Source organism: Caballeronia sp. dw_19 (genome assembly GCF_018449515.1).
Lineage (GTDB): Bacteria > Pseudomonadota > Gammaproteobacteria > Burkholderiales > Burkholderiaceae > Caballeronia.
This window is the reverse complement of the sequence record NZ_JAAVUQ010000010.1, coordinates 173,015-229,143: the sequence shown is the minus strand read 5'-3', so window position 1 is coordinate 229,143 and position 56,129 is coordinate 173,015. Positions and strand designations below refer to the sequence as shown.

The 56,129-nt window shown below is 60.3% G+C and carries 56 protein-coding genes and 1 tRNA gene (1 of these 57 cut by a window edge); 23 read left to right on the top strand and 34 right to left on the bottom strand.

What is annotated here, in order from left to right; translation table 11 throughout:
- The 6 genes from HB376_RS16850 to HB376_RS16825 all read left to right on the top strand — a co-directional run.
- On the top strand, window positions 1-794 hold the 3' portion of the coding sequence (locus HB376_RS16850) for an RNA polymerase factor sigma-54 (RefSeq protein ID WP_213764790.1). Its footprint begins 730 nt before the window's first position; 794 of the gene's 1,524 nt are visible here — the last part of the coding sequence; the start codon falls outside the window, past its left edge; the stop codon is at window positions 792-794.
- A gap of 175 nt (window positions 795-969) precedes the next feature.
- Window positions 970-1,329, top strand: a complete 360-nt coding sequence (raiA, locus tag HB376_RS16845) for a ribosome-associated translation inhibitor RaiA (RefSeq protein WP_213764789.1) — start codon at window positions 970-972, stop codon at window positions 1,327-1,329.
- Between the two features lie 404 nt (window positions 1,330-1,733).
- A complete protein-coding gene (gene ptsN / locus HB376_RS16840) occupies window positions 1,734-2,225 on the top strand; it encodes a PTS IIA-like nitrogen regulatory protein PtsN (protein ID WP_165086018.1) in 492 nt (163 codons plus the stop codon).
- Between the two features lie 186 nt (window positions 2,226-2,411).
- The gene (hprK, locus tag HB376_RS16835; RefSeq protein WP_213764788.1) at window positions 2,412-3,380 is read left to right on the top strand and encodes an HPr(Ser) kinase/phosphatase; all 969 of its coding nucleotides are present in this window, start codon (window positions 2,412-2,414) and stop codon (window positions 3,378-3,380) included.
- 97 nt (window positions 3,381-3,477) lie between these two features.
- Window positions 3,478-4,374 (top strand): RNase adapter RapZ, encoded by an 897-nt coding sequence (gene rapZ / locus HB376_RS16830; protein ID WP_213764787.1) that lies wholly within the window; start codon window positions 3,478-3,480, stop codon window positions 4,372-4,374.
- 35 nt (window positions 4,375-4,409) lie between these two features.
- Window positions 4,410-5,042 (top strand): LON peptidase substrate-binding domain-containing protein, encoded by a 633-nt coding sequence (locus tag HB376_RS16825; protein WP_213764786.1) that lies wholly within the window; start codon window positions 4,410-4,412, stop codon window positions 5,040-5,042.
- Between the two features lie 24 nt (window positions 5,043-5,066).
- On the opposite strand, the gene mutY is transcribed toward HB376_RS16825, so the two are convergent.
- Complete coding sequence (gene mutY / locus HB376_RS16820; protein ID WP_213764785.1) at window positions 5,067-6,125, bottom strand: A/G-specific adenine glycosylase; 1,059 nt, start codon at window positions 6,123-6,125, stop codon at window positions 5,067-5,069.
- Between the two features lie 4 nt (window positions 6,126-6,129).
- On the bottom strand, window positions 6,130-6,960 hold the full coding sequence (mutM, locus tag HB376_RS16815; RefSeq protein WP_213764784.1) for a bifunctional DNA-formamidopyrimidine glycosylase/DNA-(apurinic or apyrimidinic site) lyase: 831 nt from the start codon (window positions 6,958-6,960) through the stop codon (window positions 6,130-6,132).
- A gap of 85 nt (window positions 6,961-7,045) precedes the next feature.
- Between mutM and HB376_RS16810 the strand changes: the two genes are divergently transcribed.
- The 8 genes from HB376_RS16810 (at window position 7,046) to hisC (ending at window position 14,273) form a co-directional block, all read left to right on the top strand.
- Window positions 7,046-8,914: a tetratricopeptide repeat protein gene (locus HB376_RS16810; protein ID WP_213764783.1), complete on the top strand. Its 1,869-nt coding sequence runs from the start codon at window positions 7,046-7,048 to the stop codon at window positions 8,912-8,914.
- Window positions 8,915-8,973: 59 nt separating this feature from the next.
- On the top strand, window positions 8,974-9,546 hold the full coding sequence (gene lolB, locus HB376_RS16805) for a lipoprotein insertase outer membrane protein LolB (RefSeq protein WP_213764816.1): 573 nt from the start codon (window positions 8,974-8,976) through the stop codon (window positions 9,544-9,546).
- Window positions 9,547-9,562: 16 nt separating this feature from the next.
- On the top strand, window positions 9,563-10,483 hold the full coding sequence (ispE, locus tag HB376_RS16800) for a 4-(cytidine 5'-diphospho)-2-C-methyl-D-erythritol kinase (protein WP_213764782.1): 921 nt from the start codon (window positions 9,563-9,565) through the stop codon (window positions 10,481-10,483).
- 55 nt (window positions 10,484-10,538) lie between these two features.
- A tRNA-Gln gene (locus tag HB376_RS16795) sits at window positions 10,539-10,615 on the top strand.
- Between the two features lie 48 nt (window positions 10,616-10,663).
- Entirely contained in the window at window positions 10,664-11,617 is a 954-nt protein-coding gene (locus HB376_RS16790) for a ribose-phosphate pyrophosphokinase (RefSeq protein ID WP_213764781.1), read from the top strand.
- 156 nt (window positions 11,618-11,773) lie between these two features.
- A complete protein-coding gene (locus tag HB376_RS16785; protein WP_213764780.1) occupies window positions 11,774-12,403 on the top strand; it encodes a 50S ribosomal protein L25/general stress protein Ctc in 630 nt (209 codons plus the stop codon).
- A gap of 144 nt (window positions 12,404-12,547) precedes the next feature.
- On the top strand, window positions 12,548-13,156 hold the full coding sequence (gene pth, locus HB376_RS16780; protein WP_213764779.1) for an aminoacyl-tRNA hydrolase: 609 nt from the start codon (window positions 12,548-12,550) through the stop codon (window positions 13,154-13,156).
- A gap of 52 nt (window positions 13,157-13,208) precedes the next feature.
- A complete protein-coding gene (hisC, locus tag HB376_RS16775; RefSeq protein ID WP_213764778.1) occupies window positions 13,209-14,273 on the top strand; it encodes a histidinol-phosphate transaminase in 1,065 nt (354 codons plus the stop codon).
- Between the two features lie 46 nt (window positions 14,274-14,319).
- On the opposite strand, the gene HB376_RS16770 is transcribed toward hisC, so the two are convergent.
- The 3 genes from HB376_RS16770 to rsmD form a co-directional block, all read right to left on the bottom strand.
- The gene (locus tag HB376_RS16770) at window positions 14,320-14,577 is read right to left on the bottom strand and encodes a YfhL family 4Fe-4S dicluster ferredoxin (RefSeq protein ID WP_213764777.1); all 258 of its coding nucleotides are present in this window, start codon (window positions 14,575-14,577) and stop codon (window positions 14,320-14,322) included.
- An 89-nt stretch (window positions 14,578-14,666) separates the two neighbouring features.
- Window positions 14,667-15,173 carry a pantetheine-phosphate adenylyltransferase gene (gene coaD / locus HB376_RS16765; protein WP_213764776.1) on the bottom strand — a complete coding sequence of 169 codons (507 nt, stop codon included), beginning with the start codon at window positions 15,171-15,173 and terminating at the stop codon, window positions 14,667-14,669.
- 180 nt (window positions 15,174-15,353) lie between these two features.
- On the bottom strand, window positions 15,354-16,031 hold the full coding sequence (gene rsmD, locus HB376_RS16760) for a 16S rRNA (guanine(966)-N(2))-methyltransferase RsmD (protein WP_213764775.1): 678 nt from the start codon (window positions 16,029-16,031) through the stop codon (window positions 15,354-15,356).
- 916 nt (window positions 16,032-16,947) lie between these two features.
- On the opposite strand from rsmD, the gene ftsY reads away from it, so the two are divergent.
- The gene (gene ftsY, locus HB376_RS16755) at window positions 16,948-18,012 is read left to right on the top strand and encodes a signal recognition particle-docking protein FtsY (protein ID WP_255631392.1); all 1,065 of its coding nucleotides are present in this window, start codon (window positions 16,948-16,950) and stop codon (window positions 18,010-18,012) included.
- A 45-nt stretch (window positions 18,013-18,057) separates the two neighbouring features.
- Here ftsY and HB376_RS16750 read toward each other — a convergent pair whose 3' ends face one another.
- Genes HB376_RS16750 through HB376_RS16740 form a run of 3 tightly spaced genes read right to left on the bottom strand, consistent with a single transcriptional unit; the run spans window position 18,058 to window position 20,030 of the window.
- Window positions 18,058-18,669 carry a LysE/ArgO family amino acid transporter gene (locus HB376_RS16750; RefSeq protein ID WP_213764774.1) on the bottom strand — a complete coding sequence of 204 codons (612 nt, stop codon included), beginning with the start codon at window positions 18,667-18,669 and terminating at the stop codon, window positions 18,058-18,060.
- Entirely contained in the window at window positions 18,666-19,310 is a 645-nt protein-coding gene (gene maiA / locus HB376_RS16745) for a maleylacetoacetate isomerase (protein ID WP_213764773.1), read from the bottom strand. The genes HB376_RS16750 and maiA overlap by 4 nt, the downstream gene beginning before the upstream one ends.
- 21 nt (window positions 19,311-19,331) lie before the next feature.
- Window positions 19,332-20,030 (bottom strand): fumarylacetoacetate hydrolase family protein, encoded by a 699-nt coding sequence (locus HB376_RS16740; RefSeq protein WP_213764772.1) that lies wholly within the window; start codon window positions 20,028-20,030, stop codon window positions 19,332-19,334.
- 378 nt (window positions 20,031-20,408) lie between these two features.
- On the opposite strand from HB376_RS16740, the gene ybiB reads away from it, so the two are divergent.
- Together ybiB and leuA are read left to right on the top strand one after the other, a co-directional pair.
- Window positions 20,409-21,368 (top strand): DNA-binding protein YbiB, encoded by a 960-nt coding sequence (gene ybiB / locus HB376_RS16735; RefSeq protein ID WP_213764771.1) that lies wholly within the window; start codon window positions 20,409-20,411, stop codon window positions 21,366-21,368.
- 453 nt (window positions 21,369-21,821) lie between these two features.
- A complete protein-coding gene (gene leuA, locus HB376_RS16730; protein ID WP_213764815.1) occupies window positions 21,822-23,480 on the top strand; it encodes a 2-isopropylmalate synthase in 1,659 nt (552 codons plus the stop codon).
- A gap of 208 nt (window positions 23,481-23,688) precedes the next feature.
- Here the strand turns inward: leuA and HB376_RS16725 are convergent, their stop codons facing one another.
- Complete coding sequence (locus HB376_RS16725; RefSeq protein WP_213764770.1) at window positions 23,689-24,084, bottom strand: nuclear transport factor 2 family protein; 396 nt, start codon at window positions 24,082-24,084, stop codon at window positions 23,689-23,691.
- Between the two features lie 45 nt (window positions 24,085-24,129).
- Window positions 24,130-24,696: an acyloxyacyl hydrolase gene (locus HB376_RS16720; RefSeq protein ID WP_213764769.1), complete on the bottom strand. Its 567-nt coding sequence runs from the start codon at window positions 24,694-24,696 to the stop codon at window positions 24,130-24,132.
- A 384-nt stretch (window positions 24,697-25,080) separates the two neighbouring features.
- On the opposite strand from HB376_RS16720, the gene rpoH reads away from it, so the two are divergent.
- Window positions 25,081-26,016, top strand: coding sequence for an RNA polymerase sigma factor RpoH (gene rpoH / locus HB376_RS16715; RefSeq protein WP_158937166.1), 936 nt, complete (start codon window positions 25,081-25,083; stop codon window positions 26,014-26,016).
- A 239-nt stretch (window positions 26,017-26,255) separates the two neighbouring features.
- Here rpoH and cyoD read toward each other — a convergent pair whose 3' ends face one another.
- The 9 genes from cyoD to nagA all read right to left on the bottom strand — a co-directional run bounded on the left by cyoD (window position 26,256) and on the right by nagA (window position 38,747).
- Window positions 26,256-26,588, bottom strand: a complete 333-nt coding sequence (cyoD, locus tag HB376_RS16710; RefSeq protein ID WP_213764768.1) for a cytochrome o ubiquinol oxidase subunit IV — start codon at window positions 26,586-26,588, stop codon at window positions 26,256-26,258.
- Window positions 26,589-27,197, bottom strand: coding sequence for a cytochrome o ubiquinol oxidase subunit III (gene cyoC / locus HB376_RS16705; RefSeq protein WP_213764767.1), 609 nt, complete (start codon window positions 27,195-27,197; stop codon window positions 26,589-26,591). It lies immediately after the preceding gene.
- Window positions 27,197-29,194, bottom strand: a complete 1,998-nt coding sequence (cyoB, locus tag HB376_RS16700; protein WP_213764814.1) for a cytochrome o ubiquinol oxidase subunit I — start codon at window positions 29,192-29,194, stop codon at window positions 27,197-27,199. The genes cyoC and cyoB overlap by 1 nt, the downstream gene beginning before the upstream one ends.
- A 15-nt stretch (window positions 29,195-29,209) precedes the next feature.
- Window positions 29,210-30,100, bottom strand: a complete 891-nt coding sequence (gene cyoA / locus HB376_RS16695) for a ubiquinol oxidase subunit II (protein WP_213764766.1) — start codon at window positions 30,098-30,100, stop codon at window positions 29,210-29,212.
- 314 nt (window positions 30,101-30,414) lie between these two features.
- Window positions 30,415-31,797, bottom strand: coding sequence for a DUF1996 domain-containing protein (locus HB376_RS16690; protein ID WP_213764765.1), 1,383 nt, complete (start codon window positions 31,795-31,797; stop codon window positions 30,415-30,417).
- 355 nt (window positions 31,798-32,152) lie between these two features.
- Window positions 32,153-33,919: an N-acetylglucosamine-specific PTS transporter subunit IIBC gene (nagE, locus tag HB376_RS16685; protein WP_213764764.1), complete on the bottom strand. Its 1,767-nt coding sequence runs from the start codon at window positions 33,917-33,919 to the stop codon at window positions 32,153-32,155.
- 118 nt (window positions 33,920-34,037) lie between these two features.
- Complete coding sequence (gene ptsP, locus HB376_RS16680) at window positions 34,038-36,629, bottom strand: phosphoenolpyruvate--protein phosphotransferase (RefSeq protein WP_213764763.1); 2,592 nt, start codon at window positions 36,627-36,629, stop codon at window positions 34,038-34,040.
- A 14-nt stretch (window positions 36,630-36,643) separates the two neighbouring features.
- Window positions 36,644-37,651, bottom strand: a complete 1,008-nt coding sequence (locus tag HB376_RS16675; RefSeq protein WP_213764813.1) for an SIS domain-containing protein — start codon at window positions 37,649-37,651, stop codon at window positions 36,644-36,646.
- On the bottom strand, window positions 37,644-38,747 hold the full coding sequence (gene nagA, locus HB376_RS16670) for an N-acetylglucosamine-6-phosphate deacetylase (RefSeq protein WP_213764762.1): 1,104 nt from the start codon (window positions 38,745-38,747) through the stop codon (window positions 37,644-37,646). The genes HB376_RS16675 and nagA overlap by 8 nt, the downstream gene beginning before the upstream one ends.
- A 686-nt stretch (window positions 38,748-39,433) precedes the next feature.
- Between nagA and HB376_RS16665 the strand changes: the two genes are divergently transcribed.
- On the top strand, window positions 39,434-40,333 hold the full coding sequence (locus tag HB376_RS16665; RefSeq protein ID WP_213764761.1) for a bifunctional helix-turn-helix transcriptional regulator/GNAT family N-acetyltransferase: 900 nt from the start codon (window positions 39,434-39,436) through the stop codon (window positions 40,331-40,333).
- Window positions 40,334-40,401: 68 nt separating this feature from the next.
- A complete protein-coding gene (locus tag HB376_RS16660; protein WP_213764760.1) occupies window positions 40,402-40,692 on the top strand; it encodes a YciI family protein in 291 nt (96 codons plus the stop codon).
- Window positions 40,693-40,801: 109 nt separating this feature from the next.
- Here HB376_RS16660 and HB376_RS16655 read toward each other — a convergent pair whose 3' ends face one another.
- The 5 genes from HB376_RS16655 to HB376_RS16635 form a co-directional block, all read right to left on the bottom strand.
- Complete coding sequence (locus HB376_RS16655) at window positions 40,802-41,401, bottom strand: SCO family protein (protein WP_213764759.1); 600 nt, start codon at window positions 41,399-41,401, stop codon at window positions 40,802-40,804.
- The gene (gene cyoE, locus HB376_RS16650) at window positions 41,398-42,303 is read right to left on the bottom strand and encodes a heme o synthase (protein ID WP_213764758.1); all 906 of its coding nucleotides are present in this window, start codon (window positions 42,301-42,303) and stop codon (window positions 41,398-41,400) included. The genes HB376_RS16655 and cyoE overlap by 4 nt, the downstream gene beginning before the upstream one ends.
- Window positions 42,304-42,309: 6 nt before the next feature.
- The gene (locus tag HB376_RS16645; protein ID WP_213764757.1) at window positions 42,310-43,455 is read right to left on the bottom strand and encodes a COX15/CtaA family protein; all 1,146 of its coding nucleotides are present in this window, start codon (window positions 43,453-43,455) and stop codon (window positions 42,310-42,312) included.
- A 24-nt stretch (window positions 43,456-43,479) separates the two neighbouring features.
- Window positions 43,480-44,136: a cytochrome C oxidase subunit I gene (locus tag HB376_RS16640; protein ID WP_213764756.1), complete on the bottom strand. Its 657-nt coding sequence runs from the start codon at window positions 44,134-44,136 to the stop codon at window positions 43,480-43,482.
- A 201-nt stretch (window positions 44,137-44,337) separates the two neighbouring features.
- Window positions 44,338-45,093: an SURF1 family protein gene (locus HB376_RS16635; protein WP_213764755.1), complete on the bottom strand. Its 756-nt coding sequence runs from the start codon at window positions 45,091-45,093 to the stop codon at window positions 44,338-44,340.
- Between the two features lie 99 nt (window positions 45,094-45,192).
- On the opposite strand from HB376_RS16635, the gene HB376_RS16630 reads away from it, so the two are divergent.
- Window positions 45,193-45,402 (top strand): twin transmembrane helix small protein, encoded by a 210-nt coding sequence (locus tag HB376_RS16630; protein ID WP_213764754.1) that lies wholly within the window; start codon window positions 45,193-45,195, stop codon window positions 45,400-45,402.
- A 338-nt stretch (window positions 45,403-45,740) separates the two neighbouring features.
- Here the strand turns inward: HB376_RS16630 and HB376_RS16625 are convergent, their stop codons facing one another.
- The 8 genes from HB376_RS16625 to HB376_RS16590 all read right to left on the bottom strand — a co-directional run bounded on the left by HB376_RS16625 (window position 45,741) and on the right by HB376_RS16590 (window position 53,134).
- On the bottom strand, window positions 45,741-46,598 hold the full coding sequence (locus HB376_RS16625; protein WP_213764753.1) for a cytochrome c oxidase subunit 3: 858 nt from the start codon (window positions 46,596-46,598) through the stop codon (window positions 45,741-45,743).
- 84 nt (window positions 46,599-46,682) lie between these two features.
- The gene (locus tag HB376_RS16620) at window positions 46,683-46,889 is read right to left on the bottom strand and encodes a DUF2970 domain-containing protein (protein WP_213764752.1); all 207 of its coding nucleotides are present in this window, start codon (window positions 46,887-46,889) and stop codon (window positions 46,683-46,685) included.
- A gap of 88 nt (window positions 46,890-46,977) precedes the next feature.
- Window positions 46,978-47,550 (bottom strand): cytochrome c oxidase assembly protein, encoded by a 573-nt coding sequence (locus HB376_RS16615; protein WP_213764751.1) that lies wholly within the window; start codon window positions 47,548-47,550, stop codon window positions 46,978-46,980.
- A 5-nt stretch (window positions 47,551-47,555) separates the two neighbouring features.
- Entirely contained in the window at window positions 47,556-47,696 is a 141-nt protein-coding gene (locus tag HB376_RS16610) for a cytochrome oxidase small assembly protein (protein WP_213764812.1), read from the bottom strand.
- A gap of 99 nt (window positions 47,697-47,795) precedes the next feature.
- Complete coding sequence (ctaD, locus tag HB376_RS16605; RefSeq protein ID WP_213764750.1) at window positions 47,796-49,433, bottom strand: cytochrome c oxidase subunit I; 1,638 nt, start codon at window positions 49,431-49,433, stop codon at window positions 47,796-47,798.
- Between the two features lie 89 nt (window positions 49,434-49,522).
- Complete coding sequence (coxB, locus tag HB376_RS16600) at window positions 49,523-51,163, bottom strand: cytochrome c oxidase subunit II (RefSeq protein ID WP_213764749.1); 1,641 nt, start codon at window positions 51,161-51,163, stop codon at window positions 49,523-49,525.
- A 214-nt stretch (window positions 51,164-51,377) separates the two neighbouring features.
- Window positions 51,378-51,854, bottom strand: a complete 477-nt coding sequence (locus HB376_RS16595; RefSeq protein ID WP_213764748.1) for a DUF2244 domain-containing protein — start codon at window positions 51,852-51,854, stop codon at window positions 51,378-51,380.
- 308 nt (window positions 51,855-52,162) lie between these two features.
- Window positions 52,163-53,134 carry a methyltransferase domain-containing protein gene (locus HB376_RS16590; RefSeq protein WP_213764747.1) on the bottom strand — a complete coding sequence of 324 codons (972 nt, stop codon included), beginning with the start codon at window positions 53,132-53,134 and terminating at the stop codon, window positions 52,163-52,165.
- Window positions 53,135-53,366: 232 nt separating this feature from the next.
- Here HB376_RS16590 and HB376_RS16585 point away from each other — a divergent pair, with 232 nt between their 5' ends.
- The gene (locus HB376_RS16585; protein ID WP_213764811.1) at window positions 53,367-54,104 is read left to right on the top strand and encodes a ComF family protein; all 738 of its coding nucleotides are present in this window, start codon (window positions 53,367-53,369) and stop codon (window positions 54,102-54,104) included.
- Window positions 54,105-54,123: 19 nt separating this feature from the next.
- Window positions 54,124-54,594 (top strand): tRNA (uridine(34)/cytosine(34)/5-carboxymethylaminomethyluridine(34)-2'-O)-methyltransferase TrmL, encoded by a 471-nt coding sequence (gene trmL, locus HB376_RS16580; protein ID WP_213764746.1) that lies wholly within the window; start codon window positions 54,124-54,126, stop codon window positions 54,592-54,594.
- Between the two features lie 37 nt (window positions 54,595-54,631).
- Here trmL and HB376_RS16575 read toward each other — a convergent pair whose 3' ends face one another.
- Together HB376_RS16575 and secB are read right to left on the bottom strand one after the other, a co-directional pair.
- Complete coding sequence (locus tag HB376_RS16575) at window positions 54,632-55,630, bottom strand: NAD(P)H-dependent glycerol-3-phosphate dehydrogenase (RefSeq protein ID WP_213764745.1); 999 nt, start codon at window positions 55,628-55,630, stop codon at window positions 54,632-54,634.
- A gap of 24 nt (window positions 55,631-55,654) precedes the next feature.
- A complete protein-coding gene (gene secB, locus HB376_RS16570) occupies window positions 55,655-56,128 on the bottom strand; it encodes a protein-export chaperone SecB (protein ID WP_089165294.1) in 474 nt (157 codons plus the stop codon).
- Between the last annotated feature and the right edge of the window lies 1 nt (window position 56,129).

The following is a 56,129-nucleotide window of genomic DNA, read 5'->3' as shown; positions in this document are numbered from 1 at the left end:
GCACGCTAGCGCTCGATATTGTGATGCACCATCTGGAACTGCTCGCGGCACGCGATTTCACGCGTTTGCGCAAGCAGCTCAAAGCGTCCGATGACGCATTGCGCGATGCACACTTACTGATCCGATCACTGGAACCGTTCCCCGGCGCCGCGTTCGGCAAGAGCGAAGCGGATTACGTGGTTCCTGACATCCTCGTGCGCAAAATGTCGAGCGGGTGGACGGCAGAATTGAATCCGGAAATCGTGCCGCGGCTTCGCATCAATCACCTCTACGCGAATATTTTGCGCAACAATCGCGGCGATCCGGGCAGTGGTTCGTTGCGTCAGCAGCTTCAGGAAGCGCGCTGGCTGATCAAGAATATTCAACAAAGATTCGAGACGATTCTCCGCGTTGCACAAGCCATTGTGGAGCGTCAGAAGAACTTTTTTGCCCACGGCGAAATTGCAATGCGGCCCTTGGTTTTGAGGGAGATTGCTGATACGCTGGGTTTACACGAATCCACTGTCTCACGTGTGACAACCGGTAAGTACATGCTGACCCCATTCGGGACGCTTGAATTTAAGTACTTCTTCGGATCGCACGTTTCAACCGACACGGGTGGCGCGGCATCGTCCACGGCGATCCGCGCACTCATCAAGCAACTGATAGGAGCTGAAGACTCAAAATCTCCTCTTTCAGACAGCCGCATCGCAGAGTTGCTGGCAGAACAGGGGTTCGTGGTCGCACGCCGTACGGTGGCCAAATATCGCGAAGCTCTGAAAATCCCGGCAGTGAATTTGCGAAAGTCTCTGTAGCCCGCTGCATGTTGCGGCGGGCCTTTACCGGCCGCGTCGCGAAAGCGCGAGCGAGCTGGCCGATGCGTTTTCCCGTTCCGTACCACCGTTCAACAGAATGGACACGTGCGGGCAAGCAGCGGCCGGTTTGAGTAGCGTGATAGCGTCCAGGCGGCCATTAGCTTGGAGAGCAACTATGAATCTGCAGATCAGTGGACACCATCTCGAATTGACGCCTGCGTTGCGAGAATATGTGATCACCAAACTGGATAGAGTGCTGCGGCACTTCGATCAGGTGATCGACGGCAGTGTGGTCCTCTCGGTCGACAATCATAGGGAAAAGGAAAAGCGGCAAAAGGTCGAAATCAACCTGCATCTGAAGGGCAAGGACATTTTCATCGAGAGTTGTGACGTTGATATGTACGCGGCCATCGACCTGATGGTCGACAAGCTGGACAGGCAAGTGCTGCGCCACAAGGACAAGATCCAGGAGCATGCGCACGCCACAATGAAGTACGGACACGAACCGCAGGAGAGCGAAGTTCCGGCGCCGTGAGGTACCGTGAGTGGTTAGAGGAATGATTCAAATGGGGTGAACGGCGCATCGGCTGGAGGTTTTTTCGATGCGCCGGATTCCGGAGCAATGTGGACCGGAGCCCATCAGTCCGATAGTCGGCACGAGCCGCCTGAAAGCAGGCGGCTTTTTTTGTCACCGCCGGTTTCGGGCCGTTTTTTGCAGCAACAGGGGTGAATTGAGGCATGGCATCAACCGTTGCGTTATGCGCAACAAACGCATTCAGCGTATGGCGCGCCGCACCATCGCTGATTGCGCTGTTCTATAATGGTCCGGTTAGTTTGAGTACCGGGATTGTTAATCGGAGTGAAGCGAGACTTTGGTCTGCCGCGCATTCCTTACCAAAATCGCCGTGAGCGTTTCGTGCAAGTTCTGCAGCCGCCACGATGAGGAGAATTCAGGCCACGCATCTGCCTGCCAACATGAATCGTTTAGCCAAATTTCTTCCCCTCGAAAATGTCGTCCTCGGACTGTCCGTCACCAGCAAGAAACGTGTATTCGAGCAAGCGGGCCTGATCTTCGAGAACCAGAACGGCATTGGCCGCAGTATCGTCACCGACAATCTCTTCGCGCGCGAGCGCCTTGGCTCGACCGGTCTCGGCGAAGGCGTTGCCATTCCCCACGGACGCATCAAGGGCCTGAAGCATCCGCTCGCCGCCTTCGTGCGCCTGGCTGAGCCGATCGCGTTCGAATCGCCGGACGGGCAGCCCGTGTCGCTGCTGATCTTTCTTCTTGTTCCCGAACAGGCCACGCAACAGCACCTCGAAATCCTCTCGGAAATAGCGCAGTTGCTGTCCGACCGGGATGCACGCGAACGCCTGAATACCGAAGAAAACCGTGAGGCGCTGTATCAGGTGCTCACGCAATGGCAGCCCTAAGCTCTTTGAGCCGGGCCTCGTGCTGGACTTGAAGCCGGACTCGGCGCGAGAGACCAGGCCGAACGGCCCTCTCGCGCCGGCGGCCCTTCTAGCGCACAATCGGTCCTATTGAGCGAAGCATTGAAGAGACCAAACCCGGCTCTTCAATTGCTCCATGCTCGCGGCCTCTCTCGGAGTTCCGGCCTCATGGATACGTCCAGCATCAACGCCCAGAGCATTTTCGACGACAACGCAGCCACACTCAAACTGAGCTGGCTGACGGGTCACGAAGGCTGGGAGCGCGGTTTTTCGACCGAAACCGTTGCCAATGCAACGTCAAGCGCCGATCTCGTCGGGCACTTGAACCTGATTCACCCCAACCGCATCCAGGTACTCGGCGACGCCGAAATCACCTACTACCAGCGTCAGTCCGACGAAGACCGGTCGCGCAACATGGCCGAACTGATCGCGCTGGAACCGCCTTTCCTGGTGGTCGCGGGCGAAGTCGGCGCGCCGCCTGAACTGGTTCTGCGCTGCACCCGCTCGTCCACGCCACTCTTCACCACGCGAATGTCCGCGGCGGCAGTAATCGACAGCCTGCGTCTTTATATGTCGCGGATTCTTGCTCCGCGCGCCACGCTGCACGGCGTGTTCCTCGACATCCTCGGCATGGGCGTGCTGCTGACCGGCGACTCCGGTCTCGGCAAAAGTGAACTCGGGCTCGAGTTGATCAGCCGCGGTCACGGTCTTGTCGCTGACGACGCCGTAGACTTCGTGCGCCTCGGTCCGGATTTTGTCGAAGGCCGATGCCCGCCGCTGCTGCAGAACCTGCTTGAAGTACGGGGTCTGGGCCTGCTGGATATCAAAACCATTTTTGGTGAAACCGCCGTTCGGCGGAAAATGAAGCTCAAGTTGATCGTTCAGCTTGTGCGTCGTCCGGACGGTGAATTTCAGCGGCTGCCATTGGAAAGCCAGGCTGTCGACGTGCTCGGCCTGCCGATCAGCAAGGTCACCATCCAGGTGGCGGCCGGCCGGAATCTGGCCGTGCTCGTGGAAGCGGCGGTGCGCAACACGATCCTGCAACTGCGGGGTATCGACACGCTCCGTGACTTCATGGATCGTCAGCGCCTTGCAATGCAGGACCCCGAAAGCCAGTTCCCGGGCAAGCTGATCTGACGGGTCGAACTGGCAAGACCGGCGGCCTCCAGACTCAGCCGCCGCCCGGACCCGAATTTTCTGCGTGCTTTTATCTCGAGCGAACGAGTCCCTATTCATGCGCATCATTCTGATTACCGGCATCTCCGGCTCCGGCAAATCCGTCGCCCTGAACGCGCTCGAAGACGCCGGCTACTATTGCGTCGACAACCTGCCCCCGCGATTCCTGCCCGAGCTCGCGGCGTATCTCCACAGTCAGGGGCAGCCGCGTCTGGCCGTTGCTATCGACGCACGTTCGAGCCGTTCGCTCGACGAAGTGCCCGCCATCATCAAAGATCTTTCGCAAGCGTTCGACCTGCGCGTGCTGTTTCTCAATGCCAGTACCCAGTCGCTGATTCAGCGCTTCTCCGAGACGCGCCGCCGTCATCCGTTGTCGGGTTCGTCCAATCAGGACGCCGCTGTGGGCCTGCTGACGTCGCTGGGCGAAGCGATCGAACGCGAGCGCGAACTTGTCTCGGGACTCGCCGAATTTGGCCATCAGATCGACACCAGCAATCTGCGGGCGAACGTGTTGCGCGCGTGGGTGAAGAGTTTTATCGAACAGGAACCGGCCGGGCTGACGCTGATGTTCGAATCGTTCGGATTCAAGCGCGGGGTCCCGCTCGACGCCGATTTTGTCTTCGATGTCCGTACGCTCCCGAATCCCTACTACGATCACGAACTGCGGCCGCTGACGGGCCTGGACCAACCGGTTATCGATTTTTTGTCCGCCCAGCCGATGGTCCACCAGATGATCGACGACGTGGGCACGTTCATCGGCAAATGGCTGCCGCAATTTCGTGACGACAACCGTAGTTACCTGACGGTTGCAATCGGCTGCACGGGTGGCCAGCATCGCTCGGTATTCATCGCCCAGGCGCTCGCCGCGCGCTTCGGGGACAAGGCCAATGTGATTGTGCGGCACCGCGACGCACCCATCGCTGTGGATGGACACGTCGCGCCCTTGCAAACCTGATCGCCTTCGGGCGGCCTTTTTTAAAGAAGCGCGCGATGTCCACCAATCCCCTTCTCGCCGACCTGCCGCTGTTTCCGCTGCATACCGTGTTGTTTCCGGGCGGCCATCTTCCCCTGAAAATCTTCGAAGCCCGCTATCTCGACATGGCGCGTGCGTGCTTGCGCGAAAGCACGCCGTTCGGCGTGTGCCTGTTGAAAAGCGGTAATGAGATCGCGTCGCCGGGGGACCCGTCGGTGCCCGAGAGCATCGGCTGCCTGGCCGAGATCACGCAATGCGACGTGGACACGTTCGGCATGCTGCTGGTCCAGGCGCGCGGGACGACACGCTTTCGACTGTTGTCGCATCGCGTGGAGCCGAGCAATTTGCTCGTGGGCGTAGCCGAAATCATTGGCGACGACACGCCGCTGGACGGCACGGAAGCGTTGGTGAAGTTTGGGGCGTGCGCGGAGGTGCTGGAGCGGATTATCGATGCAATCAAGGCGCGCGAGCCGAAGGACCTGCCGTTCACCGAGCCCTTCCTTCTCGACGATCCGACGTGGGTATCCAACCGTTTATCCGAGATCTTGCCGATCCCCATGCGCGCCCGGCAAAAGCTGATGGAGCTTGAAGACGCGGCCGCGCGGATCGATGTCGTGCATCACTATATGCAGCAGCATCAACTGCTTTGACGTTGCTTTAGCATCTTGCCAATATCAAATCAGCGATCCCTGCAGCGCATCAAGCAGTTTGCGGACGGGCGCAGGCACACCGTACGCATCGATATTCGCAAGCGGCGCCCACACGGTGCGGTTATCGGCGGCATCAGGCACGCCGTTCGCCTGCCCGAGACGCGGCTCGATATCCAGTTTGAAATGCGTGAACGTGTGCGTGAAGGGAGTCAGCCGCTGAAGCTCGGCCGACCCGCCGAAGCTATGTGAGACCGCCGCGAGCGCGTCTTCATCCTCTGCTTCCGGCAGGCTCCATAGACCGCCCCAAATACCCGTCGGCGGGCGTTTTTCAAGCAAGACACTATCGCCGTCCTGTAGCACCAGCATCCAGGTCTTGCGTGTCGGCACCGTCTTTTTCGGGCGTGATGCGGGCAATTCCTTTTGCCGTCCGGTCACGTTCGCCACGCAATCGGCGGCAAACGGGCAGCGCGCGCAATCCGGCTTGCCACGCACGCACAGCGTGGCGCCAAGATCCATCAAACCCTGCGTGTACGCGGTGACTTCGTCCTTGTGCGCGGCGTCGGGAAGCAGCGATTCGGCCAGTGTCCACATCGTGTTTTCCACGCGCTTTTCGCCCGGAAATCCGTCGATGCCAAACACCCGCGCGAGCACCCGCTTTACGTTGCCATCGAGAATCGTCGCGCGCGCGCCGAACGCGAACGACGCAATGGCCGCCGCCGTCGAACGACCAATACCCGGCAGTTCAGCCAACGCATCGACGCTGCGGGGAAACTCGCTGCCATGCTCCGTCGATACAACAAACGCGCATCGATGCAGATTCCGCGCGCGCGAGTAGTAGCCGAGGCCGGCCCAGAGCGCCATGACGTCGTCGAGCGGGGCGAAGGCGAGCGCGTTCACGTCAGGGAAACGGTCGAGAAAACGCGCGTAGTACGGAATCACCGTCGATACCTGCGTCTGCTGCAACATGATTTCTGATAGCCAGATGCGGTAGGCATCGCGCGTGTTTTGCCACGGCAAGTCGTGACGGCCGTGAACACGTTGCCACGCGATCAGGCGCGTGGAGAAGTCGGTGAGCTGGAGCATGGGGCTAGCGCTGGCAGCGCGGGCAAAAGTACGTGGATCGCTGGCCTTGCACGATTTGTTTGATGGCCGTTCCGCAAACATGGCACGGCAAGCCCGCGCGATCATAGACGAAATAATCGAGCTGGAAATAGCCCGACTCGCCATTGCTTCCCACGAAATCGCGCAACGTGCTGCCGCCCTTTTCGATCGCGGCGGCAAGCGTGGTACGCACGGCGTCGGCGAGGAGATCGTAGCGCACGAGCGACACGCGCCCGGCCGCGACCGTGGGCCGAATACCCGCTCGAAACAGGCTCTCGGACGCGTAAATGTTGCCCACGCCCACAACCATCGTGCCCGCGAGCAAGGCCTGCTTGACGGACACCTTGCGCCCGCGCGTCTGCCGGTACATCAGCGCGCCGGAAAATTCGGCGGTGAATGGCTCTACGCCCAGGCCGGCCAGCAGCGGATGGTCGAGGACATCGCCATCTGCGCGCGAATGCCAGAGCACTGCGCCAAAGCGCCGCGGATCGCGAAAGCGCAAAATGAAATCATCGAAGATCAGGTCGATATGATCATGCTTCGCCGCATCTGGCGGACGCGGCACGTTACGCAGTACCCGTAGCGTCCCCGTCATGCCCAGATGCACGATCAGCCAGCCTTCGGAGGTTTCGAACAACAGGTACTTGCCGCGCCGCTCGACCTTCTCGATTTTCAGCGCCTTCATCGTCTTCGCGAGATGCGGCGGAATGGGCCAGCGCAGCGCCGGTGTACGGACATCGACACGCTCAACCCGGCGTCCGGTAACGAACGGTTCGATCCCGCGTCGGGTTACTTCGACTTCCGGCAACTCTGGCATGGTTTACTGGTCTGTAACTTGCTGTGGGATGTGCGCGTATTGTAGCGAGCGCGTTACAATCGACTGAAACATTGATCGGATTTCCATGAACTTGTCCTTCGTAAAGTTGTTTTCGAAGCAGCGTGCAGCGACCGCTCAAACGAGCGCCGCACGCGGTAAGCCGGTCTACCCGAGCAAGCTCGCGGCCGCAGTGGCGTTCGCGGTGGCGGCGTTTGCGCTTGCGCCTGCCTACGCGCAGAGCCCCGCGCAACTTCCTTCACCCGATGACGACCAGTCCGCCATCAGCGCAGCGGACCTGATCACCGCGCCGCCCACGGGCAAGGAAGTACAGGACTTGCCGAATGTGGCTGCGTCCAGCCAGATCGTGTTCCAGGTGCTCGCAGCGGAAGTCGCGTTGCAACGCAACCAGGCAGCGCCCGCCTATCAGACTTATCTCGCCCTCGCGCGCGACACGCACGATCCGCGCTTCGCGCAGCGCGCGACCGAGATTGCGATTGCCGCACAAAGTCCCAACGACGCGCTGACGGCCGTTCAGCTTTGGCAGCAATTCTCACCGAATTCGGAACGCGCGGCGCAGTTGAGCGCGTCGCTGCTGATCCTCTCCGGCAAGCCCGACGACGCCAAGCCGATCCTCAACACCGAGCTCGCAAAAGTGCCCGCGGAGCAGCGTGGCGACGCGATCCTTTCGCTGCAGATCCTGCTCTCTCGCGGACCGAATCGCGTGGGCGGATTGAATGTGCTGAAGGATCTGGTCAAGAACGACATGGACCGGCCCGAAACGCAACTGGCGCTCGCCCGGCAGGAAATTGCCGCCGACGACCAGCCGGGCGCGAAGGCATCGCTTGAACAAGCGCTGAAATTGAAGCCCGACTATTTGCCTGCTGCGTTGACGCTGGCTCGCATGGGGCCGAACGAACGCGACGAAGGTATTGCTTCGTTCGAGAAGTACCTCGAGAAGGATCCGAAGTCGCACGACGCGCGGCTTGCGCTGGCGCAACTGTATTTGTCGGCGGATCGTCTCGACGACGCGCAGAAGCAGTTCGAAATCATGCGCAAGAACGATGCAAAAGATCTCACGCCGCTAATGGCGCTCGCGCTGATCAATATTCAGAAGAAACAGCCGGACAAGGCGCAGGATTACCTGAAGCAGTACGCGGCGGCGGCTGAAAGCACGCCGGGCGCCGATCCGGGACAGGCTTATATCTATCTCGCGCAGTTGTCGCTGGAAAAGAAAGACGACGCGGCCGCGAACCAGTGGCTCGACAAGATTCCGCGCGCGAGCCAGCAGTATCTGCCGGCACAGGTCACCCGGGCGCAGATCCTTGCCTCGGAAGGCAAGGTCGACGACGCGCGCCAGTTGCTGGGCAGCCTGCAGACGTCGGACCCTCGCGACCTGGCGCTGCTCGCGCGTACGGACGCCGCCATGCTGTTCCAGGCGCAACGGTATCCGGAAGCGGAAGCGGCGTTGTCGAAGGCATCGACTGCATTCCCCGATGACCCGGACATTGCCTACGACTACGCCATGGCGGCCGAGAAGAACGGCCATTACGACACCATGGAAGGGCAGTTGCGCAAGCTGATGAAAGAGCAGCCGGACAATGCGCAGGCGTATAACGCGCTCGGCTATTCGCTCGTCGATCGCAACGAGCGTCTGGACGAGGCTGAGAAACTGATCGAGAAAGCGGTATCGCTTGCGCCGAACGACGCATTCATCATGGACAGTCTCGGCTGGGCGAAGTATCGGATGGGCAATTCCACGGAAGCTGCCAGCATCCTGAAGAAAGCCTACGACCTGCAGCCGAACGCCGAAATTGGCGCTCATCTCGGCGAAGTGCAGTGGAAGTCGGGGCAGCAGGACCAGGCGCGTAATACATGGCGCCAGGCGCAAAAGCTCGAACCCGGCAACGACACATTGTTGAAAACGCTCAAACGATTCCAGGTGAACGACCTTTGAACTTGATTGCAACGAATTTCCTGAGCGGTCAGCGCGCGCGTCGCGGCGCGCTGGCGCTGATGGCAGCGGGTGTAGTGGTGGTGTCGGGGTGCGCGATCAAACCGCGCGTGCCGACAACGTCAAATGCAGCAACCGAGGTGACTGCGCAGACCAGTCGCGCTTACCACGGCCGGTTCGCGGTCCAGTACAACGACCAGAACGGCCAGCAGCGCAACGCGTACGGCAACTTCGACTGGCAGGAAACCGGAGACACCGTCACGCTGCAATTGCGTAATCCACTTGGGCAAACGCTGGCTATCGTGACGTCGTCGCCGTCTTCGGCCACGCTCGAACTACCGAATCGCGACCCGCAGACCGCCGATAATGTCTCCCAACTGATGAGCAACACGCTGGGGTTCGCTTTGCCGGTGGAAGGCTTGCGGTACTGGCTGCAGCCCTCGCCTGCGCCCACCTCGCGAGCGCGCACGACCATGGATTCGTCGTCGGAAAATGGCCGTCTGAAGGAAATCAAGCAGGACGGCTGGACCATCGACTACCTGGCCTACGCCGACGCGCCCGCAACCGGCGTGAAACGCCTGAATCTGTCGCGTGCCGAACCGCCGCTCGACATCAAGCTCGTCCTCGACCAGTAACGCTTAGTCCAATCACATGCAGTCATCTTTATCGAGTTCGTCGCGGGGCCCAGCGCGTCCGCTGGCCGATGCATCCCTGCGCGACTGTCTCGCGCCGGCCAAACTCAATCTGTTTTTGCATATCACCGGGCGCCGACCGGACGGTTATCACGCGTTGCAGACGGTGTTCCAGTTGCTCGACTGGGGCGACCGCCTGCACTTCACCCGTCGTGACGACGGCGTGATCGCGCGAAAAACCGATGTCCCTGGCGTGCCGGAAGCGGATGACCTTGTTGTACGTGCCGCGCGTCTGTTGCAGTCGACAACAGGCACCCCCCTTGGCGTAGACATAGAAATTGATAAAATACTGCCCATGGGCGCCGGTCTCGGCGGCGGAAGTTCTGACGCCGCGACTACGCTGCTGGCTCTGAATCGCTTATGGGGCTTGGATCTATCGCGAGAAGCGTTGCAGGACCTGGCGCTGAAACTGGGCGCGGATGTGCCGTTTTTTGTGTTTGGACGGAATGCTTTTGCGGAAGGTGTCGGTGAAACGCTGCAGGTGGTCGATCTACCGAAGCGTTTCTTCCTGGTGGTGACTCCTGCTGTGCATGTTCCAACCGCTGCGATTTTTTCAGAGAAAGGGTTGACGAGGGACTCAAAAGTCCTCACAATTACGGACTTCCTTGCACAACATAGTTCTGACGCAGATTGGCCTGACAGCTTCGGCCGAAATGATATGCAGGCAGTTGTGGTTGAGAAGTACGCGGAAGTAGCCAAGGTGATTGAGTGGTTTTCGAATCTTTCACCTGCGCGAATGACCGGATCTGGAGCGAGCGTGTTTGCCGCTTTTCGTAGCAAAGCCGAAGCTGAGATGGCGCAAGCCAAACTCCCGGCAAGCTGGAAAAGCAAAGTGACCGAAAGTCTGGATTCGCATCCTCTCTTCACTTTCGCGTCGTAAAGTTTCGTTTTGACGGGTTTGTCCTACACTACCCGGCAAAACTCAAAGTTAGTGTAGGGGAGTCGCCAAGTTGGTTAAGGCACTGGATTTTGATTCCAGCATGCGAAGGTTCGAATCCTTCTTCCCCTGCCATAATTTCTCGCGTTTTTCCTCTCGCCCCAGCCAAGAAACAGGTGCACGATGAGCAGTGACGGCCTGATGGTATTCACTGGCAACGCGAATCCCGCGCTTGCACAGGAAGTCGTCAAAATCCTTGGAATCCCGCTTGGCAAGGCAATGGTTAGCCGTTTTTCCGACGGCGAGATCATGGTCGAGATCCAGGAAAACGTGCGCGGTAAAGACGTGTTCGTGTTGCAGTCCACCTGCGCACCGACCAACGACACGCTCATGGAACTCATGATCATGGTCGATGCGCTCAAGCGCGCATCCGCTGGCCGGATCACTGCAGCCATCCCGTATTTCGGTTATGCCCGTCAGGATCGCCGGCCACGTTCGGCTCGCGTCGCCATCTCGGCGAAAGTCGTGGCGAACATGCTGGAAATCGCGGGCGTGGATCGTGTCATCACCATGGACCTCCACGCCGACCAGATTCAAGGTTTCTTCGACATCCCGGTCGACAACATCTACGCCACCCCCGTGCTGCTCGGCGACCTGCGCAAGCAGAACTACGAGAACCTGCTGGTGGTGTCGCCGGATGTGGGCGGTGTGATCCGCGCCCGGGCATTGGCGAAGCAACTGAACACCGATCTCGCGATCATCGACAAGCGTCGCCCGAAGGCGAACGTCGCTGAAGTGATGAACATCATCGGTGAAGTGGAAGGCCGCACGTGCGTGATCATGGACGACATGGTCGACACCGCCGGCACGCTCTGCAAGGCAGCACAGGTTTTGAAGGAACGCGGCGCGACGAAAGTGTTCGCGTATGCCACGCATCCCGTTTTGTCCGGTGGCGCAGGCGAGCGGATCGCGGCGTCGGAACTCGACGAACTCGTCGTTACCGACACCATCCCCCTCTCCGAAGAAGCACGTGCCTGTACCAAGGTGCGTATTCTGTCGAGCGCGGGATTGCTGGCCGAGACGTTCTCGCGTATCCGTCGCGGCGACTCGGTGATGTCGCTGTTCGCGGAAGGTTAAAAAGTATTTGCGGTTTAGCGGGGGGTCAAAGCTCTGCTGAACCGCGTAATCGGTTCAGGCGAACGAAGGCCTGAATCGCTGCTCTGGGGCTGAACGCGAACACGCGGACAGCCCCGTTTTCACTGCCTGGTCGCGGGCAGATTACGGAGTTGCATCATGAAAGTAGTCGCTTTTGAGCGCAATCTGCAAGGTACGGGTGCGAGCCGCCGCCTGCGTAACTCGGGCAAGACCCCGGGCATCGTATATGGCGCGAACGCTGAAGCTCAGGCTGTTGAGCTCGATCACAACGCCCTTTGGCACGCGTTGAAGAAAGAAGTGTTCCATTCGTCGATTCTCGATCTGGAAATCGCTGGCAAGTCGCAACAGGTTCTGCTGCGCGACGTGCAATACCATCCGTTCAAGCAAATGGTTCTGCACGTTGACTTCCAACGTGTCGATTCGACGAAGAAGCTGCACACCAAGGTACCGGTGCACTTCTTGAATCAAGAAACGAATCCGGCTGTGAAGATCGGTGGCGCGGTGATCTCGCACGTTCTGAATGAAATCGAAATCGAATGTCTCCCGGCCGATCTGCCGGAATTCGTCGAACTCGATCTGGCGAAGATTGAAGCCGGTCACACGCTGCACGTGAAGGACATCGTTTTGCCGAAGGGCGTGGCGCTGGTCGCTCACCTCGACGCAGAAAACCCGGTGATCGCTTCGGCGACCATCCCGGCTGCCGTCGTGTCCGACGAAGCTGCTTCGGGCGCTGCTGCTCCGAGCGAAGGCGCCAAGCCGGCTGCATAAGTCTGGCTAAAGCCTGTCCGCTTGAGTCCGCTCTGGGTCTGCCCACAAGAGCGGACGAAGTGACCCGCCGTTGCTCTGCTCCGGCGGGTTTTTTTTTGGCCTTTTTCTGGTGCGGCTGACGTTGCTACGCCGCCAAGATTGAACATGATCAAACTGATCGTCGGGCTCGGCAATCCGGGCGCCGAATACACCGCGACCCGTCACAACGCAGGCTTCTGGTTCGTCGATCAACTGGCGCGCGACGCCGGTGCGTCGCTACGTGACGAGCGCCGGTTTCACGGTCACTATGGCCGTGGCCGACTCAATGGCCAGGAGATTCATCTGCTCGAGCCGCAGACCTTCATGAATCGATCAGGACAATCGGTCGTGGCCGTGGCGCAGTTCTTCAAGATTTTGCCCGACGAGATTCTGGTCGCGCACGATGAACTCGATCTGCCGCCCGGTACGGTGAAGCTGAAGCTTGGCGGCGGCAGCGGCGGGCACAATGGCCTGAAGGACATTTCCGCGCATTTGTCGGTGCAACACTATTGGCGGTTGAGGATCGGCATCGGGCATCCGCGTGATCTTATTCCCGAAGCCTCGCGGGCCGGTGCGAAACCGGATGTAGCGAATTTTGTGCTGAAACCGCCGCGTCGTGAAGAACAGGACGTGATCGATGCATCGATAGAACGCGCCCTCGCCGTCATGCCGTTCGCGATCAACGGCGAGATGGAGCGCGCGATGATGAATCTGCATCGCAACGCGCAGCCGTAAACCCGCGGCATCCCGTCCCGTGCGGACATCAGGGACAATTAAGGAGCGAATCTTGAGCCGTTTCTGGAGCGATATCGTCAATAAGCTGACGCCGTATGTGCCGGGCGAACAACCCGCGCTGGCGCGTCCCGTGAAGCTCAACACGAACGAGAATCCCTATCCGCCCTCACCGCGCGTCGTCGATGCAATCCGTCGCGAACTCGGCGAGGACGGCGACTCGCTCCGCAAATATCCCGATCCGACAGCGCATGCGTTGCGCGCGGCTATCGCGCAGCATCACGGCTTGCGCGAGAGCCAGGTATTTGTCGGCAATGGCTCGGACGAAGTTCTCGCTCACACGTTCCAGGCGCTGCTCAAGCACGACAAGCCGATCCGTTTTCCCGATATCACGTACAGCTTTTATCCCGTGTATGCGCAGTTATATGGCGTAGCGGTAGACGTTGTGCCGCTCAACGCGGATTTTGGTATCGATGTGGACGACTATCGCGCGCCCAACGGCGGCGTGCTGCTGCCCAATCCGAACGCACCGACGGGCCGCGCGTTGCCGCTCGCCGAGATCAAGGTGCTGCTCGCGGCGAATCCGGATTCGGTTGTGGTAATCGACGAGGCGTATGTGGATTTCGGCGCGGAATCGGCAGTGGCGCTTATCGATGAAAATCCGAATTTGCTGGTCGTGCAGACGTTGTCCAAGGCACGTTCACTGGCGGGCATGCGGGTGGGATTTGCGCTCGGACACGAAGCGTTGATCGAGGCGCTGACACGCGTGAAGGACAGCTTCAATTCATACCCGCTCGACCGGCTGGCGCAAGCCGCGGCAATTGCGGCGGTTGAAGACGACGACTGGTTTCGCGAAACCTGCGCGAAAGTGATCGCCAGCCGCGAACGGCTGACGGCGGACTTGCAGGCGTTGGGCTTCGATGTGGTGCCGTCGGCCGCGAACTTCGTATTCGCGCGCCATCCGGAACACGATGCGGCGACGCTGGCCGCACGCTTGAAAGAGAAAGAGATTTTCGTGCGGCATTTCAAGCTGCCGCGAATCGATCAGCATTTGCGGATTACTGTCGGCACCGATGCCGACTGCGACGCATTGCTGGCAGCGCTGCGGGCATTGCTCTGAGGCCGCGCGCGTAAAGGGTGCTTGATGTTTGATGCTTGACGTTAAATCAAGCGCCCTTCGCTTTCATCAACCCGTGATATTTCGTCATCAACTGGATGGCGTTTTCCTCATGTGCCGGATCGCGCGGAATGCAATCGACCGGGCACACTTGCTGGCATTGCGGTTCGTCGTAGTGGCCGACGCATTCGGTGCACTTGTTCGGGTCGATCACGTAGATATCGATACCCATCGAGATGGCGTCGTTCGGGCACTCGGGCTCGCACACGTCGCAGTTGATGCACTCGTCGGTAATGAACAGGGCCATGCTTTACTCTCTTCGCCCGGCATTTCAGCCGGCTTTTGCAGTGCCCGCGCGACCTGATGAGAGCGCGCGTTAGTGAACGCCTGAAACGCTCACGGCACCGATGACGGGTCTGGCGCAATCGGACCAACCTTGTCCTGCAAGCGCTTTTCCACCGATGGGAAAACGAACTTGCTGACGTCGCCGCCGAGTTGCGCGATCTCGCGCACGATCGTGCCCGAGATGAATTGATATTGATCCGATGGCGTCATGAACATCGTCTCGACGTCGGGCAGCAGATAACGGTTCATGCCCGCCATCTGGAATTCGTATTCGAAGTCGGAGACTGCACGCAGGCCCCGCACGATCACGCGCGCGTTGTTCTTGCGCACAAAATCCTTCAGCAGCCCCTTGAAGCTCATTACCTGCACGTTCGGATAATGGCCCAGCACATCATGTGCAATATCCAGCCGTTCCGCCAAACTGAAAAACGGCTTCTTGTTCCGGCTATCTGCGACTCCGACCACCAGCGTATCGAAAATACTCGATGCACGTCGCACGAGGTCTTCGTGACCGCGCGTGAGCGGGTCGAACGTTCCGGGATAAACGGCTACAACCATGGGGCATCTCCTCTTCTGATACTTCTTCTGGTATGTCTTTCGCTACAGATTGGGCCGCCGCTGGTATCGACAAGACCCAAAAATTTCTCCGATACCCCGTCGCCCACCAAGCCCGCTACGTCCATCACGCCCCGTCCGCAGTCGGCCGGGCCTCGCCTGGCCAGCATTTGGGAACGCGCATTATTCCTCATTTTCGCGCCGCAGCAAATGATAGCGGACCGCACCAGCCTTGCCTTCGCGGGTAATCGCCCATCCGGACAACGCCGGCGTTTGCGCAGGATCGACCGGTTCGCCCGATTCGACGTACAGCGCGCCGCCCGGCGACACCAGCGGCACAGCCAGTTCAATGGCGCGCTGGAGCATGGCGGTATCGCCGAAAGGGGGATCGAGGAACACGACATCGAAGGAATTCGCCGCGAGCCCCCCAGCAAGACGCAGCGCATCCGCTTCCACGATTTCAATGTTTTTCGCGGCCAAGCGCGTCTGGTTCGCCTTCAGTTGCGCTACTGCGCGGCCGCTGCGCTCCACCATGAGCACGCGTAGCGCGCCGCGCGACGCCGCTTCGAAGCCCAATGCGCCGCTGCCGGCGAAGAGATCGAGGCAGCGTTTACCGTCGAGCGACTGGCCCAGCCAGTTGAACAGCGTCTCGCGGACCCGGTCGGGCGTCGGACGCAAGCCGTCCAGACTCAGAACGGGTAGCGGCGTGCGCTTCCATTCGCCACCAATGATTCGGATTGAATTTGCCTTGCCGCCGCGCGATGGCGCCGCTTCGCGGACTTTCGGAGCGCGTCCGGCGTTGCGTTCGCGATTTCGCTCGGGATTTCGCTCTAATGCGCGGGTGATCGAGGAACGGGACATGGACGTGCGTGGGGCGTGATAGAGGCGGCGGGATGATCCGCGCGGCTTGGGTGAGAACGTGATCGGATTGCAACAATTCGCTTGTCGCCGATGCGGGCACGTTACCACAGCCCGCCGCTCCCGATGCAGGGGTTCGCCGTCGGGCCGGACACTACATCGGTGCCGGCTGATAAAATACGCGTCTTTCGCCCTTTTTGCGCACACGCCCGGCTCTTCCCGCTGTTTCCGGCGGTCTTTCGCGGCACGGCAGCCATCGTCACCTTTGCGTTTGTGCGTTGTTTGCGTTTTTGCGCTCGTTCGACGCAGGAACGCGATTGCGACGGCATCGATAAAACGCGCCACCCCACCACTGCAGACCATGTTCAGCTTTTTCAAACGATTAATAGGCAAACCGACCGACGCCGATACCGATACGCCAGCGGAAAACGAAGCCGAGGATGCTGCCGAGGCGCGTTCCGAGGACGCTGCAGGGCTCCGGCACGCGAGTACGCCTGTGACGCCGGCGCAGCCGGTGGAAATCGCACGGGAAGGCGCTGCGGCAGCGGATCGGGCTTCGGAAACGCAACTACGCGGAACGGGATTGAGTGCTGGTGTACCGGGGACGCCGGATGCGCCTGCGATTGGGACGAAGGGCACGGCTGAAACCGGGTCATCCGGCGTGTCTGTGGAATCGCGTGACCGGTCCGCGCGTCCGGCTGCCCCGGGCGAATTGGGTTCGGGATCGGTTTCAGCTTCAGCTTCATCGGCGGATTCGGCTCAGAGCGCGCCTCACGCCTCGGAGTTTCCGATCGATAACGGAGCGCCCGCAGGCACGGCAGCGTCTTCTGCGTCGAGCGCTACTACGCCGGTTACGCCAGCGCAACCGGCCACGGTTGGCCAGCCGACGCGGACGGAAGCCCCCGGTGCGGCGGCGCCGCTGCCGCAGACCCCGCCTGCGAGCGCAACGCCCCAGCCGCCAAGCCCCGCCGCAACCACCGCACCAGAAGCCAAGCCGTACTGGCAAGGCCGCACGGCATCGCAATGGAAAGCGCCGGCAGAAACCGTCGAAATCGTGCCGCCGCCGGAGCCGGAACCCAACGCGAAGCGTTCGTGGCTCACGCGCCTGAAAACAGGCCTGTCGAAGACCAGTTCGGGCCTGACGGGGATTTTCATCGGCGCGAAGATCGATGAGGATTTGTATGAGGAACTCGAAACGGCGTTGCTGATGTCAGATGCCGGTGTCGATGCCACCGAATATCTGCTTGAAGCGTTGCGTGAAAAGGTGCGCAGCGAACGGCTCACTGATTCGATGCAGGTCAAGGCCGCGCTGCGCTCGTTGCTCGCCGACCTGCTGCGGCCGCTCGAGAAGTCGTTGATGCTCGGTCGCGCCCAACCGCTCGTGATGATGATCGCCGGCGTGAACGGCGCGGGCAAGACCACGAGCATTGGCAAGCTGGCCAAGCATTTGCAGCGCTTCGATCAGACCGTGCTGCTCGCCGCCGGCGACACCTTCCGTGCTGCCGCGCGCGAACAGCTCACGGTTTGGGGGCAACGCAACAACGTGACGGTGGTATCGCAGGAAAGCGGTGATGCGGCCGCCGTGATCTTCGACGCGGTCGGCGCCGCGCGTGCCCGCAAGATTGACGTGATGATGGCCGACACGGCGGGCCGCCTGCCCACGCAACTCCACCTGATGGAAGAACTGCGCAAGGTGAAGCGCGTGATTGCCAAGGCACAGCCCGATGCCCCACACGAGGTGTTGCTGGTCATCGATGCAAACACGGGCCAGAACGCACTCGCCCAAGTGAAGTCTTTCGACGATGCACTGGGCTTGACGGGTTTGATCGTGACCAAACTCGATGGCACGGCGAAGGGCGGCATTCTCGCGGCAATCGCGCGGCAACGGCCGATTCCGGTGTACTTCATTGGCGTGGGCGAGAAAGTCGAGGACTTGCAGCCCTTCAGCGCCGACGAATTTGCGGACGCTTTGCTCGGAAGTTAAACCGGCGCCGCGGCCTGGCGTTCAGCCAGACCGCGGTCGCGCGTGCTACCGGGACACGATCAGCGCTCCGGCAATCCACCACATCACAATCCCCACGATCACATCGAGCACTCTCCACGAGATATCTTTCTCGAACAGAGGCTGGAGCAAGCGCGCACCGAACCCGAGCACGGTGAACCAGATGATCGACGAACACATTGCCCCTGCCGCAAACCACGCGTTTCCCGGCCAGCCGTACCGGGCGCCAATGCCGCCGAGCAGCACGACGGTATCGAGATAAACGTGCGGATTCAGCAGCGATAAAGCGAGCACTGTTGTTATCGCTTTTAACGCCGTCTGCGATTCGCCGTTCTCTGCGTGTAAATGTCCCGGCCCCTTCCACGCCGCGTGAAAAGCCCGCAGACCGTAGAGAAACAGGAACACCGCTCCCGCCCATCGAATCACCCCAAGCAGCACCGGCGCTCGCTCAATGAGCGCCCCCATCCCTCCGATACCCAACCCGATCAGCAATACGTCGATCAGCGCGCAGATAAAAACGACCCAGCCCACGTGCCGCCGTTTCAAGCCTTGCCGCAACACAAAAGCGTTTTGAGCACCAATCGCGATAATCAGACTTGCGCCAAGCCCGGCGCCGGATAAAAAAACAGCAGTCGTCATTCGGCGTCCGGTTGTTGTCCGGGCGCAGCACGCGCGAACGCATCGATTTGCGCAGCGTGATCGGCGATACGTTCGATCGTCGGATAACGGCTCATATCGATATTAAAACGCCGCGCGTTGTACACCTGCGGCACGAGGCACAGATCCGCGAGCGTGGGGGTATCGCCGAAACACAGCCTGCCCACGCGCGAGTCGTTCGCGAGCCGCTTTTCAAGCGACTCGAAACCCGATTCGAGCCAATGCTGGTACCACGCGTCTTTCGCTTCACCGGCGACCTTCAGCGTGTGCTTCAGATACTTGAGCACGCGCAGGTTGTCGATGGGATGAATTTCGCACGCAATCTGAAGCGCAACCGAACGAATGAACGCTCGATCCAGCGGCGTACCCGGCAATACCGTAGGCTCGGGATGCGTCTCTTCCAGATATTCGATGATCGCAAGTGACTGCGTGAGCACGTTGTCACCGTCGATAAACGTCGGCACGATGCCGTCTGGATTCAGCTCGCGATAGTCCGGCTTCAGTTGTTGCCCGCCGTCGCGCAGAAGATGAATCGGAGCGTATTCATAGGCGAGCCCTTTGAGATTCAGCGCGATACGCACGCGATACGCCGCCGAGCTACGAAAATAGCTGTATAGCTTCATGGGTCCCCTCCGTTTTTATAGTCAGACCACGCGCACGGAGAACTCTCCGATTCCTTCGACACCGCCCTTCATCAGGTCGCCCTTCTGAATGGCGCCGACGCCTTCAGGCGTGCCGGTGAAAATCAGGTCGCCGGGGAACAATTCGAATAGCGTGGACAGATACGCGATCGTGTCACCGACCGACCAGATCAGTTGCGAGATGTCCGATCGCTGTTTCTCTTCGCCATTGACGGTGAGCCAGATCGCGCTTTTTTCCAGATGCCCGACCTTCGCGACTGGATGGATCGGACCCAGCGGCGCCGAATGATCGAAGCCCTTCCCCGTGTCCCACGGACGGCCCAGCTTCTTCGCTTCGGCTTGCAGATCGCGACGCGTCATGTCGAGACCGAGCGCGTAGCCGTAGACGTAATCGAGTGCCTTCTCAGCGGGAATGTCTTTGCCTTGCTTGCCGATGGCCGCCACGAGTTCCATCTCGAAGTGGACGTTCTTCGACTGCGACGGATACGGGAATTCGCCGGTTGCACCGGGCGCGACGTACAGCACGGCGTCGGCGGGCTTGGCGAAGAAAAACGGTGGTTCACGATCGGGGTCGTGGCCCATCTCGCGCGCGTGCGCCTCGTAGTTCCGGCCGACACAATAAATCCGGCGAACGGGAAACTGGTCGCTGGAACCGACAACTGGCACCGCGACCGCGGGTGCCGGAGCGAATACGTGACTCATTGCGTTTTCTCCTGTTTGATGAAGCATCGACCTGGACCTCAAGTTTAACGTGCGCCGTTACGCATCGCGATTCGGCTGAACGGCCTATGCGCCCCAGGGCATCGCGTGGCAAAGCACACAGGAGCACGCCCCACGGTCTGCGATTCCCATGGGCGGTCCTAAGTCCATAAGCCCATCAGCCCATAAGCCCACGACCCTCGAACAAATGAGCAGGCAAGCGCCCCGAAAACCATCCGCCGAGCCGCCCCGCGACTTGCAAGCCCGGCTCAAATGCGGTACTGAATGTGATTCCTGCATTTCCATAATTGCAGCGGCCGAGTCTGCACAAGGCGATGCGATTGAACACCTCTTGCGCAAACCGGCCGCTCTAACCAATCAATGACCGACAAAGCCCCTTTCCCGTGCGCCCGTTTCATCAAGGAAATCGGCCGCGGGCCAAACGGCGCGCGAGCGCTGACCCGCGAGGACACGTACGCCCTATACGAAGCGATGCTCGATAACCGCGTCTCCGATCTCGAACTCGGCGCCGTGTTGCTCGCGTATCGGGTGAAAGGCGAGACGGCCGCAGAACTGGCCGCGATGCTGGCGGCCGCGCATCGCTCGTTCGAACCGTTGCATATCCAGAACGGCCGCGACCACGCGCGCCCCGTCTCCATCCCCACCTACAACGGCGCGCGCAAGCAGCCGAACCTGACCCCGCTGCTGGCGTTGCTGCTCGCACGGGAAGGCGTGCCGGTGCTCGTGCATGGCGTAACAACTGACCCTGGCCGCGTAACGAGCGCGGCGATTTTCGCCGAGCTGGGCATTCCGGAATCCACATCCCACGATGAAATCGAGGACAACCTCGCCTCGCGCCGGCTGGCGTTCGCGCCGATCGTCGCGCTCGCGCCCAAGCTCGCGCGCCTGCTTGCGATCCGGCGGATCATGGGTGTGAGAAATTCCACCCATACGCTGGTCAAGATCCTGCAACCGTTCGCACAGCCCGGTTTGCGGCTGGTGAACTACACCCATCCGGAGTATCGCGAGAGCCTGACGGGACTGTTCACCGAGCATCCCGATGCAGCCGCCGGCGGCGCCCTGCTCGCACGCGGGACAGAGGGCGAGGCGGTAGCAGACACGCGCCGGCAGGTGCAGGTGGACTGGTTCCACGACGGCCACACAGAAACGCTGATATCGGCGGAACGCTCCTCGCCGGACGCGCCCGTGGTGGCGTTGCCCGAGGCTCTCGATGCGGCGACCACGGCCCGCTGGATCGAAACCGTGCTGCGCGGTGAAGCCCCTATTCCGCCCGCGCTCGCGCGTCAGGCGGAGTTGATTGCGGACATTGTGAGGCGGTAGGGCATTCTTCAGTCGAGAACCGTTTCGGTTGACAACGGCGCACGCGGTGCGCTAATGTAAAGAAATGAGCTTTACCCAATTCCCCTCCCTTCGAATTACTCAGGGTCGCCTAGCGCGGCCCCTATCGCTACGTCTAGCGTAAGTCGCTAAACGTGGCGCCGCGCGTCCCTCGCGCGGTCCCGCCCGCAGTTTCGTAGTTCCCCTTTTGTAGCTCCCTTTTCACCACCCGTAGTCGTCTGCTTTCGTCCGTTCATCCACGGCACGAAAACGCGAGGATCACATGCACGCTGCTTTTGCATCGTTCACGTTCGTCACCGGCGTCACCCACGCCATGGGACATCGCGAACCTGACCAGCACGCATCGGAACGATGCCGGCAAGCCGCCGGCCACGCATCCGCCTCGCAACGACTGCGCTTTCACGCGTACAACGCGTTCAGCCGAGGCCCACGATGATGATGCGCAACCCTTCCGAGAAATATCTCCCCTTCCCCCAGGTCAACCTCAACGGCCGCCGATGGCCCACCCGCACGATCGAGCGCGCGCCCATCTGGATGAGCACCGATCTGCGTGACGGCAACCAGGCGCTGATCGACCCGATGAGCATTGACGCCAAGCTCGAATTCTTCGAGATGCTGGTGGCGGTAGGTTTCAAGGAAATCGAAGTGGGCTTTCCGTCGGCATCGCAGACGGATTTCGACTTCGTGCGCAAGCTGATCGTCGAAAACCGCATTCCCGCCGATGTCACCATTGAAGTGCTCGTGCAGTCGCGCCGCGAACTGATCGAGCGGACCTTTGAAGCAGTGGAAGGCGCGTCCCGGGTGATCGTGCACCTGTACAACGCGATCGCTCCGTCGTTTCGCAAGATCGTCTTCGCGCAGTCCAAGGAAGAGACCAAGGCGCTCGCCGTGGAAGGCACGCGCATGATCAAGGAGTGCGCGGCCGCGCGCCCCGATACACACTGGATCTATCAGTATTCGCCGGAAACGTTCAGCATGACCGAGCTTTCGTTTTCCCGCGAAGTCTGCGACGCCGTCGCGCAAATGTGGCGTCCCACGCCCGACCACAAGATGATCGTGAATTTGCCGGCCACCGTGGAGGCGGCCATGCCGAACGTGTTCGCCGATCAGATCGAGTGGATGGATCGCAACATGAGTTTCCGCGACAGTATCGTGCTCTCCGTGCATCCGCATAACGATCGCGGCACGGCGGTCGCCGCCGCGGAACTTGCGATCCTTGCCGGTGCGGATCGTGTGGAAGGCTGCCTCTTTGGCAACGGCGAGCGCACGGGCAACGTGGATCTCGTCACGCTTGCGATGAATTTGTACACGCAGGGTATCGACCCGGGTCTGGATTTTTCGGATATCGACGGCGTGCGCCGCGTGGTCGAGCGCTGCAACCAGATTCCCGTGCATCCGCGTCATCCGTATGCCGGCGATCTCGTGTTCACGGCCTTTTCCGGCTCGCATCAGGATGCCATCCGCAAGGGTTTTGCCCAGCGCGAAGCGGACACGGTATGGGACGTGCCGTATCTTCCCATCGACCCAGCCGATCTCGGCCGCAGCTACGACGCCGTGATCCGCGTGAACAGCCAGTCGGGCAAAGGCGGCGCGACGTATCTTCTCGAACGCGGACTGGGCTTCACGCCGCCGCGTCGCGTGCAGATCGAATTCAGTCACGCCGTCCAGAAAGTCGCCGACGCCTCCGGCGCGGAAGTCTCCGGCGAAGCCATTTGCGCGTTGTTCAAGCGCGAATACTTCGACGCACAAGGGCCGGCGTCGCGGGCAGATGCCTCGACCCTGCACTTCGATGGACGCCACGTGAAGCTGCCTGTATCTGCGGTTGCCGACGAAGCGCACGCGCAGGCCGTCGCTGCGGCAGTAGCCAGCGTGGCGGGTATCGCGATCGAGGTGACATCGTTTGAAACCGCCGCGACGGCGAAGGGCGAGACGGCGGTGTTCATCGGCTGCCGAATCGGCGATCAACCGATGCGATTTGGCGTCGCGGTGCATGCGAACGCGGTTCAGGCAGCCACCAACGCCATTGTCAGCGCGGTAAATCGCGCGCGCTGGGCCGGACGCAAGGAAGTGGAAAGCGAAGCGGTAGCGGCGTGAAGGAACGCGGCTTTTACAGCAAGGAGTAGTGAGTAGGAAGTGACGCGCGATGATGTGGCCGGGTATCACTTCCCAGCCACCGCGCAGCAGAAGTTTGCGAAGCAGGCGATAAAACACGACAACCGGTATCGACATGACGGCCGACGCTCACAAGGCGCCGCCCCGCCGGCCGAACCGCGACGCCCCACCGAACGGCGTCGAACCGGTGCTAATCCAGCGCCGCGCGTGTTGCCTGCATCGCGAGCAACTGCCATTGCCCATCGACCTGAATGTGGATGGCCGTGTACGCGATCGGGAACAACAAGGCGCCGTTCTTCGACTCCATCTCGAGCAGCGCGCGCCCAAACACGATCCATGTGTCCCGGCCGCCCGGCATCACGTCCTGCGACTGGATCTCGATCTGCCGATAGCGCCGGCGCCCCGCCGTGATCGCGTCGATAAACTGACGCTTCGTCTCGCGCTTGCCATTGGTGTGCACGTAGCTGGCGTTCTCCGCCAGCAGCGCGTCCAGCAATTCGCCGTCACCGTCGACCATTGCACGGAAACGGTCGCGCTCGAGTTCACGGATTGCCTCGACGGGGGTATCGATGGGTTGTGCCGGCATCTTCGATTCCTTTCGCGCTAGAGGAACCGATGGACGCGGTCCTCGTCAGAAGTTGTATTGCAAATATATCTCGCTGAAATTTATACCAGGATTCGGGTGTTCGAAACCGGCGTTGGATAAATGCTGAAATCGCAAGCCTGCCTGATAGTTCTGATGTGCGCCAAATTGAGCGCCCACGCCCACCATGTCGGCAAACTGAAAGGACGAGGAAAAGGTCCGCGTCTCGGTTTCGCGAACGTGCGACAAGAGGCGTACGCCTACGCCAGCTTCAACATAGGGCCGAATCCATCCCGAACTCTTGATGAACCGGAATACCGGCGTGAAACCGAATTCCCAGATGCCCGGATGCGATGCCTGGCTTTCACGAATGTCCCAGTAGGCCACGTGCGCTTCGCCCACGACGGTGAAGTGGAAACCGCCGATTTGCCACCACGTCCAGTTGGGATCCCAGACGCCGCCGACATCGGCCTTCCGGACATCGTGGTCGGCAACCCCGCCGGCGATCTGCAAGCCGAACTGATCGGCGTGGGCAGTGGCCGAAGCCAGGACCAGCGCACCGAACAAGGCACCGTAGAAAGAGCGCTTTTGCCAGACACTTTTGTTCTTCTGCATGAATACTCCGGAGCTGGATTCTCACAAGACAGGCTCGCCGCTAACGCAGCAAGTCGCCATTTTAGAGACGGTCTCAAAAAAGTGCTCAGAAGAGTTCTGCTGAATGAGGAAAACACGGAATTAAGTTTCGTCGAATCCCGATTGCCGGGTAAATCATGCGAAATCTTGCAAATTTCTTTCGGTAAGTTTGACAACGAAAGCGTTTCGCGGCGTGCAACAGTGCGGGAAAGCACTTATTGGCTATTGGAGCAGAGATTCTAATAGCGTATGGGAACTTGGACACACAAGGCCCCTCTAATCCTTAGCACTCGAAATAGCAGAGTGCTAATATCCTGCTAGACCCGGTTTTTCATCGGGTTTTTTGTTGATAAGGAGCATACAAGCGTGACCAATGCGATGACCCTCCCGAATACTGGACACTCGGCGCCGGCCAAGGCCGCTTCGGCAGGTGCGCTGACGTTTGCGCAGTCGTCCATGTTGACCGGCCAGATCGGCAACATCGACGCCTACATTTCGGCTGTCAACCGGATTCCGATGCTAACGCCGTCGGAAGAACGTCAGTACGCCACCGAATTCCGTGACAACGACAACCTGGACGCGGCGCGTCAGCTCGTGCTGTCGCATCTGCGCCTGGTGGTATCGATTGCCCGCAATTACCTGGGATACGGCCTTCCCCACGCCGACCTGATTCAGGAAGGCAATATCGGTTTGATGAAGGCTGTGAAGCGCTTCGATCCGCAACAAAACGTGCGGCTGGTGTCGTATGCCATGCACTGGATCAAGGCCGAGATTCACGAGTACATCCTGCGCAACTGGCGCACGGTGAAAGTGGCGACCACGAAGGCGCAGCGCAAGCTGTTTTTCAACCTTCGCAGCCACAAGACCGGGCACAACGCGTTCACGCCGGACGAGGTTGATAGCCTGGCGAAAGAGCTGAATGTGAAGCGCGAAGAAGTCTCGGAAATGGAAACGCGTCTTTCCGGCGGCGACATTGCGCTGGAAGGTCAGATCGACGACGGCGAAGAATCATATGCGCCTATCGCGTATCTGGCCGACTCGCACAATGAGCCAACCAACGTGCTTGCATCGCGTCAGTTCGACAAGCTGCAAAGCGAGGGGTTGTCGACCGCGCTCGAATCGCTCGACGAACGCAGCCGCCGGATCGTTCAGGCGCGCTGGCTCGAAGTGGAAGACGACGGCTCGGGCGGCAAGACGCTGCATGAACTCGCCGACGAGTTCGGGGTATCGGCGGAACGGATTCGCCAGATCGAAGCCAGCGCAATGAAGAAAATGCGCACGGCGCTGCACGAGTACGCTTGACCGTTTAGCGCAGGAGTTTCACCGCTTGAGTTTTTTAGCGGTGCGTGAACGGGCGAATGAGCGTTGCGTGGAGAAGACTTGAAAGCCCGCCGTCGAAAGACGGCGGGCTTTTCTTTGCCTGCTCGATTTGCGTGTGTCCAGAGTGCCCCGACAGTGCCCCGACACGCACCCATAAAAAAGCGGCGCCAAAGGTTTCCCCGTGGCGCCACTCGGCGTTCAGCCGGTAGACCGTCTGCGACCTAGCGCGACATCATGTGCGCACCGACGTTATGGAGTACCCACAACGTCCCGCCAATCAGGATCACCGCGACCAGCATGGCGAACCCGAACGAGATCAGGTTCCATCGCTGCGATGAAGACGTGTTCATATGCAGGAAAAACACCAGGTGCACGAGGATTTGAATGAACGCGAGCACCGCGATGGCGATGATCGATTCTGTCGGCCCCAACGCCTGTTGCATGACCAGTCCAAAAGCCGCAGCCGTCAGCACGACCGACAGGACGAAGCCAATGACATACGAGCGCACGCTGCCGTGGCCCGCGCCGGTATCGATTGAATGTGCGTTTGACATTTATACGACGCTCGTCAGATAAACAAAGGTAAAGACGCAAATCCACACGATGTCCAGAAAGTGCCAGAAAAGGCTGAGACACGTGAGGCGCGTCAGATCGCGCTGGGTAACTTTCTTGTTGCCGATTACCTGCACCGCCAGGACCGCCATCCAGATCAGGCCGACCGTTACGTGCAAGCCGTGCGTCGCGACCAGCGTGAAGAACGCCGACAAAAACGCACTGCGATCAGGTCCGTAACCCTGCGAGATCAGCAAGCCGAACTCGTGGATTTCCATGCAGATAAACACAACGCCCAGCACGAACGTCACGCCGAGCCACGCCAGCAGCGCGGTCGACTTGCCCTTGTGAGCGGCCAGCATGCCAAAGCCGAACGTGATACTGCTCAGCAACAGGATGGCGGTTTCCAGCATGACGCCGGGAAGCTCGAACACGTCCTTGCCGGACGGGCCGTCGGCGAACTGATGACCCAAGACAGCGAACACTGCGAATAACGACGCAAAAATAATGCAGTCGGTCATCAGGTACACCCAGAACCCCAGCACGGTATTCGACGCGCCGTGGTCATCGTGCGATCCGGGCAAATCGAGTGGGATGGTTTTTTGCAGCATTACAGTGCCTCCTGCAGGTCCAGCGTCCGCGCTGGCGTCAGCGTCGGCGTGCCGTCCATACCGGCGATGGTTTCAGCCGAAATGGTGTAGTCGATGTCGTTGTCATAGCTACGAAGGATCAGCGTGACGACCACGCCCAGAAGCCCCGCGATTGCGAGCCACCAGATGTGCCAGACCATCGCAAAACCCACAGCCAGGCTAAACAAGCCAACAAACAGGCCCGCGCTTGTGTTGCGCGGCATGTGGATGTCGCGGTAATCCTCAACAGCGTGGCGTGTGCGTCCGCGTTCCTTCATGTGTGCGAACGCGTCGAGTTCATGGACCACCGGCACGACCGCGAAGTTATAGACGGGCGGCGGCGAACTGGTCGCCCATTCGAGCGTGCGGCCGTTCCACGGGTCGCCGGTGACATCTTTGTACGCGGGCGAGTTCCGCTTCACGACGCTGACGACAACCTGAGCGATCTGGAACACCACGCCCACGAGGATGATCAGCGCACCAATCAGCGCAACGATCATGTACGGCTGCCAGCCCGGCGTGTCGTAGTGATTCATGCGGCGCGTCGCGCCCATGAAACCGAGCACGTACAGCGGCATGAACGCGGTCCAGAAGCCGACGAACCAGCACCAGAACGCGCACTTGCCGAGCGTTTCGTTCAGCTTGAAACCGAACGCCTTCGGGAACCAGTACGTGAAGCCGGCAAGATACCCGAACACCACGCCGCCGATAATCGCGTTATGGAAGTGAGCAATCAGGAACAGGCTGTTATGCAGCACAAAGTCAGCGCCCGGCACGGCCAGCAGCACGCCCGTCATTCCGCCAACGGTGAACGTGATCATGAAGCCGAGCGTCCACAGCACGGGCGACGACAATTCCAGCCGGCCCTTATAGATGGTGAACAGCCAGTTGAAGATCTTCACGCCGGTCGGAATGGCAATGATCATGGTCATGATCCCGAAAAACGCATTCACGTTCGCGCCGGAACCCATGGTGAAGAAGTGATGCAGCCAGACGAGCAGCGACAACACCATGATCGAGCACGTGGCGTAGACCATGGTCTTGTAGCCGAACAACGGCTTTTTCGCGAACGTAGCCACGACTTCCGAGTAGATGCCGAACGCCGGCAGCACCAGGATGTACACCTCCGGATGTCCCCACGCCCAGATCAGGTTCAAATACAGCATGGCGTTGCCGCCGGCCTCGTTCGTGAAGAAGTGCATGCCGAGGTAACGGTCGAGCGCCAGCAACGCGAGCGTTGCGGTCAGGATCGGGAACGTGGCGAGAATCAGCACGTTCGAGCACAACGACGTCCAGGTGAACACCGGCATCTTCATGAGCGTCATGCCGGGCGCGCGCATCTTGATGATGGTTACGAAGAAGTTGACGCCGGTGAGCAGCGTCCCTATGCCGGATATCTGCAAACTCCATAAGTAGTAGTCGACACCCACCCCAGGACTGAATTGCAGCTCCGACAATGGCGGATACGCGAGCCAGCCGGTTTGCGCGAAGTCCCCGATCACCAGCGAGATATTGATCAGGATGGCGGCAAGCGCGGTCATCCAGAAACTAAGCGAGTTGATGAACGGGAACGCGACATCGCGTGCGCCAATTTGCAGCGGCACGACAATATTCATCAGGCCGATCATGAACGCCATGGCCATGAAGAAAATCATGATGACGCCGTGCGCCGTGAAGATCTGGTTGTAATGCTCGGGCGGCAAGAATCCCGGCCCGTTAGACGCGAGCGCGAGTTGCGTGCGCATCATGAGCGCATCGACAAAACCACGCAGCAGCATTAATACCGCCACCACGATATACATCACGCCAATCTTCTTGTGATCAACCGACGTCAGCCATTCACTCCACAGATAGCCCCACTTCTTGAACCACGTCAGCCCGACCACCACGGTCAGCACAATGAGCGCCATGAACGCTGCCGCGCCCATGATGATCGGCTGATCGAACGGTATGTCCGCTAGCGTTAATTTTCCCAACAGATTTCCAAACATGGCTTACCCCTTCGTGCGGCAGATCGGGTCGGGTATGTTGCGAGCATGCCCGTTGTTATATTTCGCGACGATGCTCTGAAACAGATTTGCGTCGACCTTGGAGAAGTACTGGACCGGATGCTTTTCGGTCGGCAAGGCAACGGCTGCATAGTTCACGCCGTCGAGCTGACTCGGCGATGCCTTGACCTTCGAGACCCAGGCCGCAAACTCCTCCGGCGTAGTTGCCACGGCCCGGAATTTCATGTCCGAGAAGCCTTGACCACTGAAATTCGCAGAGATGCCCGCGTAATCGCCCGCTTCGTCGGCGATTAAATGCAGTTTGGTCTGCATGCCCGCCATTGCATAAATCTGGCCGCCCAATTGCGGGATGAAAAACGAGTTCATTACCGAATCCGACGTAATCTTGAAATTCACCGGCGTACCGACCGGAAACTCGATTCTGTTAACCGACGCAATACCCAGATCCGGATAAATGAATAACCATTTCCAGTCGAGCGCAACAACTTCGACATTAATTGGCTGGACCTCTGACACGATTGGCTGATAAGGATCGAGCGCATGTGTGCTCTTGTACGTCAAAATACCCAGATACAAAATGATCAGACTCGGGACGAGCCAGATCACCACTTCAATCTTGGTAGAGTGAGCCCATTTCGGCAAATACTCAGCCGATGTATTTGATTGCCGATACTTCCACGCAAACAGCAGCGTCAGGAAGATCACCGGCACCACCACGATCAGCATGGCGTACGTAGACGTAAGAATAAGATTCTTCTCAGCCAGTCCGATGCTGCCTTTAGGATCGAGAAGATCCATCTGACCACAGCCCGACAGAAGAAGAGCAGGGAAAATTGCTAATCGCTTGCAAAACCCCGACCCGGATTTTTGTTTCATACCTTGCCCGATTTCAACGTTTTTGAGATATTACGTTAGACTTTTAATCAGCCTCGGGGAGAAGGGTAGCGCGACTTCAAGGGTCCACTTAATCCAATTTTTTCGAAAAATATTTTGTGTTTATTCGATGCGTCTTATTGCCGCATATTAATTGTAAAAGATTTATGGAGTTTTTACGGGAATTATCGAGATAACTAAATTAGTGGCGGAAATTATGAATAAGGGGATACGTTACTGATCACCCGTAGAACGTGGTTCGAGCCTGGATCATGCCCGAACCACCTATCATTTGATGCAGAATAACGACTATTCTTTCACTTCAGGTAAAGTCCCGGCGCCCATGACCCTTCGCGTGAAGAAAACTGGAAGGTGACCTTCGTGGTATTTCGGATACAGAGTCCGATCTCCTTCGCTCCAGCTTGTTTTTGCGCCGCGATATACGCGCTGATGTCAGTAGTCCGCACCTGCTGCACGTTGTCCGCATAGAACCGGCCAATGGAGCCAGTCGTTCCGCATGCCGACGCCTTGGGTAAATTAGCCGCGTCGTCCCAGTCAGTCGAGGCGGCATACACGTAAAGGGAAACTGCACTGGTATCGGTGATATTGCCGCCGAGAGTCTGGAGGAAAGAGCCGACATAGGGGTAGTCGTCCAGGTTTTCCGGCATCGGAAATTTGATCAGGATAACGTCGCCCGGCGCTGAGACCAACGTTGCGCCCGTCGGACGAACGGCGCCGTTGCCGTCCAACTGGACGTTTGCCGCGGCCGCTGAATAATAGACAGGAATGCTCTTGTCGCAGGACCCACCGGGAACACCGCCCGAATCACCGCCCTTGTTCATGCACGTATCGACCAGGTATTGCATAGTCTGTACGTGCCATGCATTGATAAAGTCGCCATGGGCCGTGTACATGCTTCCCCACTGCGGCACCCACGTGCCATTCTGCAACACAGGGTCGAGCGATAACTGCGCGGTGGACAAATCCGGATCGCTCCCGAGGTCATACGCAACATTCATTTGCAACTCCGGAATCTTGACCGGATAAGCACTGGGACATGTGCCGTCGGAGTTCCGATACGCCACGTTGAGCTGGCCCTTTGCCGCTTTCATGAGGCTGCTCATCAGGTTCGCCCGGTTGCTTCCGAAGGGCGTCAGAGTCTTGCCATCCCAGCAATCTGGGAAATGCACCGAGATATTGAGCTGCGAAGGCGGGGAATTGCTGCTGATAGGAGGGCAGCTTTTCGGCATGGTGGTTGTGTAACTCCCGCTGCCGGCGCACAAGAAGTTGATGTGCGAGTTCGGAGCGGTCCCCATGTGATCTCCGGCCAGCATCTGCAATCCGGGCGGAATCGCCTGAACAGCAACCACCGCCTGGTCATTCTTGTAGTAGGTCTTCTGATACATCGGAGAGATGACACCCGATGCTCGTTTCAATTGCGGCGTCCAGTATGCCGAACGATCCGCAGCCGAATCGCACGTGATGACCTTATTATTGTTCAATGAATCGTAGGTACTGTAAGCGTCTGCGTTTGCGTTACCGAAAAAGTCATGCACCATCGCTTCTCCCGGCTTTCCAGGGTAAACAATGGGATCGTCCGGCAACGTATGAGAGTAAGCGCATTGCGTGTTGAACTGGTTAGCGTGAGCAGCCCCGGCGACAAACATCAGCAAGGTCCAGATGACAAGTTTTACTTTCATGAACGACTCCTGAGAAGGAAACGTAAACGTAGATGGAATCAGTTTCTCGATACGATTTAATTACTTAGTATTGTTAATCAATTTGCAATGACGAAGCCGATAACCAAACTTTCTGGAGGGCAGTTCCCTTACGTGGAAGAAACGAACGCGGGAAATGCTTTCCGGAACTATTTATTTAGTTTTACTTATTTATACAGCAACAAATAATAGACCCGGATCATGACTTTCGCCATGCCGGGTCGTCAGGTAAACCAAAGGAATTTGAAACTTGCGAGCCCATCTGCATCAATGGGTTCACTTTGTCAGCGGTTGGGCCCTTGAAGGCCCAACCGCCAACGTCTTGCTACGGCGCGAGTTATGCCGGCAGCGGCGCCGCGCCACCGCCAGAAGAAAGACGCTTCGCCATGGTGTCCGCGTAACGTTGCGCGGCATTGCCCACGACAATGTGGAACGTATCTGCCGACACCCAGGCTACGTCGAGCGCCGACAAACGCTGACGATCCACCGACGACGGATCGCGCACCACCACGCGCAGCCGCGTTGCAGCAACAGCATCAAGCGAAGCGACATTGGTCGCACCACCGAACACCGCAAGCCAGCGCACTGGATCGGGGTCCAGCGGACCTTGCTCGCCTGGAGCGACCGCAGCCAAAGAAGCAGCGGCAGGCTTGGACGAAGCCGGCGTTGCACCGCGCGGGGATGAACGTTCGAGTTCGGTGCGGATTTCATCGGAGATGAGATCGGCTTCCGGCCCGATGATGACCTGCACACTCGTCGCGCCGCGCTTCAACACGCCGCGTGCGCCAATCGACTTCAATTCCGGTTCCGAAACCTTCGCCGAATCCACGACCGAAAGACGCAGACGGGTCGTGCAGGCGTCAACGAGCGTCAGGTTCGACGCGCCGCCCAAAGCCGCGATGTAGCGTACTGCGCGCGGCACGGTAGCGCCGGCTGTCGGGGAAACAAAGCCCGTGTTGTCGTACGATTCGACTTCTGCGTCGGTCGTAGCAGGCTCACGGCCCGGCGTTGCCATGTTGAACTTGCGGATAAAGAAGCGGAACAGTCCGTAATAGACCACAGCGTAGACAATGCCCACCGGAATCGCCAGCCAGCCGCGCTGCGAAAGACCGTAGTTCAGCACATAGTCGATGGCACCGGCCGAGAACGTGAAGCCGAGGTGAATGCCCAGTGCCGAGCAGATCGCAAGCGACAGGCCCGTCAACACCGCGTGGATCGCGTACAGCGCCGGTGCGAGGAACATGAAGGTGTATTCGATCGGCTCCGTCACGCCCGTCAGGAACGCGGTCAGGGCCATCGAGAAAAGCAGGCCGCCGACCATTGCGCGACGTTCCTTCGGTGCTTCATGGAACATGGCCAGGCACGCTGCCGGCAAGCCGAACATCATGACCGGGAAGAAACCCGTCATGAAGCCGCCTGCCGTTTTATCGCCGGCAAAGAAACGATGCAAATCGCCCGTCACCGCCGCGCCGCCGCCCGGGGGCGTGTACGAACCGAACACGAACCATGCAAGCGAGTTGATGATGTGGTGCAGGCCCGTCACCAGCAGGATCCGGTTCAGCACGCCGAACACGAACACGCCCAGCGCGCCCGCGCCCGTCAGCCAGCCGCCGGCTGCATCGATAGCTGCCTGGATTGGAGCCCAGACATAGCCAAGTACGATGCCGAGCACCAGACAGGTCACCCCCGTGACAATCGGCACGAAGCGTTTCCCTCCGAAGAACGCGAGGTACTCAGGGAGCTTGATGTCTTTATAGCGGTTATAGAGATACCCGGCCACGCAACCCGCAAGAATCCCCGACAGCACGCCCATGTTGAGCTTGTCGTTGATGTCCTTCATCACCGCGATTTCGATCAGGTAACCGATCGCACCCGCCAGACCGGCCGTACCGTTGTTGTCCTTCGCAAAACCGACTGCCACGCCGATGGCGAACAAGAGTGGCAGGTTAGTAAAGATGGTGTCGCCGGCGTCGGCGATCATCTTGATGTTGAAGACATCCGGCTGGCCGAGGCGCAATAGCAGCCCGGCCACCGGTAGCACGGCAATCGGCAGCATCAGCGCGCGGCCGAGACGCTGCATTCTTGCAAACAGGTTAGCGTCCATCAGGTTCTCCAGAGATAAGTGTCTTGTCGTTGATCGTGTTGGTACAACATGTTGTCGATCGAAGCTTTTTTTACTAATAAACGCGATAAACGCGAAGGCTGGCTGCCGGACGGACGTGTTAGTCCAGCGGCCAGATTTCGCGGCTTGCTGCTCTTACTGCCTGTGCTGATTCGAGCGCCAAGGCATCCTCGGCGCGCTGACGGCACAGTGGGTAATCGAGTTTGCGCACGAGCGCCTTGATGCCGGGAACCGAAACCGGATCCACCGACAATTCCGTCACGCCAAGGCCCACGAGCAAGGGCACGGCGACCGGGTCACCGGCCAGCGCACCGCACACGCCGACCCACTTGCCGTGTTTCGCCGCGCCGTCCGTTGCTGCCTTGATCAGGCGCAGCACCGCGGGATGCAAACCGTCTGCCTGGGCCGCGAGATCGGCCTGGCAACGGTCCATCGCGAGGGTGTATTGCGTGAGATCGTTCGTGCCAATAGACAGGAAATCCGCGTGTTGAGCGAGTTGATCGGCCAGCAGCGCCGCCGACGGCACTTCGATCATCACGCCCACTTGAATGGGATCGGTCCGGCCAATCTCCGCCGCGAGTTCATCGATGCGCTTTCTCAAACGCACGAGTTCGCCGGAGTCGGTGACCATAGGCAGGAGAATGCGCACCGTGCCGAACGGTTGCACCGCGAGCAGACCACGCAACTGGTCGTCGAGGAGATCGGGGCGCACCTGCGCCAGGCGAATGCCGCGCAAGCCCAGCGCCGGGTTCGTTTCAGGCGGCAGCGTGAGGTAATCGACTTCCTTGTCCGCGCCCACGTCGAGCGTACGGATGATCGCCGTGCGCCCGTTCAACGCGCCCACGATCGATTGATAGCTATCCTTATGTTCCTCGGCCGTAGGAGCAGACTGGCGATGAATGAACAACAATTCGGTGCGCAGGAGACCGACTGAGTCCGCGCCGTTATCGACGGCGGTCTTTGCGTCGTCAAGCGTCGCGATGTTCGCCGCGACTTCGATCGTGCGGCCGTCGTGCGTTGCTGCCGCTTCCTGTGACGTGCGCCGGTTCACCTCACGCACGCCCGCGAGACGCTGGCGCTCAAGGCGCGCGCGTTCCACATCGAGCGCGGTGGGCGCGTGCTCCAGCCGACCTGCCGACGCATCGACCACGACCTGCGTGCCGTCGGGAATGGCGTGCAGCGCGTCGCCCACCGCGACCAGGGCCGGAATGCCGATCTGGCGCGCGATGATCGCCGCATGCGACGTCGCGCCGCCGCGTGCCATCACCAGCGCGGTTACGCGCGTGCGGTCGAGCGACGACAGGTCGGAGGGGGTGAATTCATCGGCGGCGAGCACGGCTTCGTCGGGCAATTCGCGTGCCGCCGTGTTCGTATAACCGAGCGCGCGCAGCACGCGCTTTTCGATATCGCGGAGATCCGATGCACGTTCAGCCAGCAACGTGTCTTCGATAGTCGACAGCAACACGATCTGCGCGCGAATCGCTTCACGCCACGCGAAGCCGGCGCTCTTGCCGAGGCTGATCAGATCGCGCGCGGCATCCAGCAGCGTGGGGTCTTCCAGCAATACGCGATGCACCGCGAAAATTCCCGCCTCACCGACCGCACCCCGTTGCGAAGCAGTCCGTACGGTTTCGCCCAGTTCCGCGTCGATGGTAGCAATGGCTTTATCCAGCAGGCGGCTTTCCGCTGCCGATGTACCGGTTGCCTGTTCGGGCGGCGTGATGTCGTTATCGTCCCAGCGCACGAGCTTGCCGACCGCAATTCCCGGCGATGCACACACGCCGGCGATCGTATTCGGATCGAGCGGCTTGCCGGGTTCGCGGACCACCGCGAGCGGCGCGGGAGATTGCGTGCGCGCCGGTTTCTCTTCCACTTCACCATGCGCTTCACGCAGCAATTCCGCCGCGACCGCGTCTACCGCCGCGACCGCTTGCGCGCCCACGCCGAGCAATTCGACCGTCGCGCCTTCGCCTGCGCCGAGTCCGAGCAAACCGACCACGCTTTCAATCGGCGCTTTACGGCCGTTGAAACGGACTTCCACCTTGGCGTCGAAACCACGCGCCGCTTCGCGGGCGCGCGCAGCGGGCCGTGCGTGCAAACCGCCGGCGTGCGCGAGCGTTACGTTGCGGCGCGCTTCATCGGTGAAATTCGAGTCGCTGCGGGCCGCGTCCGCTTTCGCGCCGCCCTTGCCGCGCAGCACGAGCAACTGGCTTTCGCCCGCCGTCAACATGCCTCGGCCAGCGCGCTCGACAACCTCGAACGCGTCGCTATTGGCAACCGCGATCACTGAAACGAGGCTCGGCGCGTTCTGCGCGACGTAGTCGGCGTCGAATTCGATCAGCACCTGGCCGGCGCGCACGCTGGCGCCTTGCTCGACCTTCGGCGTAAAACCTTTTCCGGAAAGCTCGACCGTATCGATACCGATATGCACCAGGATTTCCGCCCCTTGCGGCGTGCGCAAAGTCACGGCGTGATGAGTGCGGGCAAGATGCGTGATGACGCCATCGCAGGGTGAAAGCAACGCACCTGACAGCGGATCGATACCAATACCATCGCCGAACATACCGTCCGCAAACACAGGATCGGGGACATCGGCGAGCGGCACCATCGGGCCGGTGAACGGCGCGAGCAACACGAAATCGTTCGGGTTTTCGGGGGAATGATTCAACAGGGACTCCTCGGCACGGCGCATCGGATGACTCTCGATTAACGGGTTTCGGTGACTTTGGCCAAATGGCGCGGCGCGTCGGGATTACGCCCGCGCGCGGCTGCCAAGGCGTCGGCCATCACATAGAAGGACAGGATCGCGGCGATGGGATCGAGCGCGAAATGGGCGGTCTCGACAAGCGGCAACGTGGCTTCGGGCACATCGGCGGGCGCGGCGAGCAGCACGCGTGCGCCACGTGCGCGCATGTCGCGGGCGAGCTGGATCAAGCCGGCCTGTTCCGGGCCGCGCGGTGCGAACACGAGCAGCGGATAGTCCTCGCCGATAAGCTCCATGGGACCATGCCGCACTTCCGCGCTGGAGAACGCCTCGGCCTGGATGCCCGACGTTTCCTTCAGCTTCAGCGCCGCTTCCTGGGCAATCGCGAGACCGAGTCCACGGCCGATCACGATCATGCGGTCGACGTTTTTCAGTTCATCGACAGCATGCGACCAGTCAAGCTTGCCCGCTGCGCGCAATGCATCCGGCAGCGTTTTCAAGGCGTTCAGCAACTCAACGTCTTTCTGTACGTGCGCAATCACGATCGCCGAAAGCGACAACATTGCGATATAGCTTTTGGTCGCGGCCACCGACAATTCCGGCCCGGCCAGCAGCGGCAGATTCCACTCGCACGCTTCGGCGAGCGGCGAACCAGGCGCGTTGACAGCAGCCACGGTCAGCGCGCCGGCGGCACGCAACGCCTGCATCGTGCCGATCAGGTCGGGACTCTTGCCGGACTGCGAGAACGCCACCGCCAGTTGGCCTTTCACGCGCAAAGGGGCTTGTTGCAAGGTCGCAACCGACATGGGCAACGAAGCGACCGGCACGCCGATACGGCTCATGGTCAGGCCTGCGAAGTAACTGGCGGCGTGATCCGATGAACCGCGCGCAACGGTCAATGCAACGTGGCGCGGCTCTTCGGCGAGCCGTGCGGCGAGTGCTTCGATGTGGGAGGTATCGGCGAGCTGGGCAACCACCACTTCGGCGGAGGCCAGTGCCTCGTCAAGCATATTCGACAATTGATTCACCCTCAACATAAGTAGCCGTCAACGCAAGTTCGCGATCGAAAACAACGAGGTCCGCCCACGCGCCACGCGCGATCCGGCCTCTGTCTTCGAGGCCGAGATAATCGGCGGCGTAGCGTGACAGGCGATTGGAAACGTCCGCTATCGGCAAGCCGATAGAGACAAGATTGCGCAGCGCCTGATCCATGGTCAGCGTGCTGCCGGCGAGCGTGCCGTCGGCAAGACGCACGCCGCCCATGCACTTCGTGACGTGCTGGCTGCCCAGGCGATATTCGCCGTCGGGCATACCGGACGCCGAGGTGCTGTCGGTGACCACATACAGGCGCGGAATGGCGCGCAGCGCAGCCCGGATTGCGCCGGGATGCACGTGCAGGAGATCGGGGATCAGTTCGGCGTATTCGGCATGCGCGAGCGCCGCGCCGACCACGCCGGGGTCGCGGTGATGCAGCGGCGACATGGCGTTGAACAGATGCGTGAAACCGCGTGCGCCGTGTTTGAGCGCATTGACGGCGTCGTCGTAAGTAGCGAGCGAATGGCCCACTTGCACGCGCACGCCGCGCGCCGCCATTTCCTGGATCACTTCAATATGCCCGGAGATTTCCGGCGCGATCGTGACCACGCGGATGGGCGCGAGCGACAAGTACTTCAGCACTTCGTCGCGCACCGCAACCGCTGCCGCATCCGGTTGCGCGCCGAGCTTGCCGGGATTAATGTACGGGCCTTCCAGATGAACGCCCAGCACGCGGGCGCCACCTGGCGCGCGGCGGATGGATTGTTCGCCGAGGCCCGCGACGACTGCCATGAGTTCGTCGCGCGGAGCGGTCATGGTGGTGGCAAGCATGCTGGTGGTACCGTGCTTCGCGTGCTCGCGTGCAACGGTGGTCGCGGCGTCACCGCCTTCCATGATGTCCGAACCGCCGCCGCCATGCACATGGCAGTCGACGAAGCCCGGCAGGATGTACGGGGCGTCATTGGTCTTCGGGTCCACGCGCGCACCTTCGAGCGCCGTTACCCGTCCGTTCGCAAACTCGACCGAGCCGTATATCCAGCCGTCGGTCGTCAGGATGTTTCCTTTCAGCATGAATCTCTCTCGTGAAACGTACCGCTTGACGTGCATCAGGCGCGTCTGGCGGTGCGCGCTTGCGCATGATGAAGCTCCATCAACCGTCGCACCCGCTGCGAGCAGGCCGGAAGTCGCCGGTAAAACGGTTCCCGGTGACGTCCCGCGATGGCGTTTTTCGCCTCTGGAATTGTTTTGCGACGTCTGTTTCGACGTCTCGCCGGCCCGGTGATGGAGGGACTCTGGCGCCATGCTTAAAGCACTGATAACGCAAGAACGGGTCGCTAGCCAGACACCTTGATTGACACCTTGCGACCAATTTTTACGATCATTTGACTGATCGATTGTGCATAAGAATGGTCACGAAGCCGCCATCTTTTGCGAGCCCATTATATAACCAAAATAATACCAGTCAATTTTCAAAATCAATTGGCGCGTCTCTCACAAACTTGTTAATTATCAATAGGTTGAACGTATCTCGAATTGATTTCACGGATGCTTTCGCATCAGTAATTACCCTCGAATTACAGCCCACTTCAATGCTGCTGGTCTACACACTATAGACGCCCGTCGACCGCTGCAAGAGGTGCCGCCGACGCTCTTCTGCACGGTCATACTTTTTATCGGCACAATGGTCTCGATCGATTTGCCAGGGGAAACGGCGAACGGCATAAAAACGAGAGAGCGAGGCGGATATGGACAGTTCCATGAGCAACGGCCTGACGGCGGCGGTACGCCGTTTCCAATGGTTTTATGCGTGCCATGTCAGGGCGCCGCACGAGTTGGTCGAGCAAAGCGTGCTCTCGCTAACGGAAATGCGCGTGCTGTTTGCCGTCATGCACGCCGGCACGTGCACGGCGGCGGACATCTCGCGCACGCTCGGGCTCGATACCGGCTATCTGAGCCGCATGCTGACGCAATTCGAATGCGCCGGACTGATCGAGAGGCAGCCATTTTCCGGCGACGCCCGCCGCAACCAGGTTTCATTGACCACGACCGGAGAGACGACGCTGGCTGCGCTGAGCACGCACGTGCGCGACGACGTTTCGGCCACGCTGGACGCAATGACGCGGGACCAACGCGCGCAATTGCTTGCATCAATGGGTTGCGTCCAGCGGCTGCTCGGGCCGAACGGCGACGCGGCACGCGTTCGGCTGCGCGGTCCGCGACCGGGTGATTTCGGCTGGATCGTTGAGCGCGAGGCGCAACTCGCCCCCGATGGAATGCAAGCGCAATGTGAGCGGGAAACGCGTACCGCGATTGTCGTAGCGGATTACCTGACCGCACCCGATCCGCTGCGCAATGCGTGCTGGATTGCCGAGCAGGACGGCGTCAGCGTAGGCGCGAGCCTGCTGATAGGCGTATCAGCCGGGAGTGCACGGCTTTCGGCGTTGTTCATGGAACCGGGCGTGAAGCGAGGCGGTATCGCTCGCCGTTTGATCAACGCGTGCGTGACGTTTGCCACCGAGGCCGGGTATGACCGCATCGTCTGCGCGAGCGATCTGAACCCGGTTCCAGTTGCCCCTCTTCTGCGGCCGTTTGGTTTCGAGGAACTAAGCGGCCAGGGAGAATGGGAAAAGCGCTTGAAAGGACCTCGCGCCTTTTAGCGCCTGCGCACCGGAGCGGCCGCGCGGGCTTAATATTGAGGCCCGTTCTCTATCGGTTGAAATCGCCCATGTACGTCATCCATCTACGCTACACCGGCGCGCTCGCTGAAATCGACGACGCGCTCGACGCTCATCGCCTCTATCTCGAACAGCAGTTCGATGCCGGCGCGTTTATTATCGCTGGGCCCAAAATACCGTGCGACGGCGGCATTATCCTGGCGGCAACCATGGACCGTGACCGGCTCGACGCGATCATTGCGAAAGACCCCTTCTCGCAGCAGCGGCTCGTGCACTACGACATCATCGAGTTCAACGCCACGCGGTTGGCACCGGGACTGAATTTGCCGCAATCGCCGTGAGCGTTGTCGGCGATAGTTTGAAGCGGGAATCACCTACGAAAAAGGCCGTTTCAACTCACGTTGAAACGGCCTTTTTCGCAACTGATTCGCACTCGTAGCAAGCGTCCGCTTAATCGAGCAACAACTTCAGATCGTGTACCCACGTATCCACGCCCTGCCCGTCGCGTGCGAACAACCTGAGCCGACCTTGCGGGTCGAAGACATAACTCGCGGCCGTGTGGTCCATGGTGTAATCGCCCGCCGCCTTGCCGGGAACCTGCGCGTAATACACGCGAAAATCCTTCGTGATCTTGACGAGTTCGGCCGTGTCGGCGGGACGCAGGCCGATGAACGTCGGGCTGAACGCCGACACATATTCGCCCAGCAACGGCGCTGTATCGCGTGCGGGATCGACGGTGACCATCAGTACCTGAACACGCTTGCCGTCGTCGCCAAGTTGTTGCAGCGCCTGCGAGAGTTCGGCGAGCGTGGTCGGACAAACGTCCGGGCAATGCGTGTAGCCGAAGAACAGCACCACGGCCTTGCCTTTGAAGTCACCGAGCGTGCGCGTTTTGCCGCTGGTGTCGGGCAACGAAAACTCGCTGCCGAACTGCGTATTGCCCGTGATGTCGAGATTCGTGAACGCCGGTTTGCTGTCGCATCCTGCGAGCAGCACGGCGGCCAAAACGAATCCCAACCAGACAGCGATTCCCCGAACTGAAAACGTCATAGACCGATCACCGTCCGCACGTAATGATCCACGAGCAGCGCGCCGAACAGCAGCGACAAATACACGATGGAGAACCGAAAGGTCTTGCGCGCGAGGGCATCGGAATATTCACGATAAATCTTCCACGCGTAGCCAAGGAAAACGCCGCCGAGCACCACGGCCGACGCCAGATACAGCAGACCGCTCATGCCGGAGATAAACGGCATCATGGTCACGGCAAACAGGATCACCGTGTACAAAAGGATATGCAGGCGCGTGTATTTCTCGCCGTGCGTGTTCGGCAGCATCGGCAAGCCGGCGTTCTCGTAGTCCTTGCGCCGATACAACGCCAGCGCCCAGAAGTGCGGCGGCGTCCACACGAAGATGATCAGGACAAGAATCCATGCGTCCCCGGGCACATGGCCCGTGACAGCTGCCCAGCCAAGCGCCGGCGGCATGGCGCCCGACGCACCACCAATCACGATGTTCTGCGGCGTCGCGGGTTTCAGCAAACAGGTATAGATCACCGCATAGCCAACAAACGTGGCGATTGTCAGCCACATGGTCAGCGCGTTCGTGAACGTGTAGAGCGTCCACATGCCTGCGCCGCCGAGCACCGCTGAAAACAGCAAGATCTGCACAGGCGTGATCTCGCCGCGTGCGGACGGACGCCACGCGGTGCGGCGCATCATTGCATCGATCTTTTGTTCCATCAGGCAGTTGATGGCGAACGCGGCCCCGGCCAGCAGCCAGATGCCCACGGTTCCGCCGATCAGCACAGTCCACGGCACCATGCCCGGCGTGGCCAGGAACATGCCGATGACCGCGCAGAAAACCGCGAGTTGCGTCACGCGCGGTTTGGTCAACGCAATGTATTGCGAGAGGCGGTTACCGGACGGGGAAATCAGTGTCGTGCTGTCCATAGAAACTCACGGAGCTTGGCGCGGGAGTGATGCGGGAACGGCGTCGCGCGGGGCCGTGGCAGGCGACCCCACAACATGGCCGGGACGGCTGGAGGAGATTCGAAAGTTTACCATAACGAGCAACAGCAAAAGGATGGCCGCCCCGCCGTTGTGGGCCACGGCAACAGGCAGCGGCCACTGCAGCAGGATGTTCGACAATCCCGTCAGGAACTGCACGACGATCACGATCATGATGCCGTTGGCGGGTTTTCTCAACGACTCAAATCGCCGCAGTTTCGCCGCGAGCCACAATGTGTATAGCACGACGACGATCGCAAAGGTCCTGTGGGTCCAGTGAATCGCGACGAGCGCGTCCTGCGAGATGACATCGCCGTCGCCGGTCATCCCGAGCGCCCGCCACAGGTGGAAGCCGTGCTCGAAGTTCATCGGCGGAATCCACGCGCCGTTGCACAGCGGGAAGTCCGTGCAGGCGAGCACCGCGTAATTCGTGCTGACCCAGCCGCCCAGGGCGATCTGGACCACCAGCAGCACCAAGCCGACGAGCGCCGCGGGGAGCCAGCGAGCGGCGGCGGGATCGATAGCGGGAATCGGTGTCTGGCGCGCGGCCAGCCAGCCAAGCGCGCCGAGCAACGCCAACCCGAGCAACAGATGCGTGGTCACAATCACCGGCTGCAGTTTCATGGTGACCGTCCACGCCCCGAACGCGCCCTGCACCACGATCAGCATCAGGATTCCGGTCGGCCACCAGGGCGACACGTGCAGCGGCCGACGCTTGAAACGCGCCGTCCATGCAATCAGAACCTGCGCGATGATCAACACGCCGATCGCCATGGCGAAATAACGGTGGATCATTTCAATCCACGCCTTGCCGATACTCACCGGCCCCGTCGGCATCGCCTGATAGGCGGCGTTAATGGCAGCATGCGCAATAAACGGCGACGACGTGCCGTAACAACCCGGCCAGTCGGGACAACCGAGACCCGAATCGGTCAGACGCGTAAAACCACCGAACATCACGAGGTCGAGCGTCAGGAACGTGGTCAGCCAGACAAGCTTGCGGAATTTGTTGTCGTCGGCTTTCACCCACACATACGAAAGCGGCAACAACGCAATGCAGATGCCGATCAATCCGAGTTGTAAAACGTAAGTCATGCGTGCACTGTCCTCAACTCGTCTTCAACCGATCCGCGACCACTTCAGCAGCTTCGCCAGATCCGCCTTGATCTTCTCCGGCTCCGGATTCTTCGGGAACCGCATCATGAGATTGCCATTGGGATCGACCAGGAAGATATGGTCGGTGAGTTGCGAATCCGCGCCCGCCGGCAGCCACGCCGCGACGGTTTTGGGATCGGCGACCAGCATGCGCGTGTCCGGCTGTGGATAAGCCGTTTGGATCACGCTCGACACCGGTTTGTCATCGGTACGAAGCCAGACGTTGACCACCCGGTCGCGTTCCGCGCCTTGCAGCACGCGCACCTGCCGCATGAAGAAGAGGCGCGTGACGCATTGTTCGTTGCAATCGCTGCCGTTGACCGTGATCATCAACCATTTACCGCGCAAGACGGTGAGCGGCATGGGCTTGCCTTGTTCGTCGGTAACGACGAGTGGGTCGGGAATCGGCCGTTGCGGCTCGATCAGCGCACCGTAGCTCGTGGTGCCACCGGTCGGCTTGACCACGTAGTACATAAAATAGGACGCGAGGACCGGCGCGGCGCAAACGGCCGCGAGCAGGATCAGCATCCAGCGCCCCTTGTTCCATGAACCGGGCGTGCGTTCTTGTTGCTGAGCACGCGCCTTGTGAATGGCAGACGCGGACGGTCGGGGAGTTTGCATGGACAAAATGTTGCCTCTATTCGTTTGCGGCATCGCGTACTTCTTTCATGCGATGCGTTCATTCAAGCGCAGGGCGCCTGCTTCATGGCTGCCGGCCGGTCCCGGTGTTGGTCGTGTGCGTCGGCCCATCACTTCCGGTCAAGCCCGCCCGACGCGAACACACGCGTCGTCCTTTACTGGCCCAACCCGTCGATTATTGGATCAGACTTTCCCATCCAGCGTTTCCGGTGCGCCCTGCCCGTCACCGTCCTTCTTCCCTTCGTTCTTCGCCGCGCGCCTTGCCGCGTACAGCCCGAACCCGAGCGCGGCGAGCGCCATACCCCACCATTGCAGCATGTAGCCGTAGTTGGTATCCACGCCCATGGTGGGCGCCGGCCAGTCACGCACCAGCTTGTCACCGCTGTTGTTCAATTGCTGGATCACGAACGGTTGCAGTGGCAAACCCGTTTCGGTGGCGTACGCGGCGACATCGAGATTCTGCCGAATCTTTTGCTGCGCCGCGGAACCGCCGTGTCCGAGTTCGAAAGCCTGCGACGCGTTCGCCCGCGCAACGCCTTCAATCTCGACAACACCTGACGGCGTGTCATACGGCTCAATGCCCGTGCGGTCCGCCAGATTACGCGGCAACCAGCCGCGATTCACCAGGACCACCCCGCCGCCATCAAGCTTAAGCGGCATCACGACGTAGAAACCCGGCTGGTCGTTATAGGGCCGGTTATCGAGATACACAACCCGATCGGGCATGAACGTACCACGCGCCAGCACACGATGAAAATTGATGTCCTTCAGCGCAATCGGCGTCGCGCCCACGCGTTGCACCGGCGCGTTTTCAAACGCGACAATCTGCGCGTTCAACTGCTCTTTCTGATGCGCGCGGTCCCGCTGCCAGAAGCCAAGACGCACGGTAACCGCCATGACGATCAAAATGATCAGCGCCGGCCAGAAACGAATTTTCATACCGCATTTCCACCGATGAAAACCTGAACGCCCACGCGGCATGTTACCTGCGGTGCGATAATTGAGCGATCGAACTTCCTAGGCCAACTGGCTGTTTTCATGCACATATTCGTTGCCATTGCATTCATTCTCATCATCGCGAGCCTGGGTTCTGCGCTGTACTTCATGATGACCGACAAGGGCAAGACCCAACGCATGGTGTGGTCGCTCGCCATGCGGGTCGGGCTGTCGATCTCGCTGTTCCTCTTCATCCTGTTCGCCCACTGGATGGGCTGGATTCAGTCCACCGGGATTCCGCTCGGACGCTGAGTAACGCCTTTCTTAAGTCTCTCAAGTCTTAAGTTACGCGTGGGTTGGGCCTTCTGGCAGCGCGAAGGTTCGCCCTGGATCGCGGAATACTAGCGGGCCGTTGCACTCAACGCTGCGACAAAACCGCGCAGGAAACGCTTTCCTCAACCTTCCGCCAAGCCGCGTTCAAAAACAAAACGCCGCCCGAGTCAGGTCGAGGCGGCGCTTTGCAAAGCATCTTTTTCAATCGACTTCTTTCGATCCACTTCTTTCAATCCACTTCAAGCCATCCTGCCAGGCCGGACGCGGGTGGATCAAGCCACCAACATCCGCCACAGCCTGGACCGCTGTCTGAATACTTACAACCAGTACACGACCACGTACAACCCGAGCCACACCACGTCCACGAAGTGCCAGTACCACGCGGCCCCTTCAAACGCGAAGTGATGCTCCGCGGTGAAGTGCCCGCGAATGACACGCACGAGAACGACGGTGAGCATCGTGCCGCCGAGAAACACATGGAAACCGTGAAAACCCGTCAGCAGGAAGAACGTGGAACCGTACACGCCCGAAGCCAGCGTCAGGTTCAGTTCGTTGTACGCGTGGAAATATTCATAGCCCTGGCAGAACAAAAAGCATGCGCCAAGCAGCACGGTCGCAGCCAGCCAGATAATCGTTTTCTTCCGATGATTCTCGCGCAGCGCATGGTGAGCAACCGTCAGCGTCGCGCCTGAACTCAGCAGCAGCGCCGTATTGATAGTCGGCAGCGGCCACGGCGTCATGGAGCGGAAGTGCGACACCAGCGCGGCAGGACCGTTGTTCGGCCAAACGGCGGTGAAGTCCGGCCAGATCAGCTTGTAATCGAGGCTGCCCAGCTCATGCAGCGCGATCTCGCGGGCGTAGAACAACGCGCCGAAGAATGCCCCGAAGAACATCACTTCGGAGAAGATGAACCAGCTCATGCTCCATCGGTACGACAAATCGACGTTCTTGCCGTACATCCCGCCTTCGGATTCCCCAATGGAGTCTCCAAACCAGTGCCACAGCGTGTACAGCAGCCAAAGCAGGCCGATGACAAACGTGATCGGCGCCCATGATTCACCATTGACCCACGACGCCAGCGAAGCCATCGAGATCAGCAGGCCGGTGGCGGCCATGATCGGATGTCTCGACGGGTGCGGGACGAAATAGTACGGGCTTTCGTTTTGACCGCTCATTATTGATTCTCCACTTCGATCCAGTTGCTTGAATTTTTTCTGCCACTGCCGCCGCTTGATCCTTCCGCAGCAACGCCACTGGCGTTATCCCACCACCGCCCGCACCACCACCAGCAACACGACGATAAACAGCGCCGCCCCGATAACCCCGGCCGCGATCAAATGCAGCGGGTTCAACGAGGCATCGCTTTCCAGGTCGCTGCGGCGGCGCACGCCGAAGAACGACCAGAAAACTGCCTTCAGCAACCGGAGAAAGCTGTTCTTCGGCGCCTGCTTTTGTGTTTCAACCATCTCACGTCTCCGTCGCCTGGCGCGGCTTATGTACCACTCTGCGTACCACCGGCTGCCGCGTATTTGCCGGAAAGCGCGGCCTTATGGGCTATATACCGCTTCGCGACACCGACGCAGGCGCGGTCAATTCAAAGAACGTGTACGACAACGTGATCGTTTTCACATCCTTGGGCAGCTTCGGGTCCACCACGAACACCACGGGCATGCGCCGGGTCTCGTTCGGTTTCAACGTCTGCTGCGTGAAGCAAAAGCACTCGATCTTCTTGAAATACTCGGTGGCCTGCATGGGCGCGTAGCTCGGAATGGCTTGCGCCTGAACCGTGCGGGCTTGCTGGTTGGTCACCTCGTACATCACCGTCATCACTTCGCCCGGATGCACGTCCAGCGTGTTCTGTTCCGGCTTGAACTGCAACGGGCCGCGCGCGTTTGCATCGAATTCGATGGAAATCTTGCGGCTCGTGTCGACCTGCGTGTTCCTCGCTTCCCGTGCGCCCACGTCGCGCTGCACGAGATTGTTGATGCCGGTAATCGAGCAGATCGCACGATACATGGGCACGAGCGCAAAACCAAAACCGAACATGGCCGCCGCCACCACAATCAGCTTGACCATCATCGAGCGGTTGAACGCGCGATCTTCCTTGATCTCCTCAGGCGTCGACACGTTCCCTAGCCTCTCGACCGCACGTACTGATCGACGACAACCGCCGCGAAAAACACCGCGGCTACCGCCAGCAGGATCAGGCCAAGCCGCTTGTTGCCCGCGCGAACTTGCTCGGGCGTGCGTTGCTTCTGTGAATTCCGGGTCATCCGTTCAGGCTTTATTCCGCTAGTCATGCGCTTCGCTGTCATTGTCCTGCGTGGCGCGCGTCCCGTTTTTTGAATCTGAACGGAACGCGCTGCGTGGCTTTACTCGACGTGCGGCGGCTGCTCGAACGTGTGGAACGGAGCCGGGCTCGGCACAGTCCATTCCAGACCTTCGGCGCCGTCCCACGGCTTGTCGCTGGCTTTCTCCAGATCACCGCCACCGCGATACGCCGGCAATGCCACCGCGAACAGGAAGTACACCTGCGCCAGACCGAAACCAAACGCGCCAATCGTCGCAATCTGGTTGAAGTCCGTGAACTGCGCCGGGTAATCCGCATAACGACGCGGCATGCCGGCGAGGCCCAGGAAGTGCATCGGGAAGAAGGTGATGTTGAAGAAGATCATCGACGCCCAGAAGTGGATCTTGCCGCGCGTCTCGTTGTACATCCAGCCGGTCCACTTCGGCGACCAGTAATACCAGCCGGAGAAGAGCGCGAACAGCGACCCCGCCACCAGCACGTAGTGGAAGTGCGCCACCACGTAGTAAGTCCCGTGCATCTGGATATCAAGCGGCGCCATGGAGAGGATCAGGCCCGTGAAACCGCCCATGGTGAATACGAACAGGAAGCCGATGGCAAACAACATGGGCGATTCGAAGCTCAACGAACCGCGCCACATGGTTGCGACCCAGTTGAACACCTTAACGCCGGTCGGCACCGCGATCAGCATGGTCGCGTACATGAAAAATAGCTGACCCGTCACCGGCATGCCGGTGGCGAACATGTGGTGCGCCCAGACCATGAACGAGAGAATCGCGATGGATGAGGTTGCGTACACCATCGAGCTATAACCGAACAAAGTCTTGCGCGAGAACGCCGGAATCACCTGCGACACGATCCCGAACGCCGGCAAGATCATGATGTACACCTCGGGATGCCCGAAGAACCAGAAGATATGCTGGTACATCACCGGGTCGCCGCCGCCTGCTGCGTTGAAGAACGACGTGCCGAAGTGGCGATCGAACAGCACCATGGTGATCGCGCCTGCCAGCACCGGCATCACGGCAATCAACAGGTAGGCGGTGATCAGCCAGGTCCAGCAGAACATCGGCATCTTCATCAGCGTCATGCCAGGGGCGCGCATGTTCAGAATCGTCACGACGATATTGATACCGCCCATGATCGACGACGCACCCATCAGGTGGATCGCGAAAATGGCGAAGTCCATGCCCGGGCCCATCTGCGTGGAGAGCGGCGCGTACAGCGTCCAGCCGGCAGCGGTCGCGCCGCCGGGAACGAAGAACGATGTGATCAGCAGGATGGCCGCCACCGGCAGCAGCCAGAAGCTGAAGTTGTTCATGCGCGCGAAGGCCATGTCCGACGCGCCGATCTGCAGCGGAATCTGCCAGTTCGCGAAACCGACGAACGCCGGCATGATCGCGCCGAACACCATGATCAGGCCGTGCATGGTGGTCAACTGGTTGAAGAACTCGGGACGCATGATCTGCAGGCCAGGCTCGAAGAGCTCGGCGCGGATCATCAGCGCCATCACGCCCCCGGAGAGGAACATGATGAACGAGAACAACAGGTACAAGGTACCGATGTCCTTGTGGTTCGTCGCGAACAGCCAGCGACGCCAGCCGTACGGCAGTTCGTGCGCGTGCTCGTCGTGGCCATGACCGTGATCATGAGCGTGGCCATGGTCGTGGCCCGCGGGTACATCGTGTCCGATGCTAGACATGACAATCTCCTAAAGCGAATACTGCGGCACTTGTGCGTACGCTACGCCAGCTTCCTTTCATTCAGATGGAAGCTGGGCGAACGGGTACGTCAGGCAGCCGGACTGATCTCCACACGCCGTGCTTCTCTCGCGTCAGCACCGCCCGTGATCGTTTCCGGCTTCTTCAAAATGATGCGGTCTTCCGCCACGCCCGCGGCCTTCAGCGCGTCGCGAACAGCCTGCGCACGCGTCTTCGCCAATTCGGCGTTCTTCGCGGCGGAGCCCGTTGCGTCGGTGAAACCCGACAGCGTCAGCTTCGCGTCCGGATGAGCCTTCGCGTAATCCGCTGCGGCCTGCACGGCGCTGGCGGCGTCGGCAGGCAATGCATCCTTGCCCGTCTCGAAATACACGCTCGCCGGCAACGAAGCCGCCGGAGCCGAAGCGTCCGACGCCGCGGCAGATGCCGGCGCTGCCGCACTGGCTGCTTCCGAACCACCCGCTGCACCGCTGGCCGCTGCATCCGAACCAGCCGCAGCGCCTGCGCCCGCCAGATGATCGCCGCCGGCGGGCATCTTGCCGTTACGTGCGTCGGCGACTTGCAGGGGTTGCAGGATGTCGCCCGTGTGGTTGCCCCAGGTATTGCGTTCGTACGTGATCACCGAAGCGATCTCGACGTCATTGAGCGTCGCGCCCCAGTTCGGCATCGCGCCCTTGCCCTTCAGCACAATGCTCACGTGGTCCGCGATCGGGCCATTGGCGATCTTGCTGCCATCGAGCGCCGGGAACTGACCAGCGCCCTTGCCGGTCGGCTGGTGGCAGACCGCGCAATTCGACGTATAGACCTGTGCGCCGCGCGCCTTCAGTTCGTCCATCGTGTAGGTCTTGTTCGGATCGTCCGCGCTGGCGGCCATTTTCTTCTTCTGGCCATCGACCCACGCCGTGTAGTCTTCAGCCGACAACACTTCGACCACGACCGGCATGTACGCGTGTTCCTTGCCGCACAACTCGGTACAGAAGCCGCGGAATGTGCCGATCTTCTCGGCCTTGAACCACGTGTCGCGCACGAAGCCGGGGATCGCGTCCTGCTTCACGCCGAACGCCGGGACGTACCACGAGTGGACGACGTCATTGGCTGTGGTGATGATGCGGATTTTCTTGTCGACCGGAACCACGAGCGGATTGTCGACTTCCTGGAGATACAGGTCCGTGATCGGCGTCTGGCCGTTCACTTCGCTACGCGGGGTAGAGAGCGTGGACAGGAAGTTGATGCCTTCGCCCTGCCCCTTCACGTAGTCGTAGCCCCACTTCCACTGATAACCGGTGACCTTCACGGTCAGGTCGGCGTTGGTGGTGTCTTTCATGGCGACGACGGCCTTCGTGGCCGGCAGCGCCATCAGCACGACGATCACGAACGGGACGATCGTCCAGATGATTTCGACGGTGGTGCTTTCGTGGAAATTCGAAGCCTTGTGTCCTTTCGACTTCCGGTGCATCAGGACCGAATAGAACATCACGCCGAACACGCCGAGGAAAATCACCGTGCAGATGATCAGCATGAACGTATGGAGGCCGTAGAGCTCTTCGGCGATCTTCGTCACCGGCGTCTGGAAGTTAAGTTCGTTAACTGCAGGACCGCCAGGACTGTCGTTGACCGCCAGGGCCGCGCCGGCGAACAGGAGTCCGCTTAACGCCAGCACGCCCGACAGGGCTCGCTTGATTGTTTTCATAGCTTCCTTACCCAAAATTTCCATTCAGACCCTCGACCCCCGTATGCACCCGTCCGACTCATGCATCGCCTCCCCTGGAAACGATCTACTCGGCGGCGCGTGTCGATGCGTGTGCCGCTTTGCTACATACTTCCCGCGTACTTTCCCTCTTGCTTCCCGGTTCCCGGTTCCGTGCTTTTTCGCGGAGCGCCGCCAACCGGACATCCTGAATGCGCCCAGCCGGCGCATCCTCAGACCGTCAACCGCAGCGCCTCAGCCATATCCGCAACTCGACGGCGAACTGCTTGCGACGATGCTGCGCCAGATGTATCCCGACCGGCACCGACTCCCCCCGGGACACCAGCTTCACCGGATCTCTCGGTGTTGCCCCCGGCTCGACTCTCACCCAGCGCGGATTGAACTCCCTCTGCGTGAGTGTTTCCGCGTCCATCCGCTCGATCAGCAGCCGGTCGTGAAACAGTAGAATCCGCTCGTAGTCGACAGCATGCCGCGCGTAAATGACGAACGCGATACCGACCGCCAGCAACTCGATACCCGTAAAAGGCAGCACCAGCCAAGCGCCCGCCCACACCAGCAAACTCGCGATCAGCAACGAAAACAGCGCAAGCGACACGTAGAACGCCACGAATTGCCGCGGCGAGACAGAACAGTTCCGCTTGATCAACCAGTCCTTTATGACCGGTTCGGTGTCCATCGGCAGATCCGTTGCTTGCATCGCCGTCTCCCGCGTTGGATTCCCGCGTCAGATTTGTCTCAACCGCGCCGCGTATTGCCCACCTGCTGCCAGCTTCCTGCACACCCTGCTGCCTACCTGTTGCCACTGCCAATCACTCAGGATGCGCCCAAAATCATGCCAGCCCGGCGACAAACTGACGCATTATAGGCGCGTTGCCCAGCATCCACAAGCAAGGTGGTGCACGCCGCAAAGCCAAGCCGCACAAGCCTCTGCGCCCTTTTGCCGCATCCTTTTGGATGCGTGTCAACACGCGTGATCGAGGAGTGGGAAAGGCTGTTTTGACTGGTTTACTTGCTCCGTTTTGAGCCTCGTCCTATGTCTTCGAGCCTCACAATACCGTGCCCTTCCGCCGTCATTCGCGGCACTGCCTTCCATGCGTGTCCATAGATCACTTCAAAGGTCAGCGGGATCGTGCCGTCCTCGCGGCGGCGCGCTTCAAGCGCCGTGTGAAGCGCGTCACGCAACGCGCGAGCATGCGTTTGCGGCGCGGCGTCACGCGGATAAGCACCCCAGCGGCGCACGTCTTTCAGCAGCGATTCCGGCGACTTGTACGTGATCGTCAGCACCTCCTGATCCATCACCGGAATCTCGAAGCCGCTCTCGACCAGCATGTCGCCGAGATCGTGCATATCGACGAATTCGATGGTGTGCCGCTGTGGCGCCAGGCCCAGTGATTTTTCCGCCTGCGCGTACGCGCCGCTGAGCTCTTTCAGTGTGTCGGGACCGAGCGTGCTGAACATCAGAAGGCCGTTCACCTTGAGCACACGCGCCCATTCGGGGAATACGAGGTCGGGCCGCGCATTCCAGTGCAGCGCGAGATTCGACCAGAGCATCTCGAACGCGCTTGCAACAAACGGCAGGTGAGCGAAGTCGCCCTGCGCCAGTTGCGGGCCGCGCGCGCCGAACGCCTTGCCCAGCGTGGCGGGAAGAAACCGGCGCCAGCCAGCGTTGGCTTCGGATTCGGCCATCTCGGCCTGGTTCGCCCGGGCCAGCATAGCCGCCGACAAGTCCATGCCGAGCACCGACGCATCGGCGAAACGCTCGCGCAGGCCGGCCAAGTCGGCGCCCATGCCGCAGCCCGCGTCGAGCACGCGCACCGGCGTTACCTTGATGTAGTCGAGCCGCTCGCGCATGCGCTGCGCGATCTCGCGCGGCAGGAACGCGACGTCATCGAACGTCGAGGCGCGACGGTCGAAAATTCGCTGCAGACGGCGCGAATCGTAGGCCGGACGGCCAGCGTTGGCAGGAGTTGGGGACATGACAACCTACTTTCTAAGAGTGCGAAGTATACTCGGTCGATTCCTGAAACGTTCAGCCAAACCAGACCGTGCAACGGTTCCGGCCGGTCCTCCTGAGCGCTCGCCCGCTCACTCGAGGCGGATTTTTGCGCTGCCACGCTTTCCCTGGATCGAACGTATGAAGCTACGGTTTGGTGTCCTTGGTGTCATATCGCGCGGTCCTGGCTCGCTGCGCGCGGCTTCTGCCACGGCCATGCAGCGGCTCGGCCAGATGCGCGACATCGCGTTGCCCAGTCAGTGCGCATTGTGTGGCAATTTGTCGCAGAAAGTATTGTGTGCTGGCTGCGATGAACAGTATTGGAACCAGACACGCACGCGTTGCCCGGTTTGTGCACTGCCCGTGCCGGTGCTTGCCGCGGCCTCGGCCGCATCTGCTGGCGTTAAAAGTGGCGCGCATTCACCTTGCAGGCGGTGTATTGCGGAGCCGCCGCATTTTGACGCGACCATCGCGCTGGCCGATTACCATGCGCCGCTCGATACACTCGCGCTTGATCTCAAGTTCCACGCGCGGCTGGCAACAGCCGACGAGTTTGCGCGCCAGTTGCACGCCGCATTCGAGAGTACCAACGCGGCGGCACCGGATGTCGTCGCTCCTGTGCCGCTGTCGCCACGGCGCCTGAGGACGCGCGGTTACAACCAGGCGTGGTCGATCGGGAAACCGCTTGCGCGCCGGCTCGGCTCGTTGGCTGACGCAACGCTGATCGGGCGTATCAGGGACACGGCGCCGCAAGCAAAGCTCGATCTCGATACACGGCGCACAAACGTCGGCAATGCGTTCACGGTGCTGCGCGAGATACGCGGCCAGCACGTGGCAATTGTCGATGACGTCATGACCTCCGGCGCCACACTCGACGCGCTGGCCTTTACGCTGAAAGCCGCCGGCGCGCGGCGTGTCACCAACTTCGTCGCGCTGCGCACGCCGCAAGACTAATTTTCACGAGTTATCGCTTATGTTCAATGTCGTACTGGTCGAACCTGAAATTCCGCCGAACACCGGCAACGTGATCCGGCTATGCGCCAATACCGGCGCCCGCCTGCATTTGATCGAACCGCTCGGTTTCCCGCTCGACGACGCCAAGATGCGCCGCGCCGGCCTCGACTACCACGAGTATGCGCAGATGCATGTCCATGCGAACTGGGCGGCATTCCTCGAAACCGAGGCGCCCGACGTGAGCCGCATGTTTGCGTTCACCACGCGCGGCTCCACGCCATTTTTCGGGCATACGTTCAGGGCGGGTGACTGGTTCGTCTTCGGCGCGGAAACCCGGGGCTTGTCGGACACGGTGCTCACGCAGTTCACGAATGACCGGCGCGTGCGCTTGCCTATGCGGCCGGGGAACAGGAGTTTGAATTTATCGAATACGGTAGCGGTCGTGACGTTCGAAGCATGGCGTCAGACAGGGTTCGAGGGCGGTGAATAAATGATCTCCGGCGCAGTCTTCCTGCGCCGGAGATCCCTCACTCTGCTTTTGCATCGCGGCTCAATAACGCGTGAACGGCGTCACGCGGCGCGACATTTTCGAATAACACGCGACACACGGCGTGTGTGATCGGCATGTCGATGCCATGAGTCTCCGCCAGCGCCAGCACGGCCCGCGCGCATCTTACGCCCTCGGCCACATGGCCAAGCGCCGCGAGGATGTCGGTGAGCGAACGGCCTGTTGCCAATTGCATGCCGACCGTGCGATTGCGCGACAAATCTCCCGTCGCCGTGAGAATCAGGTCGCCGAGCCCGGTCAGGCCGGTGAAGGTTTCCGCGCGCCCGCCTAATGCCACGCCGAGGCGTGACATCTCGGCCAGTCCGCGCGTAATCAGCGCTGCCCGGGCGTTGAGGCCCAGGCCAAGGCCGTCGGCAATGCCGGTTGCAATGGCCAGCACGTTCTTCACCGCGCCGCCCACTTCCACGCCGATCACGTCGTCGCCGGTATAAATGCGCATGGCGCCGTGATGAAACGCGGCAACGGTGCGCTCGCCGAGCGTTGCCGACGCGCTCGCGACTGTCAGCGCCACCGGCAAACCCTGCCCGACTTCACGCGCGAAGCTCGGTCCGGAAAGCGTGCCGTTGCTCGCGTGCTGCGGCAATTCGGCCGCCACCACCTCGTTCGGCAGGCATTGCGTGTCGGCTTCGAAGCCTTTGCACAACCAGACGATATGCGCCGGAACTATATCCAGTTCGCGCATGTTGCGGCATAACGCGCGCAAGCCCGCGACCGGTGCTGCAACCACGCACAGCGCGTCTTCCGCCGCGCCGTAGGCCAGCGCTGAAAAGAGGTCAGCGTCGTACTGAAGCGCTGCGGGCAGCGTTATGCCGCGCAGATAGCGCTCGTTTTCATGCGTTTGGGACAGTGACTCGATGAGCGCGCGATCGCGCGCCCAGAGCACCGTAGAGTGGCGAGTGGCCAGATGGCCAGCCAGTGCGGTGCCCCACGCACCGGCGCCGAGAACGGCTACTTGCATGCCCGGCTCCGGAATATGCGGGATTTAGTTCAGCGTCGCGCCGTTGGCCACGCCTTCCTGAGCTGCCGACAACTGCGAAATACGTTGTTCGTACAGCGCCTGGAAGTTGATCTCGGCGAGGTGGATCGGCGGGAAACCGGCGCGGGTGATGGCGTCGGCAATGTTCGAGCGCAGGTACGGGAACAGGATGGTCGGGCACGCAATGCCGACCAGCGGATCGATTTGATCGGCGGGAATGTTGCGGATATCGAAAATACCGGCTTGCTTGGCTTCGATCAGGAACGCGACCTTGTCGGTCACCTTCGCGGTCACGGTGCCCGTTACCAGCACTTCGAACACGCTTTCCGCCAGGCGCTCGGCCTTCACGTCCACTTCCACTTCCACCGACGGCATTTCCTGCTCAAGGAAGATGCCCGGCGAATTGGGCTGCTCGAGCGACATGTCCTTCAAGTAGATGCGCTGGATGTTGAAGAACGGCTGGTTGTTGTCGTCAGACATG

Excerpts from the sequence above, each read along its gene's own strand:
- raiA (WP_213764789.1), top strand. The coding sequence starts at position 970 with ATGAATCTGCAGATCAGTGGACACCATCTCGAATTGACGCCTGCGTTG.
- ptsN (WP_165086018.1), top strand. The coding sequence starts at position 1,734 with ATGAGGAGAATTCAGGCCACGCATCTGCCTGCCAACATGAATCGTTTA.
- hprK (WP_213764788.1), top strand. The coding sequence starts at position 2,412 with ATGGATACGTCCAGCATCAACGCCCAGAGCATTTTCGACGACAACGCA.
- rapZ (WP_213764787.1), top strand. The coding sequence starts at position 3,478 with ATGCGCATCATTCTGATTACCGGCATCTCCGGCTCCGGCAAATCCGTC.
- HB376_RS16825 (WP_213764786.1), top strand. The coding sequence starts at position 4,410 with ATGTCCACCAATCCCCTTCTCGCCGACCTGCCGCTGTTTCCGCTGCAT.
- mutY (WP_213764785.1), bottom strand. The coding sequence starts at position 6,125 with ATGCTCCAGCTCACCGACTTCTCCACGCGCCTGATCGCGTGGCAACGT.
- mutM (WP_213764784.1), bottom strand. The coding sequence starts at position 6,960 with ATGCCAGAGTTGCCGGAAGTCGAAGTAACCCGACGCGGGATCGAACCG.
- HB376_RS16810 (WP_213764783.1), top strand. The coding sequence starts at position 7,046 with ATGAACTTGTCCTTCGTAAAGTTGTTTTCGAAGCAGCGTGCAGCGACC.
- lolB (WP_213764816.1), top strand. The coding sequence starts at position 8,974 with ATGGCAGCGGGTGTAGTGGTGGTGTCGGGGTGCGCGATCAAACCGCGC.
- ispE (WP_213764782.1), top strand. The coding sequence starts at position 9,563 with ATGCAGTCATCTTTATCGAGTTCGTCGCGGGGCCCAGCGCGTCCGCTG.
- HB376_RS16790 (WP_213764781.1), top strand. The coding sequence starts at position 10,664 with ATGAGCAGTGACGGCCTGATGGTATTCACTGGCAACGCGAATCCCGCG.
- HB376_RS16785 (WP_213764780.1), top strand. The coding sequence starts at position 11,774 with ATGAAAGTAGTCGCTTTTGAGCGCAATCTGCAAGGTACGGGTGCGAGC.
- pth (WP_213764779.1), top strand. The coding sequence starts at position 12,548 with ATGATCAAACTGATCGTCGGGCTCGGCAATCCGGGCGCCGAATACACC.
- HB376_RS16770 (WP_213764777.1), bottom strand. The coding sequence starts at position 14,577 with ATGGCCCTGTTCATTACCGACGAGTGCATCAACTGCGACGTGTGCGAG.
- coaD (WP_213764776.1), bottom strand. The coding sequence starts at position 15,173 with ATGGTTGTAGCCGTTTATCCCGGAACGTTCGACCCGCTCACGCGCGGT.
- rsmD (WP_213764775.1), bottom strand. The coding sequence starts at position 16,031 with ATGTCCCGTTCCTCGATCACCCGCGCATTAGAGCGAAATCCCGAGCGA.
- HB376_RS16750 (WP_213764774.1), bottom strand. The coding sequence starts at position 18,669 with ATGACGACTGCTGTTTTTTTATCCGGCGCCGGGCTTGGCGCAAGTCTG.
- maiA (WP_213764773.1), bottom strand. The coding sequence starts at position 19,310 with ATGAAGCTATACAGCTATTTTCGTAGCTCGGCGGCGTATCGCGTGCGT.
- HB376_RS16740 (WP_213764772.1), bottom strand. The coding sequence starts at position 20,030 with ATGAGTCACGTATTCGCTCCGGCACCCGCGGTCGCGGTGCCAGTTGTC.
- ybiB (WP_213764771.1), top strand. The coding sequence starts at position 20,409 with ATGACCGACAAAGCCCCTTTCCCGTGCGCCCGTTTCATCAAGGAAATC.
- leuA (WP_213764815.1), top strand. The coding sequence starts at position 21,822 with ATGATGCGCAACCCTTCCGAGAAATATCTCCCCTTCCCCCAGGTCAAC.
- HB376_RS16725 (WP_213764770.1), bottom strand. The coding sequence starts at position 24,084 with ATGCCGGCACAACCCATCGATACCCCCGTCGAGGCAATCCGTGAACTC.
- HB376_RS16720 (WP_213764769.1), bottom strand. The coding sequence starts at position 24,696 with ATGCAGAAGAACAAAAGTGTCTGGCAAAAGCGCTCTTTCTACGGTGCC.
- cyoD (WP_213764768.1), bottom strand. The coding sequence starts at position 26,588 with ATGTCAAACGCACATTCAATCGATACCGGCGCGGGCCACGGCAGCGTG.
- cyoC (WP_213764767.1), bottom strand. The coding sequence starts at position 27,197 with ATGCTGCAAAAAACCATCCCACTCGATTTGCCCGGATCGCACGATGAC.
- cyoA (WP_213764766.1), bottom strand. The coding sequence starts at position 30,100 with ATGAAACAAAAATCCGGGTCGGGGTTTTGCAAGCGATTAGCAATTTTC.
- HB376_RS16690 (WP_213764765.1), bottom strand. The coding sequence starts at position 31,797 with ATGAAAGTAAAACTTGTCATCTGGACCTTGCTGATGTTTGTCGCCGGG.
- nagE (WP_213764764.1), bottom strand. The coding sequence starts at position 33,919 with ATGGACGCTAACCTGTTTGCAAGAATGCAGCGTCTCGGCCGCGCGCTG.
- ptsP (WP_213764763.1), bottom strand. The coding sequence starts at position 36,629 with ATGCGCCGTGCCGAGGAGTCCCTGTTGAATCATTCCCCCGAAAACCCG.
- HB376_RS16675 (WP_213764813.1), bottom strand. The coding sequence starts at position 37,651 with ATGCTTGACGAGGCACTGGCCTCCGCCGAAGTGGTGGTTGCCCAGCTC.
- nagA (WP_213764762.1), bottom strand. The coding sequence starts at position 38,747 with ATGCTGAAAGGAAACATCCTGACGACCGACGGCTGGATATACGGCTCG.
- HB376_RS16665 (WP_213764761.1), top strand. The coding sequence starts at position 39,434 with ATGAGCAACGGCCTGACGGCGGCGGTACGCCGTTTCCAATGGTTTTAT.
- HB376_RS16660 (WP_213764760.1), top strand. The coding sequence starts at position 40,402 with ATGTACGTCATCCATCTACGCTACACCGGCGCGCTCGCTGAAATCGAC.
- HB376_RS16655 (WP_213764759.1), bottom strand. The coding sequence starts at position 41,401 with ATGACGTTTTCAGTTCGGGGAATCGCTGTCTGGTTGGGATTCGTTTTG.
- cyoE (WP_213764758.1), bottom strand. The coding sequence starts at position 42,303 with ATGGACAGCACGACACTGATTTCCCCGTCCGGTAACCGCCTCTCGCAA.
- HB376_RS16645 (WP_213764757.1), bottom strand. The coding sequence starts at position 43,455 with ATGACTTACGTTTTACAACTCGGATTGATCGGCATCTGCATTGCGTTG.
- HB376_RS16640 (WP_213764756.1), bottom strand. The coding sequence starts at position 44,136 with ATGCAAACTCCCCGACCGTCCGCGTCTGCCATTCACAAGGCGCGTGCT.
- HB376_RS16635 (WP_213764755.1), bottom strand. The coding sequence starts at position 45,093 with ATGAAAATTCGTTTCTGGCCGGCGCTGATCATTTTGATCGTCATGGCG.
- HB376_RS16630 (WP_213764754.1), top strand. The coding sequence starts at position 45,193 with ATGCACATATTCGTTGCCATTGCATTCATTCTCATCATCGCGAGCCTG.
- HB376_RS16625 (WP_213764753.1), bottom strand. The coding sequence starts at position 46,598 with ATGAGCGGTCAAAACGAAAGCCCGTACTATTTCGTCCCGCACCCGTCG.
- HB376_RS16620 (WP_213764752.1), bottom strand. The coding sequence starts at position 46,889 with ATGGTTGAAACACAAAAGCAGGCGCCGAAGAACAGCTTTCTCCGGTTG.
- HB376_RS16610 (WP_213764812.1), bottom strand. The coding sequence starts at position 47,696 with ATGACCCGGAATTCACAGAAGCAACGCACGCCCGAGCAAGTTCGCGCG.
- ctaD (WP_213764750.1), bottom strand. The coding sequence starts at position 49,433 with ATGTCTAGCATCGGACACGATGTACCCGCGGGCCACGACCATGGCCAC.
- coxB (WP_213764749.1), bottom strand. The coding sequence starts at position 51,163 with ATGGAAATTTTGGGTAAGGAAGCTATGAAAACAATCAAGCGAGCCCTG.
- HB376_RS16595 (WP_213764748.1), bottom strand. The coding sequence starts at position 51,854 with ATGCAAGCAACGGATCTGCCGATGGACACCGAACCGGTCATAAAGGAC.
- HB376_RS16590 (WP_213764747.1), bottom strand. The coding sequence starts at position 53,134 with ATGTCCCCAACTCCTGCCAACGCTGGCCGTCCGGCCTACGATTCGCGC.
- HB376_RS16585 (WP_213764811.1), top strand. The coding sequence starts at position 53,367 with ATGCAGCGGCTCGGCCAGATGCGCGACATCGCGTTGCCCAGTCAGTGC.
- trmL (WP_213764746.1), top strand. The coding sequence starts at position 54,124 with ATGTTCAATGTCGTACTGGTCGAACCTGAAATTCCGCCGAACACCGGC.
- HB376_RS16575 (WP_213764745.1), bottom strand. The coding sequence starts at position 55,630 with ATGCAAGTAGCCGTTCTCGGCGCCGGTGCGTGGGGCACCGCACTGGCT.
- secB (WP_089165294.1), bottom strand. The coding sequence starts at position 56,128 with ATGTCTGACGACAACAACCAGCCGTTCTTCAACATCCAGCGCATCTAC.